This window comes from Pseudomonas sp. Emmai, from assembly GCF_055179735.1.
On the sequence record NZ_CM143685.1, the window covers coordinates 631,289 to 688,680 of the forward strand.

Here is a 57,392-nt window from a genome sequence, read left to right on the forward strand (position 1 = left end):
CAGGATCTGGCCCTGGTGCGGGTTTTCCAGCAGGTTGATGCAACGCAGGAACGTGGACTTGCCGGAACCGGAGGAACCCAGGATCGAGATCACATCGCCGTCGCGGGCGGTCAGCGAGATGCCTTTGAGCACCTCAAGCTTTCCGTAGCGTTTGTGCAAGTTGCGGATTTCAAGCGCGGGCGTGGCCTCAGCCATGTGCGTTCCTCATAGTGTTTCGCTCCTGCTGTTGGCGGCCTTCCTGGCGAGGCGGCCAAGCTAGCATAGCGTTCGAATGGCAGCCAACAGCGCTGCGGGCGGTAAACGGATGGTGTGTGGCAGGTTGTCGCATCGGTACAGCCGTGTGTCGCGCTGCTATCAACCGAACAGCCGTTTGAACCAGTCGGCCCGCGGGTGTTGCGTAAAAAAGGGCGCGATGTTGCCAGCTTTGACGGGGTGTTGGAAGCGCTAACCGGCCAAACGTTCCTGATCTGCACTTTTATTGTGCATCCCACATTTTTTCAGTGTGTTTCTGGTGCGCTGATTCGTTCCTAATGTGGGTCGCTGGGTAACGCTCTGGCGAATTGCCATTAATCTCAATGACTTGCGATGACTGACCGGTCAAGCGGAGAGCCGCGGTTCTGGGGAGCCTGTAACATTTTGGCGCAATTATTGCGTGCAGAATAAGGAACGCCCCGTTGGATTCTTTTTACGAGAAAGAAATGCCAGACGCGGTGGACTGAATCGCTTTCCTTGCAAAGGTAGTTTCAATGAGCAGCACCCAAAGCTCCAATGGCCTCGAACAGGGGCTCAAACCGCGTCATGTGACCATGTTGTCGATCGCCGGGGTTATCGGCGCCGGCCTGTTTGTTGGCTCGGGCCACGCTATCGCAGCGGCCGGCCCGGCCGTGCTGTTGGCTTACGCTGCCGCTGGTGCGCTGGTGGTCCTGGTCATGCGCATGCTCGGCGAAATGGCCGTGGCCTCGCCGGACACCGGCTCCTTCTCGACATACGCCGATCGCGCGATCGGTCACTGGGCCGGTTTCACCATCGGCTGGCTGTACTGGTGGTTCTGGGTGTTGGTGATTCCGCTGGAGGCCAACGCCGCCGCGACCATCCTGCATGCCTGGTTCCCGAATGTGGCGATCTGGGCCTTCACCCTCGTGATCACGTTATTGCTGACGGTCACCAACCTGTTCAGCGTGAAGAACTACGGTGAGTTCGAATTCTGGTTCGCCCTGGTCAAAGTCATCGCGATCATCGGCTTCATCGGCCTCGGCATTCTGGCGATCTTCGGCTTCCTGCCGAACAGCCAGGTCAGCGGCGTTTCGCACCTGTTCGACACCCAAGGCTTCCTGCCAAACGGCATGGGCGCTGTGTTGGGTGCGATCCTGACCACCATGTTCTCCTTCATGGGCACCGAGATCGTCACCATCGCGGCCGCCGAATCGAAGAACCCGGGCCAGCAAATTTCCAAGGCCACCAACTCGGTGATCTGGCGGATCGGCTTGTTCTACCTCGTTTCGATCTTCATCGTTGTGGCCCTGGTGCCGTGGAACGATCCAGTACTGGCCGCCGTCGGTTCCTACCAGACCGTGCTTGAACGCATGGGCATCCCGAACGCCAAGCTGATCGTCGACATCGTCGTATTGGTTGCCGTGACCAGCTGCCTGAACTCGGCGCTGTACACCGCCTCGCGCATGATGTTCTCCCTGGGCAAACGCGGTGATGCACCGGCCGTTTCCCAACGCACCAACAAAAGTGGCACGCCGTACTGGGCTGTGATCCTGTCCACCGGTGCTGCGTTCGTTGCGGTGTTCGCCAACTACGTGGCCCCGGCCGCTGTGTTCGAATTCCTGTTGGCCACTTCCGGTGCCATCGCGCTGCTGGTGTACCTGGTGATCGCCATTTCGCAATTGCGTATGCGCAAACAGCGCATGGCACGCGGCGAAAAAATCGCCTTCAGCATGTGGCTGTTCCCGGGCCTGACCTACGCGGTGATCGTCTTCATCGTCGCGGCCCTGACCATCATGCTGTTCCAGGAAGCCCACCGCGTGGAAATCCTCGCGACCGGGTTCCTGAGTTTGATGGTGGTCGCGGTCGGGTTGTTTGTGGCTCACCGTCGTCGCAATGAAAAGCTGATCGCAGCAGTCGCGCGCTGAGTGTTCTGACTCAAGCCAAGCGCTGTTGAAATACGGAAACGACCGCCATCAGACATGATCGCGGTCGTTTTTGTTTTCATTCAGGCGCTTGATTGGGTGGCGATCTGATGGACACAGTGGTGGCGAGATAGTAGCCTTCGCACCGAATGTGTATCTCGCTATTGCGAGATGCAATGGAGATTCAGGACACGGATTGTTCGACGCCCCTAGCCTTCCTGGCTAAAGCCCCCGAGCCTTTCATGCCTGCTCCCTCATCTGACGCGCGTCACAGATGCATTTGCGTGTGCCTGCCGATTAACCCGGCAGATCAGAATCAGAGCTGCATGGAGCTAGCCCCGCCATTCAGCCAATCATCGGGGCATCAAGGAGATAGGCATGGCGTTTACATCGGTTGTGTTCAAAAACCCTCAAACCGGTGCCATGAAAGAAGCGCCAATCGGCTTTTCGTGGACCGTGTTTTTCTTTGGCTTTTTTCCGGCATTGTTCCGTGGCGACATTAAGTGGGCCGCGATCATGTTCGTAGTGGCCTGCTTTACCTTCAGCCTGAGCAATCTGGTGTTCATGTTCATCTACAACAAGCTGTACGTGCAGGACCTGATCGGTGCCGGCTTCAAAGCCCAATCCATCGCCAAAGGTGACCTGAGCTACGCCAGCTCCAAGATCGGCATTGAAATCCCGCGTCTGGAAGGTGTCGCTGCCTAAGATTTGATCTTCGGCGGACAAACAAAACGGGCGCAATCAGCGATGATTGCGCCCGTTTTGTTTGTCCGTAGTTCAGTTGATCAGACCGACTCGTCCTTGGCCTCGGCGTCGTCCAGCGTCTGGCGATAGCTGTCCAGTGCCGTGCCGAAATCAGTGATGAACTGCGGATCGGTCAGCCAGGCCTGGGCGGTGTCGCGGTCCATGCCGTCGGCCCACATGCGGTAATCGATCAGCATGTCGGCAGCCAGGTGAGTGGCGGCCATGGCTTCGTTGTCGGCGTTTTCCATGTCCAGCAGTTCTGGATGGTCGCTGATGATCCCGGCGAGGTCCGACAGCAGGGCCAGCAGCATGTCGTTGCGGCCGATGGCTTCGGCGTCGCGCATTTTGCTGAACATTGCCAGGGTGTATTCCGGAATCGGCTCGCCGATTTCGCCCAGGTCATCATCCAGATCTTCGTCCAGCGCGGCGGGTTTACGGCCGTGGATGTTGATTTGCTTGGCTTTGATCTTGGCGCGTTTGGCGCGTTTCTGTTGCTTGTTCAGGGATGCCATTTATTTCAGTTCGCTTTCGGTTGTGTTTGGGCCGCGATGGCGTCGGACGCCGCCACGTAGTCAGCCTGGAAGGCTGGGGATTCGATCCACGCCAGGGCGGCGGCTTCGTCCACTTCGGCGGACCACTGGCGATACTCGATCAGTGCCGCGAGGATGAAGTCTGTCGCTGTTTCTTCGCCTTCCTGCTCCAGCACCAGTGCGAGCAGCGGGTGTTCAAGAAACGCCGCGCACATCGCTTGTTGGCTGATCTTTTGCGCGTCGATCATTTCTTTGAACAGTTCGGTCAGGTCCACCGATTCGAAGTCGATGCGATCATCGTTCGGGTCCAGCTCGACGGGGGCGGCGGCCCGTTGGGTGCGGTTCTGCTTGGCCTTGGCTTTGGCACGGGTGGCACGTTTTTGCTGCTTGTCGGCGGAGGCCATGGGCGTCGTTCCGTATTTCGTTGAGAGGGCAGGTCACTCAGCCGCGTGGCACTCGCCGCCCGGGGGTATCGGGGGCCAGTTCGCCGTTTTGCAGCCAGGACAATGCAATGGGCCATAGTGTGGCTTGGTATGGGCTACGAAAAAAGGCGAAATGTCCGACTTCTTCTTCGCCGATGTCTTTCGGCTCGATTCGCAGATGGGTGGTCGTGCCGTCGGTGAGGTAGTCGAGCAGGCGCTCGATCGCCGGGACGGTGCCGTAAGGATCGTCGCTGATGCTGATCGCCAGGGTTTTCGCCGTGACATTGGAGAACGGTAACCGTCCGTGCTTTGCGTGGATCACACGGCCGCTGGGGCGCGTCTCGTAGCGCGAGGTGGGCGTGCTCCAGTCGCGCACGACGCCGGCGGGCGTGTCTTCCAGCCAGCCGAGGCGTTTGCCGGGGAAGTAGCCGTAGATCATCGTCACCAACGGCATCACCAAGTGCCACTTGCCGAACATCCGCCAACGATGAGCGGGCGCATAGTCACGCCAGTAGGCGAACTGCGCGCCGACGGTCACCAAGTGCCGGATCAAGTGCCCGGAAGCCCCCAGCCCAGCCGCACAGCCGCCGAAACTGTGGCCAACCACGTCGATGGGTTGCCCGGGGAATTCACGCTGAGCACGCTTGAGCATCGCTTCAAAATCCAGCGCGCCCCAGTCGGACCACGTGGCGTCGAGGCCTTTCAACGATGCCGGCCGTGATTCACCGATGCCGCGGTAATCGTAGGTGATCACGTCGAAGCCGTTGGCGAACAGGTAATCGGCGAAGCGCGAATAGTGGCGGCATCGGACGGAGGTGGCGGCGTTGATGATCACGACCGGGCGGGTGCTGTCTGCATGGGCGTGGCGCCAGGTGAAGCCGCCGAGGAGGAAGCCGTCGGGGGCGGGTTCCTTGATGGGGGCACCGGGAGCAGATGGCGCCAACTCTGTTGGTGCCAGTGAGGACATGTCCTGCAAATTCATCGACTTCGAACCTTTGCGGGTAGCTGCCAACGATAGTCTTCACGCAGCCTGTGAACAATCCGTCAGCGCTAACATGTTTGCTGGTTGAGCAACCGCTCCTCAAGCGCCGCTCGTTCCCGATCCAGCTCCGCCCGCAGTTCATCCTCACTCGGCAGCACCCGTTTGTACTTACTGGCAAACAGTTGTTCATTGCCCTGCAACACCGAGTAGCGCACCACCGACTCGTTTTTTTGCGCGCACAGAATGATGCCGACGGTGGGTCCGTCTTCTGCGTTGCGCTTGAGGTCGTCGTACATGCGCACATACATGTCCATTTGCCCGACATCCTGATGGGTCAGTTCACCGCGCTTGAGATCGAAGATGACAAAGCATTTGAGCAGGTAGTTGTAGAACACCAGATCGATGTAGAAGTCTCGGCCTTCGGTGCTGATGCGTTGCTGGCGGGCGACAAAGGCGAAACCATTGCCCAGTTCCAGCAGGAAGCCCTGGAGTTGCTCGATGAGGGCTTGTTCGAGTTCGGTTTCCTGGACGAGCCCTGCATTGGGCAGGCCAAGAAACTCCAGCATCACGGGATCCCGGATGAATTCCCGGGGGCTCTCGGCCATCGCATGGATGTTGGTCGCGGCTTCCGTCATGACGGGCGCCTTGTCCCGACTCATCAACAGGCGCTCGTAGTACAAGGTATTGATCTGCCGTTCCAGGGCGCGACTTGACCAGTTCTGGTTGGCGGCTTCGTCCATGTACCACGTGCGTGCCTTGTCATTGTCGACGCGCAGCAGTCGGCGGTAATGGGTCCAGCTCAATTCGAGCCGCAGTGCGTCTCGAATTGGAAACGCCTGATAAAACAGTCGCATTTTTCGCAAATTGGTCTCGTCAAACCCCTTGCCGAACTCCGCTGTCAAACTCTGCGCAAGCGTCAAAAGCAACTGCTTGCCATATTCCGCCCGCCGGGCCCCCTGCTGCTCGAACTCAACAATATGTCGCCCAATCTGCCAGCAAGTTTGCACCTGAGCAGTATCGACCGCTCTCAACACTTTCTGGCGTGCCTGCCGGATCAGCTCCCCAAGGTCGCCAAGCAGTGAGGCGAGTTGTGGTTCTTGAGTGTTGTCGGGTTTGAGGTTGCTCATGAAGTTTTCCGCCGCTGGATGAACAGGCGGAAAAGGATGCCAATGACGGACGGGTCAGCGATGCCGGGCGTTGCCGGGCGTTGCCGGTAGATCGGAAGGAAATGCCGGATTCGTTTTGAAGGATCATGCCGACGACACCCAGGAATTCGGAATACACCCTGTAGTCCCATTCGCAGTGATTCCAAGTGCCAATCAATCTAAAACTCGAGCATCCCGCCAGAAATCTAAAAGAGGTAACGATTGGGTTCCGTGGAACCCGGGAGTCGCCATCATGAAATACGTTCATTCCCTCGTAGTGCTACTCGCCGCTCTAGGCGTGTTGATGTTCCCAACCCTGTCCTATGCCGCCAGCCTCGACCCGGTCGACAGTTCGGGCGTGCAAGTCCAGCCGCAATTGCAAAACGGGATCAGCTACCTGTCCGGTGGTATTGGCGAGGATGAGGCAAAGGCCATCCAGCAGGCCAAGGGTTACAACCTGCACATGACGTTTTCCGTGGGGTCGCTGAATGAATACATCCCCGACGTGGATGTGGTCATTCAAAAAGCCCAGGGGCAAACCGTGCTGACGCTTAATCAGGCTGGCCCTCTGGTTTATGTCCAGTTGCCCGCCGGCAAGTACACCGTGGTTGCGACACGCAATGGCGAGGTGCGGCGTGACGTGACGGATGTCGGGGACGGCACGGCGCGCAATCTGGTTTTCCACTGGAATGGTGACAGCTAGAGGTGCATTTTCTGCCGCACCGGCGAGTTGCCCGCCGCCAGGTGCGCGCATTCGGCAATGACGCTCAAGCTCTGCATGACTGGCGGCGACAGCGTTGTCCCCAGGCATATTCTGAGTCCGGTGGTGGGCTGCCCGTCGGCGAAAAAGATCCCGCTGCCGGCCACATGGCAACCTCGTTCGCTCGCCAGACGTTCCAGCGCCGACATGTCCGTGTGCTCCGGCAGTTCGATCCAGTGGATGAAACCTCCTTGTGGAGGAACGTAGAGCGTACCCACGGGAAAATCCGACCGAACCCGTGCTTCAAAGAAACGGGAGAGCGAGGACAGTTGCGCCCTGAGCCTGGCGCAGTGCTCTTCCATGTACCCACGGCCGATGAACTCACTGAGTACATGTTGCGCAAGGCTTGAGACAGCCAGGTTGCGGGAAAACATGTGCGCAAGAATCGCATCGCGGTACTTGCCGGCGACACACCAGCCCACGCGATAACCCGGGGCAACCGTCTTGGAGAATGAAGAGCAGTAAATCGTCTGGCCGCTCGTGTCGTAGCTCTTGATGGCGCGTGTGCGCTCACCTTCAGGCACCAGATCGAAAAAAATATCGTCTTCGATAATCGGCACATCCGCCGCGCGTGCCACCCGTGAAAGTCGTGCGCGGGTTTCATCGGGCATGATGAAGCCGCGTGGGTTTTGCAGGGTTGGATTGAGAAAGATCACCGCGACCTTTTTCTGTTTCAAGGCTTCTTCGAGATGATCGACATCGATGCCCAGTTTGCCGTGCGTCCGAATAGGCAGGGCGCGCATGCCCAGGCGTTCAATGGTCTGGAGTATTCCGTAGTAAGTGGGGGTTTCGATGGCGACGGTCGAGCCCCTGGGTGCGATGGCTTCGAGGGCCAGTTCCAAGGCGATCGTATCGCCTGACGTCACGAGGATATCGTCCGGTCCGCAGACGACACCGCGTGCCAGCATGAGTCCGGCAATTCGCCGTCTCAGCGCCGGCAGGCCAGGAGGGGCCACCAGCCCGGTCAACGCGTTGTCGGCTTTGGTCGCCACGGCACCCAGGCACTTGTTCAACAGAACGTGCGGGGTGAGATCGCTGTGCAAGACGGCGGAACTCAACGATGCCGTGGCGCGCGAGGCCGCCTGGGAGAGCATTGTGACGACGGCATGATTGACGTTGACCGTGACGCTGGAGAAATCAAAACCGCTCGCAGGTTTCGCCTGCGCTGATGCCGAGACGAAATAACCGACACGCGGAACGGTAAAGACATAGGCATTGGCTTGCAGATCAGCCAGCGCGCGCTGAACGGTGGTGATGCTGGTTTCAAACAGCCGGGCCAGGGTCCGGATCGAGGGCAGTTTTGATTCCGCCGCCCATTCACCACTTTCGATCTGGCGAATCACCCAGTCATTGACTATCCGCCAGTGTTTGTCGGCTCGATCAAACCTATCCATAAGTTCTCGTGGGCGAATTCGGGAATGACGTCAAAGAAAATAAAGTAAAACGGCCCCGGCCGCAGCAACGATGGCGATATTGAGGCAAACAAGGCCAAAGGCGAATCGGATCAGCGTGTGCTCCTCCTGCCGATTGGCGCCTGCCAGCCCGGTGATCAGAGAAAGAATGGACAACGATCCCAGCGCTCCATGCCCGGCCGCACTGTTGACCATCGCTGCAAGCCAGGGCCCGTGCCCCGTTGCCAGGGCGGCGATAGACGGCATGACGAGGGTGTTGCCGCCCACGTTGGATCCCGTGACATAGCCGGCAATACCCGCCAGCAACGCGATGGTCGGAGCCAGTGAAACGCCGGACAGCGATTGCAGTGTGTGTTGCGCCTCCAGCAGAAACCCGGCGTTGACCATGACCTGGGACAGCAGCAGAAACAGGAAAATCGTGCTGACCGGGAACCTGGCTCGGTTGAACAGGGGGCGCCAGGGGAAGCCCGTCGCCGTGCCGTCCTTTATCGACATCAGCAGGGTGACGATCAGCAGCGCCAGCCCGGGGGATGCCAGCGGTTTCCACGACACATGCTCGCCTTTGACGATCCAGAGTGCGTCCCAACCGGTGAGCACAAATAACCCGCGCGACGCGACGATGACGCCCAGCAACGCCAGGTAAGGCCATGCCGCGCTCGGCCAGCGCACCCGCTTTTTACGCTGAAAGAACGAAATCCCCAGGCCCACGCCCGCAACGGCAAGGCCCGCCAGCACGCCTGACACTTCCGGGCCTATCCACCGATTGACGCCATAGAGCACCGCCACGAACAGCGCCGTCACCATCATGAGCCCAAGCCACGGCGCGACGGTGCGTATTCCTGCTTGCCACAAGGCGATGGCGGCGAGGCAGAGGAAGACGGGCGCGCTGATCAGTGCCGAGTGACTACCGAGAGTTTCAGGCGGTAAATCAGCCAGCAACGCGCCAATCACGGTGGCAAGCCCCAAGGTCCCCCACGGCATGATGACCATGCCGGCGAGGGCGATTTTCATCCCCGACTGGCGCGTGAACAGGCCCATCAACAGCGGCACGGTGGCGATCAGGGACACGCCGAAGCCTGTCATCGATTCGAGCAGCGGGGCCAGGCCCAGCACAATGAAGAGGACTTGCGCGGGGGGTGTCCAGCCGAGCTCCTTGACCCAGTCGCCAATGGCCTGTGGCGCGCCACCGCGCTCGACGAATATGACAAAGGCCAGGCCCGGCACAATCACGCAGGCGGTACTGAGGAACAGTATCGCGGTGTCCTGAAAGATGGCCGTCGTGATCGCCGCAGACAAAGGGCCCGCAGCCCCCGAGACCCACAACACAAACACCAGCGCGACACCCGCCAGCGCAGCTTGTACTGGAGGCCTGCGCATGATGAGGATCAGGGCGATTACCAGGCCGATGGGCGACATTTGCAGCAAGAGTGGAGCCATACGCTGTTTTCCTTAACCGTGAGTCTGTCCGCAGTGGGGCGCTTGCATTGATGGGGCAATCAGTGACTCGCCGAGGCTTGGAGAGGTTGGCGATTTTTCCGGCGGGGGGAGAGACACAGGTTTTGTGTTTTTTTCAGTACAGCTGAAATCTCGCGCTGTTCGCGCAGGTATGATCGCGTCCTTTAGCGATTGATCAGGGACGACAATGATAAAGCGGCACTCATGGATAGGACCGGCGCTGGCGGCGCTATTGAGCTCAACCGGACAAGCGTGGGCGAGCGAGCCGTCCTCGGTGTACCTGCGTTGCACCATGGCCCCGGCGCAGTACGCCAAGGCAATGGCGGCTCCCCCGGGTTCGGCGCACGCGTACAGCGACTGGCAACAGTGGTTCGACGGTGTAGACATGTCCGGCTCGGGCAAGGTCGATGCCGAATCGCTGCGTGATTCTGGGGCGCAGAGCCTGGAGGAGCTGCTGCAAGCCTGGGGCGGGCTGTCTCGGTATGACCCGGCCACAGGGAGTTGGCAGTATGCCTTGCCGCAATTCAGCGAGAACTACGGCGAGATGATCCAGTTGCTGGCGCCGCTGCGCAGTGTTGCCCCTTACTGCGAAGCCAATTCCGACAGTTTCCTGTTGGTCTATTCGTATATCTGGGGCAATGGTGACAACGCCTACCTGACCCTCGACAAACAGCGCAGCCAGTTTGCGGCCGCGCCAACGCCCGCCCAGCGTAAAGAGGCCGACGCGGCGCTCGAGTCGCTGATGGATTCAGATGCGGACTAAGGCGGCCTCGGGTGCTGGTTGAATTGTCGCGACGCCATATGATTTAAAAAAGGATGCTGGATTTGAAACGGATTTTACGCGTGGGTTCTGTGGTGAGCCTTGCTCTGGTGCTCGCCGGTTGTGGAACGCTGATGGGCCGACTGAATGGCGCATCGGAAGAAAATTACTACAAAGGCGTGGATGGCGATCTCCACCTGCTGGGCGCCAGGGGCGGCGGTAGCAGCGGTATGCCGGAGGCGGTCATTTGCTACTTCATGATTGTGTGTCCGCTCATCACGGTGGTGTCCCTGCCGGTGGATGCCGCGCTGGACACCGTGTTGCTGCCAGTGGATTACGTCAACACGTTATGACGCTGTGTCACCCTCACTCGTCTTGTGACCCTTCACGCGGGCAGTCGGGGGTTTTCCTCAGGCTCACTGTACTAACGCTCCATGCGGCAACTCTCATCTGGCCTGCTCGATTAGATCTGCCCCCGAGTCTTTTTTCAGCAACTCATAGAGCACAGTTATAAAGACGTCTCTAGTCGCCTCGTCGCTAAGCAATTGCGTTGCCATGCTCTGATGGCTGCTCATGGCTCCCGCAATCGCTTGGATGGCTTTTCTCGGAAGGTCTGCCTTCATGGCTTGCTCGCGAGTGTTGTTCTGGACTTGATCCATTACCACGATGTCGGCGCGAAGTTTTTCAGATACGTGCACCGCAAAGGCAACTTTATCGGTGTCGGTAATGTTCTTTCCAAAAGCCTCGTTGAGCTTTTCAATCAGTTCAGAAAGGTATTTTTTCTCTCTGTCCCGAGCGTCCCGCAGACCATTGTCGGTCACGCTGTAAAGGCTTGGTGTCTCTCCTGTCGGAAGAACACCACCCAGTGAAGTGCCTTGGTTGATCTTAAAATGGCTGAGTGTCAGGTCGGCGAGATCGACCTGGTCGGAGCCGACGCCTTTCAAGCGTTTACGTAACAAGCGAGCGAAGCTGGCGAAGGCTTCCAAGGCTGGATCAGCAAACTCCACCAGTTGTGCCACATACTCGTAAGTACGGACAAATTTAGTCAGGCTTTCACTAAAGATCATCAGTTCGTCGCGTTTTTTTGCAAACTCAGCACGTTGTACATCCGCATTCTGCATGTCCTGCTCATCGCCCTGCTCGTTGGCGATTTCCCATGCATTTTCCCATTGATCGATGCCGTCATTGAGCAGCTTGAGTTTGCCGTTGAAACGGTCGGTTGCCGGTTGAGTCAGTGCATACAACTTCTGATGCGTAACCTTCCGGTCAACAATCGCATCACCAAACGCTGCCACTTCAGCGCTATCGTAGATGTACATCTCATCAAGACGTTGTTTGATGTCATAAACGATATTCGGATCTTGGATATCTGCTACTTGCGCGTCGCGATAGAAGGTTTTGAAGGCCTTCAGAATTTCATCAGGCTCGTTGGCAAAGTCGATAACAAAGGTCTTGTCCTTACCGGGATAGGTACGATTCAGGCGGGACAGTGTCTGCACTGCCTCAACGCCAGAGATCTTCTTGTCCAGGTACATCGCGACCAGTTTTGGCTGGTCGAAGCCAGTTTGGAATTTGTTGGCAACAATCATTACCCGGTAATCCGGTGTATCAAAAGCTGTTCGCATATCACGGCCATGGAGCCCGGGATTGAGGTTGGTTTCACTAAAGGCGTGCTCTTCTTTGAAACCCGCCGCATTGACTTCTTGATTCGGTACATCGCCAGAGAATGCAACCATTGACTTAATGTTGGTGTAGCGATTGCGTTCGCAATAATCCTGCAAAGCCAACTGATACTTGACCGCTGAGGCGCGAGAAGGCGTGACGATCATTGCCTTGGCTTGCCCATTGAGCAGATGGCTAACGTTCTTCTTGAAGTGCTCGACGATCAATTCAACTTTCTGCCCGACGTTGACCGGGTTCAGCGACAACCACTTGGCTAATGCCCGATTTGCACTCTTTTCATCGACTCGCTCATCTTGGCTGTCCATAAATGCCGAGCCGATTTTAAAGGCGACTTTGTAGCTGCTGTAGTTTTTCAGTACATCGAGAATAAAACCCTCTTCGATAGCCTGCTGCATTGTGTACAGGTGGAAGGGTACCGGTGGGTTGTCGATGCTGACCGGTTTTTCTGGATATCGTGGACGACCAAACAGGCTAATGGTTGAGTGTTTGGGAGTGGCGGTGAACGCAAAGTAGCTGGCATTGCCGGGTCTCTGTCGCGAGGACTGCCAAACAGATAAGCGTTCTTCTTTGCTGAGCTTGTCCCATTCCTCTTCACTTTGTCCCGTCAGTACATAACGCAGATCGTCAGCAGTGGTGCCGCCAGTAGAGCTGTGGGCTTCGTCGATGATGATTGCGAAACGCCGATCCCGTAGAGATTGTTCACCGAGAATTGCCGTCTGTGCGTGAGGGAAAGTTTGCAGTGTGCAAATGATGATCGGAGTACCCGCGAGCATGGCGTTTGCCAGTTGCACACTTTTTGGCTGGTTGTTGTCTTCTCGATCAATAGCCCGTACCAACCCTGTCTGGTGGTCGATTTGTTTGATGGCGTCTTGCAGTTGCTTGTCCAGCACTTGGCGATCGGTGATTACCAAGACGCTGTGAAAGTAAGGTTCGCCATCCGGGCGCCGAATACGGATCAGCGAGTGAGCGGTCCAGGCGATGGTGTTGGTTTTACCGGAGCCGGCGCTGTGTTGGATCAAATACGGTTGGCCTGCACCTTCCTGCTCCACGGTCTTTAGCATTTTGGTCACGCTCTCCCATTGGTGAAAGCGCGGAAAAATCAGTGTTTCCTTGAAGGATGCAATGCCTTTGGCATCTTGAACCTCCTTACGCTCCAGGAGCACAAAGCGGTGGAAGATTCGCAACCAGTTGTCTTTTTGCAGCACCTGCTGCCATAGATAGCTGACCGGATAGCTGCCGTCCTTGTTGGCCGGATTGCCCGCAGCGCCGTCATTGCCTCGGTTGAATGGCAGGAAGAATGTTGAGTCGCCGGACAGTCGAGTGGTCATGCGAATATCGCTGTCGCTCATCGCAAAATGCACCACCGCTCCCCGGCGAAACGCCAGCAGCGGTTCAGCCAGGCCTGTCTTCACGCTTTTAGGCGGGCGGTCCTGGCAGTACTGCTGCATTGCAGCCTCTACTGATTGAGTGAAATCGGTTTTAAGCTCGACGGTTGCTACGGGCAAGCCGTTGATAAAAAACACCAGATCAATCTCGTCTGCCTTGTCCAGGGAATAGCGCAGCTGTGGCACCACGCGCAGACGATTGGCGGCATAGTGAGCAATGACGGTGTCATTGCGGGCGTCCTCAGGTAAGGCTTGGCTCATGGCCAGAACACCGGCGCCCGCGACGGTAAAACCATGGCGCAACACATTGATCGTGCCGCCCATCTTGTTCTGAAGTTGTGCGCCCAATCGGTCAAACAGAACGGTGCGCGTGCTTTCACCGTGAATCTTTCGTAGCGCAGTCATTTGCTGTGGGTGGGTGTCATTTAGCCAATCGAGCACATCTTCCGGATACAACGCCCGTGCGACGTCATAACCACTGGACTTACCAACTCGCCAGCCGCTGTCGGCCAACTGTTCGATAATGTGGCGTTCCAGTTCACATTCGTGGTGGATGTGGGACATGTGCGATCCTTCACAGCTAATTGAACCCGACTCAGCGGGGAGAGTTTGTCTAGAGTTTGACTAAAGTTTGTCTAGATAAAGATGCTGGGTTCGGGCTTTAGCACCCATCGGCCTTTGTGTAAACCACCTGATTTTTCAATGGTTTTGTCGCGGGTAGACATAGCGTTCAACAGGTTGCGGAATTTGTTCTGCTTCTGTTTTTCGTCTAAAGCGTCTGAAAGTTTGTCTAGGATCAGTGTGACTAGCTCGTCGCGAGAGGCTGAGCCATAGTGCTTCAGGTAATCGAGGATCAAGCGTTTGTAGTAAGCATCGTCGAACGCTCGATTACGAATGTAGTCGCTCTTGGTGCCAGTGGTTTGCGCTACCTGTGCGGCAGTGTAGTAGTTCGGTTTTCGGCCTTCGATGAGCCCTTGCTTACGAAGCATTCCTGCAGCCGCGTCCGTGATGGGCTGCTTTTTCTGAACCCGGTCCAGCAACATCACCGTGTTCAGGGGCAGGTCGTCATGCTCAAGCAGCAGCAGCGTGTAATTTTCGTCAATCACATGCCCATAGATTTCCAGCACGACCTTTTTTGGTTCGGACTTACTGTAATCCGGCAGCGGAAAATAGCGGCTGCGCTGTGACAGGGTCATGGTGCGGATACCGAAACCCATAGTGTCGATCATGCTCAGACTGACCATGGCTTGAGTCAACCATGGATTACGGTATCGAGTCGGGGTTTGCTCACCGCTGAAGTAATCCTCAGGCTGCCCTTCGAAGAATCCTCCTGCGTTTTCAAAGACTAGTCGATCGACCCGCTCAGTAACGATGATGCGTGAGCGCAGTTGGTAATCCTGGTGGGCGATGCAGTTGTGCAACGCTTCGAGGATAACGCGTGTGTCGTACTTGCTGACTTCTGTGGCCAGCAGTTGGTTTTGCGGGAACAGCTTATAGCTGATGTTGCGGATGCGGTGCAGCACCTGAGTGGTCGCCAGCAGAAATGGCGGACCGAAATGCTCGTACGCCTGTTCCTCGCCCGTCAACTTCCAGGTGATTTGCGCCAGCGTAGGCAAAAAGTGGCTGGACTGTGGTTTGCCGAGTAGCAGCAGAGCGGTATGAGTGATACGACCCTGGATGGTGATCTTCGCTTTATCCAGGAAGGTTGCGGTATCCCAAGCGGGGATATCCGAAGCGAAGGAAGCGTTACGATATTTCTCGGAAAATTTTTCCCGTGCCATGATCAATGCCTGTTCATCCAGGTCGGCGAGAGTGGCGCCCTCCACCGTTTCGGCTGACCAATCACGGTTATCGACTGCTTCACTCAAGATAGCCCCGAGGCGCTCCGGCCGCATTTCAACTAGCGCGTCGTCGAGCCGCTGCCAGGCTTTGTCGTGGGCATACACTGGTAATCGAGGTTGATGCTGCGGAATGTGGAAGATCCACACGACTTTAGCGGTATCGCTGGTTCTGAAGCTTTCTACACGAAACCCTTCTGAATTCAGGTTGGTGCAGCGTCCCAACAAGCGTTGGCGGATATTTTCAGGTGTGTAATCGTGAAAGTTACTGATGCCGACAATACGTAGCGAAGCGTCCTCAACACCAATCACCAAGTGTCCGCCGGCCATGTTGGCGATTGCTGACAGATAGCTGGCAATGTCCTCGCCTTTGCGACCGGACACAGCGTGGGTGAGGTTTTTGAATTCCTTCCACTCACAGGCGGCATTTTCCTTGGGGAAATGCTCGCGCAGATAAAGTTGAAGGGCGGCTTCGTTCATTGATTTATTCCGTGGTGATCAGGGTTGAAGGATGCGCGGGGCGTAATCCAGCAATTTGTTGATCCTGCCAGGCTGCGTAGGTTTGACCAGAGCCTTGGACAGTCCATTCGGTTCGGCCATTGGCATTACGACCTAACACCACTGCGGCGGCAGCACTCGGACTGTTGAATGCGTAATCGTCAGCGAACACGCGTAAGCCAGTTTCTGTTTCTGGAAGCACGCCCTCACTGACCACTCGCGAATAAAGCGTCTGATAGCTATGCGGCGTGCTGGTCCAGCGCTCACTGGCATTGGAGTTCTTGAGTACAAAAAACTCGCCATCGATTTCTTGGGCGAAGGCTTTGATCGAGCGGGTTTTGCTGGTCAGTTCGAATACTGGAGACTGGCTGACGGTGCTGATGCCAGCCTCCGTTCTTTCGCTGATCTGTGAAGGCTTGGTCGCTTCATGCAGAAAGTCGAAGCCTAGGGCTGGTAACACGATCCGAATCTGCTCCAGAAAAAATGCCATGTCAGCGCGATCTGATTCCGGCAAGTTACTGTAGTCATGAGCCGTGCCGTTGACGACGACGCAATGCCCTGCATTTCGGGCAATGCGCATCAGCCAGCTCTCGAGGTACTTGACGTGAGCCTTGGTTAGATTCAAATCTTTACTTGTAACCAGGCAAACCTTCTCCCAGAAATCCTTTCCACCCTGATCTTCCCCTCGGTTGTGCTGCTTCAAACGCTGGGCAACGTCGTCAGATTCGCCGATATACACCTGAGTGCGCAGGCTGTCTTGCGGGTCCGGTCCGATCAGGAAATACACGCCGGTGCGGGCACATTCAGGGCGCTGAATCAGCTCGACAAGCTTGCTGCGTGGGCCGGTGAGTACATGACCGGTCCAGTTCATGATCTCGGCCGTCAGCAGGCCTGTGGGTGTGCCGTCCACTAGGAATAGGCGAATACTGCGGCCTTGGCTCATGAGGCCTCTCGAAGGTCGATCTGGCCGGTAACGGCGGCGGTGATCAGGGCTGTGCGACGTTCTTTTAGCAGGTTGAGGCTGAGTTCGGTTTTGGTGATAAGGGTTTTGAGGCGAGTAGTCATCTCAGAGAGGGTTTCCAATATTTCGTGTTGCTCAGCATCTGAGGGAACCGGAACGGGAAGTTCCATAAGATTGGTTGACGAAATCGAAGCTAAATTCGTGCTTTGTTTAGAGCGACCCATAAAGTAGAACTGGGCTGCTTTAGAGCCTGTAAAGGTGTTTAGCCATTTGGGTTGGACTTGGTTTGGCCTCACAGCAAAAACATGATTCTGGTGAATACATGGTTCAACCTCGCCGTGCCAGACGTGCCCGCGTCCTAGCTTGTCAAAGTCTCCACCCTCGTTCATTAGCACATCACCTTTCTGAAGCAGATAACGATTTAGATCTTTAGTAGGTATATGGATTGTCGATACTTCCTCAAGATCTAGATAGCCGTCCTGGACATTGGCTACACGAAGATAAGGGACTTGGACTGTCTCTTTATCGGCATTGTCCTTACCTTTTGCTATACCAGTTTGAACGCTTGCGATGAGTCTCAAGCGTTTTACTGCCCAGTGCTCGGGTACGTCACCAAGCCATTCCACGCCAGAGTCTTTCATTTTGGCAGCAGGGTCGAGACCCTTGGTAACGGCATGCGTGATCAGCGCTTGGCGTTTTTCACCTAGTAGTTCGATGAATTGGGTTTTCTTTGCAATAAGTCCGTCTATCCGAGCACCTTCGTGTGCAAGGTGTTCTGAAATACGGAGTCTTTCTGTTGTTGGCGGCAGAGAAATACAAATATTGCCAATCTGCTCAAAATTTAATCCCTCACGTCCCGCTCCATTTTGCGAGAAATCTATTTGAGACTGCACAGATTCACTTTTCAGACAAAGTGAAAGCCATTTCGCTTCTTCCCTGCTCTCGGGTCGAATAATGCAAACATGCTGGTTTACATTTGCTGGCTGAAAAGGTTCCGGGACCAGGCAACTTCGTCCAATAGACGCACCAGTAATATTCAACAGAACGTCATTTGCTCTGACTCTGGAGCCTTTCATTGTGAGATCTATTTCTTCCGAAATGTAAGTTGCGTCGTCGAGTCTTAACCCATCGTCATATACATTTTGGCTTCGGAGAAACAAAATCCCAGAGTCCTGGTAAACCTCCGAGCCTCCAGACGGTGTTTTACCGCTGCCAACATGAGGTGCGATGTACTTAATGCTTTTAACATCCCAATGCTCCGGCACCTGCCCCAACCACTCCACCCCTGAATCCTTGTAAGCCGGATACGGCTTGTAATGACTCATGCCGTCACCTCGTTCAGCAGCGCAGCGATCTCCGCTTCTACAGCCTTCAGATCAGCATCAATCTCGGTTAACGAGCGAGGCGGCTGGTACTGGTAGAAATAGCGGTTGAAGTTGATCTCGTAACCCACAATGCCAACCAGACCATCCTTCTCGTCACACTTGCTGGTGTCGATCCAGGCGTCCGGGACATGCGGCAGTACTTCACGGGCGAAATAGTCTTCGATGCGCTGGTTGAGTGGGACGTTCTCGTTTTCACGTAAATCACTGTCAGCCTGCGGCTGACCTTTCTCGTCGAGTACCGGTTGTGCTTCTGGATCACGTTCTCCGAAGCAGGTGAACAGAGCTTTCTGCGCAGCTTTGCCAAGCTTTTTCACTCCGGCAGCCTTGAGGAAGGCGGGCAGGTTATCGAAGCTTCCTTCTACCGCAGCAAACTGAGCGATGTGATCGGCACCTTTGCTATCAGCATAAGCGGCCACTTTCTCTGGCGTGATGCTGAAGCGCAGACGCAGCGGGCGTTCGACGGTAATGCGGCGATAGCCAAAGTCAGTGGTGTTGAAGATTTTGCTGTTGGGTGCATCCTCAGCCGCGTCGTGCAGGCGAGCGATGTCGGCGATCTGGCTTTCCGAAAGCAACTTGCGCTTGCTGCCCAATGATTTCCGCATAGGCGTATGCATGGCCGTGGCGTCGATCAGCTGCACCTTGTTCTTGCGTGCTGCGTCCTTGTGATTGGACAGTACCCAAATGTAAGTGCCGATACCGGTGTTGTAGAACAGGTCGTTAGGCAGGGCGATGATCGCCTCCAGCCAATCGTTTTCCAGAATCCAGCGACGGATTTCCGATTCACCCGAGCCCGCGCCACCGTTGAACAACGGCGATCCCGACAGCACGATGCCGATTCGGGTGCCGCCCAATTCGACAGGTTTGCGCTTGGACAGCAAATGCATCAGGAATAACAACGAGCCATCGCCAACCCGTGGCAGGCCAGCGCCAAAGCGCCCGGCAAAGCCTTTGTTTTTTTGCTCGTCCTGCACCTGTTTTTGGACTTTCTCCCATTTCACGCCGAATGGCGGGTTAGCCAGGCAGTAGTCGAACTGCTCGTGGGGCAGTTGGTCGTGGGAGAGGGTGTTGCCGAGTTTGATGTTCTTTGTTTCGAAGCCCTGAATCAGTTTGTCCGCTAATGAGATCGCGTAGGTTTCTGGGTTCAGTTCCTGTGCGTAGGGAATCATGTCCGCCTTTGGGTTCCATTCGGCGACCAGTTCAATCGCAGAGGACAGGAAGCCGCCGGTGCCAGCAGCGCAATCGTAAACGGTACGAATCACGCCTTTACCATTGAGCGCTTCGTGATCCGGAGCAAATACCAGTGTGGTGGCAAGTCGAACTACATCACGCGGGGTGAAAAACTCTCCGGCGGTGTCGTTGGCTGACTCAGCGAACTTGCGGATCAAGTGTTCGAACACCAATCCCATTTCATGGTTGCTGATGGTGTCGGGGTGCAGGTCGATACTGGCGAATTTCTGAGTGACCAGAAATAGAAGGTTTGCGCTTTCGAGGCGAGTCAACCAGTCGCTGAAATTGAAATGCTGGAAAACCTGATGAGCATTGGCCGAGAACTTGGCGATGTAGTCTTCTAGATTGGCGCGTGTGCTCGTAGCGCCGACACTTGAAAGGTCGTATTGCGAGATGTTGTAGAACGTCGCCTCGGCGATGCCCGGCAGAATCAGATCCCGATCGACGCTGGTGTTCTTCAGGGCGGTGAACTGCGTGCGTACTTTGTCGCGTGTAGGTTCGAGCACGCATTCCAATCGGCGCAATACGGTAAATGGCAAAATGATTCGACCGAATTCGGATTGCTTGAAATCGCCGCGCAGTACATCTGCAACGTTCCAGATGAAGTCGGCCAGGTTTTGCTGATTCACGCGTGTTCCTCTCAATGCAATGCGAGCCGGGGCCTGACAGCAAGGAGGGATGTGAGTCTGGGTTGTCCTGAATGGAGAACGATCATCCCTGCGCGCAGGCCCTGAGGCGTATCGCCTGTGGGCGATTTAATTGGGCGCAAGGATGCCATTAATTGAGGTGCGGGGCATCACCTGTTCGGTTTGTCCGTAGCGAGCGGGACTATTTGTCGTCTTCGGATGGATCTGCTGCCAACTCGGCAACCGCTTCCTCCATGGCCAGAGTGAAATCGTCAAGCACATCAGGCCTGGTAAGCCATTCCAGGGTTTCGTTCTCTGTCGCGCCGTAGGCCCATTTTCGGTAATCAATCAAAAAGGTTTGACTGAGCATCGCCATCGATTCGGAAGGGTCGCCCGTCTTGATCAGTTCCTGTTGAAGCTCGGGGGCTGCCGACATCACATCGGCCAGAGCGATGAAAAGCGAGACAAACAGCGCTTTACGGCTTTGGTTTTCCGCTTCCTGAAATTGGGTAAACAGAGCCTCGAAGAACTCAATCGGATAGGCATCTGGCCTATCAGAAAGATCGTCGAACCGGGTAGGGTGGAGAACGCTTCGGGATACGCGCTGTTGCTTGGCTTTTACCTTGGCGCGTTTGGCTCGCTTTTGTTGCTTGGTAAGGGATGCCATAGGCTTCTGCCCTTTTCAGAAAAGAAATTCCGGGTATTAAAGCGCAAACGTGCGGCTGTTTTAAGGCCTCCGCCTGTAGGAAACAGTTGTAGAAGACAAACGGAAATCGAGCGCCATCAAATCGCAGGCATAAAAAAACCCTGAATCTTGCGATTCAGGGTTTTCGGTATTTGGTGCCCAGAGACGGAATCGAACCGCCGACACGGGGATTTTCAATCCCCTGCTCTACCGACTGAGCTATCTGGGCAACGGGGCGCATTAAACTGGTTTTTCAGGGGGTCGTCAAGAAAGTTTTCAAAAAAATTTTAATTATTACCGTCGCTTACGTTCCGACCCCCGAAAAATCGGGATTATTCAGCCGGCGGAACGTAGCCTTCGGCCTGGGCGTATTCCTCGCCGGAAAAGAACTTGTCCATCTCGCCCTGCAGATATTTGCGATCTTCGGCGTTCATCATGTTCAGGCGTTTTTCGTTGATCAGCAGGGTCTGGTGTTTCTGCCAGTCGGCCCAGGCCTTGGCGGAAACGTGGTCAAGAATGTCCTGACCTTTTACGCCCGGGAACGGCGCGTGCGCCAGGGCGGGCAATTCTTCTTTGTACTTGCGGCACATGATGGTGCGGGTCATGACGACTCTCCTGCGTTCAATACGGCGGCCGCGCGTTCGAGCAAGGTTTTGACCGGGGCGGCAAGGCCCAGGCGCGGCGGGGTGGCGAGGTTATACCAGAGCCAGTCGGCCTCGGCCACGTGATGGCCTGCCTCCTGGACCTGGACAAGCCAGGGTTCGATGGACAATTGAAAGTGGCTGAAGGTGTGCACCAGGCTCGGCAACGCCTGTTGGCTGCCCAGTTCCAGCGAGTGCTGGGTGGCCAGGTGTTGCAGGTCGTCGAGGTCGTCGAGCTCCGGCAAACTCCACAAACCACCCCACAAGCCCGTGGAAGGGCGACGGTAAAGCAGAATCGCGCCTTCGCCGTTGGCGAGCATCGGCATCAGCGTGCGCTTCTGCGGTACGGCTTTGCGTGGCTTGGGGATCGGGTAGCGGGTTTCCAGGCCGAGCATGTGCGCTTCGCAGCCCTTTTCCAGCGGGCAGAGCAGGCAACTCGGTTTGCTGCGGGTGCAGAGCGTGGCGCCCAGATCCATCATCGCCTGGGTGTAGGCGTTGACCCGATCATGGGGCGTAAAGCGCTCAGCGTTCGCCCAGAGCTGTTTGGCGACCTTCGGCTCACCCGGATAACCCTCTTGCGCGGTAAAGCGCGCCAGCACGCGTTTAACGTTGCCATCGAGGATCGGCGCCCGCAGGCCCATGCTCAGGCTGGCGATGGCGCCGGCCGTGGACAAACCGATGCCCGGCAGCTCGACCAGTTTTTCCACATCCCGGGGAAACTCACCGCCATGTTCGGCAACGACGATCTTCGCGGTCTTCTGCAGATTGCGCGCACGGGTGTAGTAACCCAGGCCCGTCCACAGGTGCAGCACTTCGTCTTCCGGCGCGGCGGCCAGGGCCTCGACCGTCGGCAGCGAAGCCATGAACCGGTCGAAGTAATTCAGCACGGTGCTGACCTGGGTCTGTTGCAGCATGATTTCCGAGACCCACACCCGATACGGGGTGATGCCCTGTTGCCAGGGCAAATCGTGGCGGCCGTGGCGGTCGTACCAATCCAGCACCGCCGATGAAAACTGCTCGGCTCTCATCGCTTGAACAGCCCCTTCAACGCGTTTTTCAGTTCAGGGCTGACTTTGTCCCCGAGCTTCTCGTCGATCTTGTCGCTGAGTTTCTCGCCCGCCAGTTTGGCGGCGACCTGGCCCATGCGTTCGTTGTCCACGCGGCAAGCCTTGGCCCCGAGTTCAAGTGGACCACGGCAGCGCAGCGGCCATTCGATGCCGACAAACTTCTCGCCGACCTGACAGGCCGGATCAGGCATGGCGCTGGTGTCGCCTTCGACGAGGATGCCGACGCGATAGTCCATGCCCAGCACCCGCAGATCGACGTCGCCGTCACCATTGACGGTCATGCCGGGGATGCGCACTTTCATGTCCGGATTGCTCGCCACGCCGTTGCGGAAGGTCAGGTTGCCCTTGAGTTCCTGGAATGGCGTGTCCTTGCCCCGGGGTTCGCCGCTGAGGGTTTTGCGATTCAGGGTGGCGATGCCTTTGCACAGTTGTTGCTCAAGGTTGGCGTTGAGCAGCACGCCATTGTTGATGACGAAACTGGCGTTGCCGTTGAGCGTTTCGATCAGCGCGCTCTGGCTATTGCCGCTACCGGTCAGCGCACTGTTGAGCGTCACCAGGCCTTTGACCGGCGGGTTTTTACCCTGGCTTTCAAGGATTTTTTCCACCGGCACCTTGGTGATGCGGGTTTGCATGCTCAGTGCGGGCACCGGCTGGCGCACGTCGAGGGTGCCCTTGGCTTCGAAGTTGCCGTTGTACAAATCACCCCGCAGGTTCTCCAGGGTCAGCAGGCCGCCCTGGGCGGTGGCCTTGAGCGCAGCGTTCTGGATCGGCAGTTTGTCGAGGGTCAGTTGGCCGAACGTCAGGTCGGCATCCACATCGAGTTTGGCCAGGCGCTCCACCGGCAGCAGGCGCTCGGTGCTCCACGCGCCTTTGGTCGGTGAGGGCGGCAGCGGCGTGCTGCCCGCGCCCGCCATGGCATCGGCCTCGGTGCTGGCCACTTCAGCCTGGCGCACTTGCGTCGCGCTGTTGGCTTCAGCGGATTTTGGCGGCAGATAGCGATCGACGTTGAACGTGTCAGCCTTGAGGATCGCGCGCAGCGATTGCTTGGCGAAATCCTCGATGGCGATACGGCCGCTGAAGCTGCTGTCGTCGACTTTCAGGTTGATGTTGTCGAACGCCAGGCTGGTAGGCGTCCCGGAGAGACGGCTGACCAGCTCGACTTTACTCAGGCTGCCCTCGGCCATGGCCGGGAGTTTCTGGCCAATGCTGTCGACGAATTTGGCCAGGTCAAACTGGGCAATCGACAGGCCGCCGTTGACTTGCGGGGTCTTGTCGAGGTCGTTGACCTTCAGCTCGCCCAGCGCGCGCAACTGGTTGGCGGAGATCTTGATCCCGGTCCATTCGGCGACGTTGGCTGCTTTATCCAGCAACAACTGGCCTTGGGCGGCGAAGGTCATGGTCTTGCCTTGCAGCGGATCGCCAGTGACTTCGCCCGACAGTTTCATGTCTTCGAACTGGTAACGCTGGAGGGCGCGGGCGATGCGCAACTCGCCGTTCAACTCGGTACGCACGCGCAGCGCCGGCTGGTTGGAAGACAGGAATGCGGTGAGTTTGAGCGGAATATTGGTCGAGTCGTGGACCGCGCCGGTGCTCATCTGAATGCTTTCGGCGCTGTAGATCTTGCCGGTTTTTTCATCGTTGTATTCAACCCGCGCGTTGTTCACGGTCAGGCTGTCGATGTCCAGGCGGATCGGCTGCGGCGGTTTTTCCGCGACGACGGGGGCTTCCGGGGCCGGTTCGCCAGCGGCAACGGCAGGCGGGGTCGCGCCAGTAGTGGCCGGGGCCGGGACCTTGCCGATGTCTTCCCAGTTGCCGTGGCCATCCTTGTCACGGTTCAGGCGCAGGTTCAGGCCTTCGACGCGTACGTCGCTCATCTGCACTTCACGGCGCAGCAGTGGCAGCACGCGCACGGACAGGCCGAGCATCTGCAAGTCTGCAAACGGTTCGGTGGGTTTGACCAGGGTCGCGACACTGGCTTCGTGCAATTCCAGGCCCAGCCACGGGAACAGGCTCCAACCGATGTCGCCATTGAGCGTCAGCTCGATGTGGGCCTTGTCGCGGGCAATCTGGCGAATCTCGTCTTTATAGTCGTTGGGATCGAAGAGGTGGGTCAGGGCAAAGCCCAGCGCCACAATGATCAGCAACAGCCCGAGAAGTACCAGACCCAGGATTTTGCCGAACGCTTTCATGGGCGAGTCCTTGTAGTTAGTCGAATTCGAAATTTAGCCGGGGAGTATAGCGCTCCGAAACTGACGACCGGTCAGTTCATATGGGCAGCATGTCCAGCGGCACGTTCAGTTTGGCTGCCAGTGCCTGGGCTTCCAGATGCCCGGCGGGCGCCAGCAGGCGCAAAGTTGCGCCCGACTGCGACGCCATTTTCTGCGCTTCGTTCACCAGGCGCTCCGCCACGCCACGGCGCCGGGTGATTTTTCGTACGCAAATTTGGGAAAGGTGCCAGACGTCCGATTGACGTTGCAGGCGTGCGGCGCCCAGCAACCGATCGTTGAAGCGCCCGGCGATCAGCGAACCGTCGCCCAGGCAGCCTTCGATCAACTGCACCTCGCCGGCAAACGGCGCAAACAGCCAGTCCGGTGCGTCGCGGTAGATCTTCTGCAGGTCTTGTTGATCCTGATAAGTGGCTTCAGTCAACGGCTCGACTATTATCGGCATGGCGGCTCCTGTCAGATGGGTGCAGATTTCGACCTGTGGGAGCTGCCGAAGGCTGCGATCTTTTGATCTTTCGTCGGTTACAAAAAAATCAAAAGTTCGCAGCCTTCGGCAGCTCCTGCAAAAGAAAGAGATCAGATGACATAGAAAAGGTGATGTCAGTTTGGTTTTTCTGTCACGAGCAAATGGTAACCTCTCCACGTTCGTCCGTCCTTCTGCGACGTAACGTCGCGCCCAAATGGAGCTTCACCCAAGAAAAAGGTCATGCCTGCGTGCATATAAGGCTGAGGGTGAGGAGTGGCTGGCGAACCATACTAATAATTGGGGGATACACAATGAGCACGAGCATCACGGCGGACGGCGTCATCGCCGGCCAGCCCGCGTTCCTGTCCAAGGAGCGCATCATCGCCAAGCCCGGTTTCAACCGTTGGCTGGTTCCACCGGCCGCGTTGGCCATCCACCTGTGCATCGGCATGGCCTACGGCTTCTCGGTGTTCTGGTTGCCGCTGTCCAAGGCCCTGGGCGTCACCGCTCCGGTCGCTTGTGCGCCGGACATGAGCTTCATCTCACAAATCTTCTCGTCCCAATGTGACTGGCCGATCTCGATGCTCGGTTGGATCTACACCTTGTTCTTCATCTTCCTTGGCTGCTCGGCAGCGATCTGGGGTGGCTGGCTGGAACACGCGGGGCCGCGCAAGGCCGGTGTTGTATCGGCACTGTGCTGGTGCGGTGGCCTGCTGATTTCGGCGCTGGGGATTTATACCCACCAGATCTGGCTGATGTGGGTCGGCTCCGGGGTCATTGGCGGTATCGGCCTGGGCCTGGGCTACATCTCGCCAGTGTCGACCCTGATCAAGTGGTTCCCGGACAAGCGCGGCATGGCGACCGGCATGGCGATCATGGGCTTCGGTGGCGGCGCGATGGTGGGCGCTCCATTGGCGGCGGCACTGATGAGTCACTTCGCTTCGCCAACGGGCGTGGGCGTATGGCAGAGCTTCCTGGTGATGGCCGCGATCTACTTCGTGTTCATGATCGGCGGCGCACTGTCCTATCGCGTTCCGCCAACCGGCTGGAAGCCTGAAGGCTGGACCGCTCCGGCGAAGAAAGCGTCGAACGCGATGATCACTCATCGCCACGTTCACGTGAGCGTCGCGTGGAAAACTCCGCAATTCCGCCTGGTGTGGCTGGTGCTGTGCCTGAACGTATCCGCCGGTATCGGCATCCTCGGCATGGCTTCGCCACTGTTGCAGGAAGTGTTTGGCGGCAAATTGATTGGTGTGGACCTGCCGTTCGGCAAGCTGGATGCCGGGCAACTGGCTTCGATTGCGGCAATTGCCGCCGGTTTCACCGGTTTGCTGAGTCTGTTCAACATCGGCGGCCGGTTCTTCTGGGCTTCGTTCTCCGACTATCTGGGTCGTAAAAACACCTATTTCGTGTTCTTCGCGTTGGGCTTTGCCCTGTACGCGCTGATCCCGAACCTGGGTCACCTGGGCAACGTCGCGCTGTTCGTGGCGGCGTTCTGCATCATCCTGTCGATGTACGGCGGTGGTTTTGCGACCGTTCCGGCTTACCTGGCGGACCTGTTCGGCACGCAAATGGTCGGCGCGATCCACGGTCGTCTGCTGACGGCGTGGGCGGCGGCGGGCGTGTTGGGTCCGGTGTTGGTGAACTACCTGCGTGAATATCAACTGAGCATCGGCGTTGAACGTGCCGCAGCTTACGACATCACGTTGTACATCCTCGCGGGCCTGCTGGTGCTGGGTTTCCTGTGCAACCTGCTGGTGCGTCCGGTGGCCGACAAGTACTTCATGACCGACGCTGAACTGGCTGCCGAACAAGCGCTGGGCCACGACAAAGGTGCCGACAGCAGCACCGTGCTGGAGTGGAAAGCGGCGCCGGGCAGCAAGCCTTTGGCGGTTGCGGCGTGGCTGGTGGTGGGGATTCCGTTGGCGTGGGGTGTGTGGGTGACCCTGCAGAAGACGGCGGTTCTGTTCCACTAAGTTCTCTGCACCTGATCGTTCCCACGCTCCGCGTGGGAATGCCTCCCGTGACGCTCTGCGTCACTTTCGAAGTGGACGCGGAGCGTCCGGGGCTGCACTCCCACGCAGAGCGTGGGAGCGATCAGCGATAAGGTATGTCTGGCATACCGTCTTCGCGGGCAAGCCTCGCTCCTACATGTCATTACAGGTATATCCCCGGCACCGTTGGGGTCTGTCCGTCAGCCATATCACCTCTCGTGTTTCTGTTTCGGCCCCGCGCCCCTATAATGGCTGCCTTTTTCGCCCAATGATTTTGCGGAGCTGGTGATGGCCGAACGTAAGGCGTCAGTCGAGCGCGACACTCTGGAAACCCAGATCAAAGCCTCGATCAACCTGGATGGCACCGGAAAGGCCCGATTTGATATCGGTGTTCCTTTTCTTGAGCACATGCTGGACCAGATCGCCCGTCACGGGCTGATCGACCTGGATATTGTCAGCAAGGGCGACCTGCATATCGACGACCACCACACCGTGGAAGACGTCGGTATCACCCTGGGTCAGGCCTTTGCCAAAGCCATCGGCGACAAGAAAGGCATCCGTCGCTACGGCCACGCCTACGTGCCGCTCGATGAAGCGCTGTCGCGCGTGGTGATCGACTTCTCCGGCCGTCCTGGCCTGCAGATGCACGTTCCCTATACCCGCGCCACCGTTGGCGGCTTTGACGTTGACCTGTTTCAGGAATTCTTCCAGGGCTTCGTCAACCACGCCCTCGTCAGCCTGCACATCGACAACCTGCGTGGCACCAACACCCACCACCAGATCGAAACCGTGTTCAAGGCTTTCGGCCGCGCATTGCGCATGGCGGTCGAGCTGGATGACCGCATGGCCGGGCAAATGCCATCGACCAAGGGCGTTCTGTAATGCAGACGGTCGCGGTTATCGATTACGGCATGGGCAACCTGCACTCGGTGGCCAAGGCCCTCGAGCACGTCGGTGCCGGCAAGGTGTTGATCACCAGCGATGCCGCTGTGATTCGCGAAGCTGACCGGGTGGTATTCCCCGGCGTCGGCGCGATTCGCGATTGCATGGCGGAGATCCGTCGCCTGGGCTTCGATTCCCTGGTGCGTGAAGTCAGCCAGGACCGTCCGTTCCTCGGCATTTGCGTGGGCATGCAAGCCTTGCTCGACAGCAGTGAAGAGAACGACGGCGTGGACTGCATCGGCCTGTTCCCGGGCGCGGTGAAGTTCTTCGGCAAAGACCTGCATGAAGACGGCGAACACCTGAAAGTCCCGCACATGGGCTGGAACGAAGTGAAGCAGACGGTGAGTCACCCGCTGTGGCACAACATTCCGGACCTGGCGCGTTTCTACTTCGTGCACAGCTACTACATCGCTGCCGGCAATGCGCGGCAAGTGGTGGGTGGCGGTCACTACGGTGTCGATTTCGCCGCAGCGCTGGCCGATGGCTCGCGTTTCGCCGTGCAGTTCCACCCGGAGAAGAGCCATACCCATGGCCTGCAATTGCTGCAGAACTTCGCCGCGTGGGATGGTCGCTGGTAAATGGCCGTCAAGAAGAAGCCGCCGATCCTGACCCTCACTCCCGAACAGGAGAACGAGGCCAATCACAAGATCAAGCGCTTTATGGAGGATCGCTTCGAACTGGACCTGGGTTCGTTCGAAGCGGCTGAAATCCTTGAGCTGTTTACCCGCGAAATTGCGCCGCACTATTACAACAGAGCGATTTTCGATGTGCAGACGCACCTTAAAGAAAGGTTCGAAAGCATCGAAAGCGACCTGTGGGCGCTTGAGAAGAATTAGGGCAGCGGCAAGCTTCAAGCTGCAAGCTGCAAGAAGTAGACACGCGTGCGCGCTTGCAGCTTATGGCTTGCAGCTTGCAGCTCTTTGACGAAGGAAAAGCATGCTAATTATTCCCGCTATCGATCTTAAAGACGGTGCCTGTGTTCGTCTGCGCCAGGGCCGCATGGAAGATTCCACGGTGTTCTCCGATGACCCGGTGAGCATGGCCGCCAAGTGGGTGGAGGGCGGTTGCCGTCGTCTGCATCTGGTCGACCTGAACGGCGCCTTCGAAGGCCAGCCGGTCAACGGCGAAGTGGTCACAGCCATCGCCAAGCGCTACCCGAACCTGCCGATCCAGATCGGCGGCGGCATCCGCTCCCTGGAAACCATCGAGCACTACGTGAAAGCGGGCGTGAGCTACGTGATCATCGGCACCAAAGCCGTGAAAGATCCGGCATTCGTCGCTGAAGCGTGCCGCGCATTCCCGGGTAAGGTGATCGTTGGCCTCGACGCTAAAGACGGTTTCGTCGCCACCGACGGCTGGGCTGAAATCAGCACCATTCAGGTGATCGACCTGGCCAAGCAGTTTGAAGCCGATGGCGTGTCCGCGATCGTTTATACCGACATCGCCAAAGACGGCATGATGCAGGGCTGCAACGTACCGTTCACCGCCGCGCTGGCCGCTGCCACGCGCATTCCGGTGATCGCGTCCGGTGGCATTCACAACCTCGGTGACATCAAGTCGCTGCTCGACGCCAAGGCGCCGGGCATCATCGGCGCGATCACCGGCCGCGCGATTTATGAGGGCACGCTTGATGTTGCAGAAGCCCAAGCCTTTTGTGATGGCTACGCGGCCAGATAAAGCAGCTTCAAGTTGCAAGCTGCGAGCTGCAAGTTAGAGCGCGGCAGTGATCTGCTCTGTCTTGCAGCTTGAAGCTCCAAGCTTGCAACTCTTAATCGGAGATTAAGCCCATGGCGTTAGCCAAACGCATTATCCCTTGCCTGGACGTGGACAACGGCCGGGTCGTCAAAGGTGTGAAGTTCGAGAACATCCGCGACGCCGGTGACCCGGTGGAAATCGCCCGTCGCTATGACGAGCAGGGTGCCGATGAGATTACCTTTCTCGACATCACCGCCAGCGTCGATGGCCGCGACACCACGCTGCATACCGTCGAGCGCATGGCCAGTCAGGTGTTTATCCCGCTGACCGTGGGCGGTGGCGTGCGCACCGTGCAGGACATTCGCAACTTGCTGAATGCCGGCGCCGACAAGGTCTCGATCAACACTGCCGCCGTGTTCAACCCGGAATTCGTTGGCGAAGCGGCGCAGCATTTCGGCTCGCAATGCATCGTCGTCGCCATTGACGCGAAGAAGGTGTCACTGCCGGGCGAAACCCCGCGCTGGGAAATCTTCACCCACGGTGGCCGCAAGCCGACCGGCCTCGACGCCGTCGAGTGGGCGAAGAAGATGGAAGGCCTGGGCGCTGGTGAAATCCTCCTGACCAGCATGGACCAGGATGGCATGAAGAACGGCTTCGACCTGGGTGTTACCCGTGCGATCAGCGATGCGCTGGGCATTCCGGTGATCGCTTCCGGCGGTGTCGGTAACCTGCAACATCTGGCTGACGGCATTATCGAAGGCCACGCCAGTGCGGTGCTGGCGGCGAGTATTTTCCACTTCGGCGAATACACCGTGCAGGAAGCCAAGGCCTACATGGCCCATCGCGGCATCGTGATGCGCTAAAACCCATACAGGCCAGTGGACAGCATGGCGGGCTCAGGGCACTCTTGGGCACGCCATGGATTTCGGTAGCCCGACATGCTCAAACGTTTTCTTCTTGTCCTCGCCAGCGCTTCTCTGTTGCTCATCAACGCAGCCCGCGCCGAAGAAAGTCCCGCCACCGACCTGGTGCTGCTGACGGAAAACTTCCCGCCCTACAACATGGCGAAGAACGGCAAGAACTTCGCTCAGGACGAGAACATCAATGGCATCGCCGTGGACATCGTCCGCGAGATGTTCAAGCGCGCCAATGTCACCTACAGCCTGACCCTGCGTTTCCCCTGGGAGCGCATCTATAAGATCGCCCTGGAAAAACCCGGTTACGGCGTGTTTGTCATGGCACGACTGCCGGATCGCGAAAAGCTCTTCAAGTGGGTCGGCCCCATCGGCCCGGATGACTGGATCATGTTGGCCAAGGCTGACAGCAAGATCACCCTCGATACCCTGGAGCAGGCGCGCAAGTACAAGATCGGCGCCTACAAGGGCGACGCGATTGCCGAGACCCTGGCCAAGCAAGGGTTGAAGCCGATTGTGGTGCTACGGGATCAGGACAATGCGAAGAAGCTGGTGAGCGGGCAGATCGATCTGTGGGCCACCGGCGACCCGGCCGGGCGTTATCTGGCCCGCCAGGACGGCGTGACCGGGCTCAAGACCGTACTGCGCTTCAACAGCGCCGAGTTGTATCTGGCGCTGAATAAAGACGTGCCGGACGAGACCGTGGCCAAGCTGCAAGCGGCGCTGGACCAGTTGCGCAAGGAAGGCGTGGTTGACGAGATCATGGCGAAGTATCTCTGACTATTTGCTGCCCGTTCCCACGCTCCCGCGTGGTAACGCCGCCCGTGACGCTCTGCGTCACAGTGGACGCGGAGTATCCATGGCTGCATTCCCACGCAGAGCGTGGGAACGATCGTGTTTCAGCGGTACACGCCATCTTTTCCATGCGCAGCCGTCGCCCGATTGCTGCGCACACTGATCATCATTTTGATGTTGATCCAGTCAATCCCCTGAGCCTTCAGCTTCGGCAACTCACGTTCCAGCACCGCCAGTGTCTGCGGATATGGATGCCCGATCATCACCGCCGAACCCTGTTTGTGCGCGAGGCTGATCGCCGTCTGTAGCTGAGTGAAGATCGCTGCTTCCGTGCGTTCGTCATCGAGAAACACATCCCGCGAAACGCTCGCTAATCCGATCCTCTGTGCTTCAGCCGCGCCCACGGTTTGCGCGCTGGTGCGGCTGTCGACGAAGAATTTGTGCCGGCGCTGCAAGTCCGCCATCAGCCAGGCCATGGCCGGTTGTTGCGCGGTCATGCGGCTGCCCATGTGGTTGTTGATGCCGGCGGTGTACGGCACAGTCTTGAACGCCGCGTTGAGGCGTTTCTCCAGTTCTTCGATAGGCAGGTCAGGATGCCAGGCGAACGGGCCGGTGGCCGGGTCCATGGGCATGTGAAGAATGACGATCTTGCCGGCGCGATGGGCTTCGCGGGCGAATTCGGCGGCGTGGGGTGTGTCGGGCATGATCGCCGTCGTCACCGGGCCGGGCAGGGCGAGCACGCGACGATCCCGGGGCAGGTTCTGCCCCAGGTCATCGATGATCAGTGTCAGGTAGGCCTTGTGTGGCGTTGGCTTGGCGGGTTCCGCGTGAGCAGCACCCGCCAGGCAGCACACCAGAGCGAGGATCAACCGCAGGCGCATCTCAGCGGCCGGAGGTGATGCTCAGCCCTTTGAGCAGGCTCAGGGCCTGGGCCAGTTGGTAATCGTCATCCTGCGGCATCGCCTTGGCTTTGCTGCTGGACGTCGGCTTGTCGGCGCCGCCGTTGCCATTGCCCAAGTGACCTTGCAGATCGGCTTCCTTGAAGTACTCGCCGTCCTGCTCGTTGGTGATCTTGGCCTTGCGCACTTCGATGTCCGGGACGATGCCCTGGGCCTGGATCGAGCGACCGTTCGGCGTGTAATACAGCGCGGTGGTGATCTTCAGGGCGCGGTCGTTATTCAGCGGCAGCACGGTTTGTACCGAGCCTTTGCCGAAACTCGTGGTGCCCATGATTACTGCGCGTTTCTGATCCTGCAAGGCGCCGGCGACGATTTCCGAAGCCGAGGCGCTGCCGCCGTTGATCAGTGCGACCATCGGCACGGCTTCGCTTTCGTCCTTGCCGGTGGCGGAGAAGCGCAGCTCGGAGTTGGCGATGCGGCCTTTGGTGTAGACGATCAGGCCCTTGGTGATGAAGTGATCGACCACTTCCACTGCTGCTTGCAGCACGCCGCCCGGGTTGTTGCGCAAGTCGAGGATGATGCCGTTGAGCTTCTTGCCATTGTCCTTGCGCAACTTGGCCAGGGCCTTGGAGACCTCTTCGCCGGTCTTGACCTGGAACTGGGTGATGCGGATGTAGCCGTAGCCCGATTCCAGCAGCTGCGCCTTGACGCTCTTGACCTGGATGGTGGCGCGGGTCAGCACGACGTCGAAAGGTGTGCCGCCATCGCGCACCAGGGTCAGGGTGATTTTCTGGCCGATCTTGCCGCGCATCTTGTCCACGGCTTCGGTCATGCTCTGGCCGCGGGTCGGGGCGCCGTTGATCTTGACGATGAAGTCGCCGGCCTGGATGCCGGCCTTGGAGGCCGGGGTGTCATCGATCGGCGACACCACTTTGATGAAACCGTCCTCGGCACCGACTTCGATGCCCAGCCCACCGAATTCGCCGCTGGTGCTTTCCTGCAGCTCGGCGAAATCTTCCGGGCCCAGGTAGGCGGAGTGCGGGTCGAGGTTGCTGAGCATGCCCTTGATGGCATTTTCCAGCAGGGTCTTGTCATCGACCGGTTCGACATAGGCAGCCTTGATCCGGTCCATGACCTCGGCAAAGGTGCGCAACTCGTCCAGAGGCAGTGGCGCCTTGGTGGTCGCAGCCGTGCCCGCAGGTGCAGGCGCTGGCGCCGTTGCCGGGGCAGGCTGAGCGGCAAACGCCAGAGGCGCGCCGATCACCAGGGCGATCGTCAGGGCCAGCGAGGTAAGGCGGGACAAATGCAGCATGTCGAACGAACTCCTAATGTAGGTGACTCAACGCCTATCCTTGCGCGCGGCACCATTGCGCCGGATCACTCGGGTGACCCTGCTGACGAATTGCGAAATACAGCGCCGGTGTGTCCTGCCCGCCGCTGTTACCGACAGTGGAGATGGACTCACCGGCTTTAACCACATCACCCGCAGACTTGAGCAGCGTCTGGTTGTGACCATAAAGACTCAAGAAACCGTTGCCGTGGTCCAGAATCACCAGCAGCCCCGCGCCGCGCAACCAATCGGCGAACACCACGCGACCACCGTGCACGGCATGCACCTGGCTGCCAGCGGAGGCGCTGATCATCACCCCATCCCACTTGGTCCGGGCATCATCGCCGCGGCTTTCGCCGAAGCGCGCCAACAGTCGACCATCAACCGGCCATGGAAGTTTGCCGCGGGCTGAAGCAAATGCGCCGCCGAAGGTTTCGCCTGAACTTGAAACCAGCGCGCCGGGTGTCGATTTAGGCGGTTTGCGTGGGGCATCAGTGTTGGCATCGGCCTGTTCCTGAGCCTCACGTAAACGCTTTTTTTCGGCTTCCTGCTGGGCGATCAGCGCTTTTTGCCGCGCTTCTTCTGCCTCACGGGCCTGACGGGCCAGGGTTTCTTCAATGGTTTTAAGGACTTTAGACAGGTCTGCCTGATCCTGCTCGCGGGTGGCGAGCTTCTGATCGCGCGCCTTGACGTCGTCGTTGAGCTTGGCCAGGACTTTCTGCCGCTCCTGGCGAACTTTGTCGAGTTCGTCGCGCTGGCTGTCGAGGCTGCTTTTCTGCACCAGCAACTGCGCCTGTTGCATGGAGATGTCTTTTTCGACATTGGCCAGTTGGCGCAGGGTTTCGTTGAAATTCTTCAGCTGCTCCAGGCGGGCCTGGCTCAGGTAGTCGTAATAGGTGAGGGTGCGGGCGAATTTTTCCGGGTTCTGCTGATTGAGCAGCAGTTTCAGGTACTCCTGACGGCCATTCTGATAGGCCGCGCGGGCCTGGATGGCGATCAGTCGCTGCTGTTCAATGCGCGCGCTCTGGAGTTTTTTTTTCTCACCATCGAGTCGCTGCAGCTCGGATTCGCTTTTCTTCAGCTCTTTTTGCAGAGCGTCGACCTGCTTCTCCAGCTTGCCCATCTCGGTCTCGGTGCCCTTGAGATCCTTTTGCACACCGGATTTTTCTTCCTGGAGCTTGCCCAGCAGTTTTTTCAGCTCGGCAATGTCCTGACGCGTGGCGTCCAACTGTTGTTGGGTTTGCGCGCGCTCGTCAGCAAAGGCCGGTTGGAGCAGGCAAGTCAGAGCAAGGGCTATCAGGACGCGAAGCATAGAGGCGGGCGACACCAGGGAAAGGGACGGCCTAGTATGCCCGCCAAGCGCCGCAAAAAAAACGCCTCAAAGGCAACTGCTTTGAGGCGTTCGTCATAAAAAGCCGTTTCGGGCTGTTTATAAGGGGCTTTTACGCTCAGACCAGGATCGAAGTGCCCGTCATTTCGGCCGGCTTCGCAAGGCCCATCAACATCAGCATGGTCGGCGCCACGTCCGCCAGCACGCCGCCATCGCGCACCTTGAAGTCACGCTTGCCGACATAAATGAACGGCACCGGCTCGGTGGTGTGGGCGGTGTGGGCCTGGTGGGTTTCTTCGTCGGACATTTTCTCGCAGTTGCCGTGGTCGGCGGTGATCAGCGCTTCGCCGCCGACTTTATCCAGGGCATCGACGATGCGCCCGACGCACAGATCCAGGCATTCCACGGCTTTGATCGCGGCTTCAAGGTTACCGCTATGGCCGACCATGTCGCCGTTGGCGTAGTTGACCACGATCACGTCATAACGCTGGTTGTCGATGGCGTCGACGATGCGGTCGGTGACTTCCGGGGCGCTCATCTCTGGTTGCAAGTCATAGGTAGCGACTTTTGGCGACGGGATCAGGATGCGCTCTTCGCCCGGGAACGGTTCTTCACGGCCGCCGGAGAAGAAGAAAGTTACGTGGGCATATTTTTCGGTTTCGGCGATGCGCAGTTGGGTCTTGCCGTTCTTCGCCAGGTAGTCGCCGAGCACGTTTTCCAGGCTGCCGGCGGCGAAGGCCGAAGGCGCAGGAATGCTGGCGGCGTATTGGGTCAGCATCACGAAGCCTGCCAGTTTCGGCTGGCGCGCACGTTCGAATTCCTTGAAGCCGTCCTCGACGAACACGCGGGTCAGTTCGCGGGCGCGGTCGGCGCGGAAGTTCATGAACACCACGGCGTCACCGTCTTCGACTTTCACTGGCTCGCCGATAGAAGTGGCTTTGACGAATTCGTCACTCTCGCCACGTTCGTAAGCGGCTTGCAGGCCTTCCTGAGCGGTGGCGGCGTTGAATTCGCCCTTGCCGTCGACAATCAGGTTGTAGGCCTGGGCTACACGGTCCCAGCGATTGTCGCGGTCCATGGCGAAATAACGGCCGACAATGCTGGCGATCCGGCCTTTGCCGAGGGCCTGGAAGGTCGCGTCGAGCAGTTCGATGGACGACTGCGCGCTTTTCGGCGGCGTGTCGCGACCATCAAGGAAGGCGTGCAGGTAGATTTTTTCGGCGCCGCGCTTGAAGGCCAGTTCGGCCATGGCGACCAGGTGATCCTGATGGCTGTGCACGCCGCCGTCGGACAGCAGGCCCATGAAGTGCACGGCTTTGCCGGCGGCCACGGCTTTATCCACGGCGGCGCAGATGGTCGGGTTCTCGAAGAACTCGCCGTCGCGGATCGATTTGGTCACGCGGGTGAAGTCCTGATACACCACGCGACCGGCCCCGAGGTTCATGTGGCCGACTTCGGAGTTGCCCATCTGGCCATCGGGCAAGCCGACGTCCATGCCGCTGCCCGAGATCAGGCCGTTCGGCACGGTGGCCGACAGACGGTCCAGAACGGGCTTCCTGGCCGAGTACACGGCGTTGGCTTCGTGGCTCTCACTGTGACCGAAGCCATCGAGAATAATCAGGACCAAAGGTTTAGGCGTGGTAGTCATGGATTCCACTCGTGGCTGAATTAAAAGAGGGCGATGGAAAAGGGAGTGGCAGTTTAAAGCGAAGTTCCTGCGCCGTCACCGCCGGACGGGGTTTGGCCCGCCATAGGGGCTGTGTATACTGGCCCACTTTTCACGCCCTGGAACCACCTTAAATGCTTGATCACCTGATTGCATTTGCCACCACCCACTATTTGCTGGCCGGTATTTTCGTTGTTCTGCTGGCTCTGCTGATCGCCCATGAGATGAAAGGCGGCGGTCGTAGCCTGAGCACCGGTGAACTGACCGGGCTGGTCAACAAGGACGCAGGCGTGGTGATCGACATCCGTTCGGCCAAGGATTTCGCCGCCGGCCATATCGTTGGCGCGCTGAACATTCCTCACGACAAACTGACTGCTCGTGTCGGCGAACTGAGCAAGCACAAGGACAAGACCATCATCCTGGTCGACGCCCAAGGCCAGACCGCTGGCACCCACGCCCGCGAACTCTTGAAAGCCGGTTTCAACGCCGCCAAGCTGTCCGGCGGGATTTCCAGCTGGAAAGGCGACAACCTGCCGTTGGTGAAGTGAGATGAACAACGTCGTCGTCTATTCCAGCGATTACTGCCCTTACTGCTCGCGAGCCAAGTACCTGCTCGAGAACAAAGGCGTGGCCTTCGAAGAGATCAAGGTCGATGGCAAGCCGCAGGTGCGCGCCGCGATGGCTCAGAAGGCCGGACGCACGTCCGTGCCGCAGATCTGGATCGGCGAGCGCCACATCGGCGGTTGTGATGATTTGTTTGCCCTTGAGCGCGCGGGTAAGCTCGACGCCATGCTCAAGGCCTAGTGCCTCCCTATAAGACCCAAGATCAGAAAGGATCTGAGATGACTGACCAACAGAACACTGCAGCTAGCGAAGAAGAAAACGCACCGCAATTCTCCTTGCAGCGCATCTACGTACGTGACTTGTCCTTCGAAGCCCCGAAAAGCCCGGCGATCTTCCGCCAGCAGTGGGAGCCGAGCGTCGGTCTGGATCTGAATACCCGTCAAAAGGCCCTGGAAGGCGACTTCCACGAAGTCGTGCTGACCTTGTCCGTGACCGTGAAAAACGGTGAGAACGGCGAAGTGGCGTTCATCGCTGAAGTGCAACAGGCCGGGATCTTCCTGATCAAGAACCTGGACGACGCCTCGATGAGCCACACCCTCGGCGCGTTCTGCCCGAACATCCTGTTCCCGTACGCTCGCGAAACCCTGGACAGCCTGGTGACCCGTGGTTCGTTCCCGGCCCTGATGCTGGCTCCGGTGAACTTCGACGCGCTGTACGCACAAGAACTGCAACGCATGCAGGCCTCGGGCGAAACCCCGACTGTGCAATAAGCGTTCGATGCCGTAACGAAAAAAGCGCCGTAACAGGCGCTTTTTTCATGGGCGGGATGAAACGGCGGCGGATTTGATCGTTCCCACGCAGAGCGATGATCGTTCCCACGCTCCGCGTGGGAATGCTTCTAGGGACGCTCCGCGTCCAGTGACGCGGAGCGTCACGGGCTGCATTCCCACGCAGAGCGTGGGAACGATCAGGTCGCAGGGTTACTTGAAACCCAATTGACGCCAGCCTTCATACACCGCGACGGCCACGGTGTTCGACAGGTTCAGGCTGCGGCAGCCTTCGCGCATTGGCAGGCGCAGGCGTTGTTCGCCGGGCAGGGCGTCGAGCACGTCGGCGGGCAGGCCACGGCTTTCCGGGCCGAACAGGAAGGCGTCGCCCTCGGCGAAGCTGGCATCATGGAACGGTCGCGAGCCCTTGGTGGTGAACGCGAACAGCCGTGGATGGCCCAGGCTTACCAGGCAGCTGGCGAGGTCGGCGTGGCGTTGCAGGGTGGCGTACTCGTGGTAATCGAGGCCGGCCCGGCGCAGGCGCTTGTCGTCCATCTCGAAGCCCAACGGCTCGATCAAATGCAGGTGGCAGCCACTGTTGGCGCACAGCCTGATAACGTTGCCGGTATTCGGCGGAATTTCTGGTTGGAAAAGGATGACGTGAAACATGCACGGCTCCGAAGGTAAAGATGAGCGGCATTCTACGCCGCCCGTGGACAACCGTTCGAAACTATTCCCGCGGGTGATCGGTTCGCTGGCGATTGTCGGGATGATGGTCGGGCTGATGATCGGTCGCCTGACCACTCCCGACCCCAGCGAATTGCAGCAGGTCGAGGTCACCGGCGATGGGTTGGTGGTGTGGTTCAACAACGAACCCAAGACCCACGGCGAGGTTGTGGACGGCAGCGTTGCGTTGCTGTTTGAGGCTGAAGGCAAGGCGCAGAAAGGCCAACTCAAGGTCAACGGCAAAGACGTGAACTGGCGCGTGCGGTTGAGTGATGGGGGGTTGTTGCTGACGGTGGTGGCGGCCCGGCCACTGCTGGGCGAGTGGGCCGGTCGCGAGGTCGACGACCGCTGGCGGCTGGAGATCCATCTCCGGGAGCAATAAAAGAGGGAATCCCCGGCCTGCCTGTACCAAGGTTCCCAAAACGGCAGGGACTCGCGCATTGCGTGCAAGTCCCGGTGTAAAGAAGGAACCCCTGACCTGCCTGTATCAAGGGCCCCAAAACGGGTTGGGCTCGTCGCCAGTGCGGTGTGAGCCCGATGTAAAGAGGGGAATCCCCGGCCTGCCTGTACCAAGGTCCCCGAAACCGGGTAGTGAACTGAATCACTGAATGGACTATTGCAGGGGGCGTGCCAGGTTTTAATAAAATGAAACACAAAGTCGTGTTAAAGCGCTGAAAGCCCCGTGATTCGGGGCTTAGCCATTTTTGTGATGTGGGTTTCATTGCGAGGGAAGGCGGGATTTGAGATCGGTCGCCGTGCGCGATTGCGGTTCACGGTGCATTGCGGCGGTGCACGATGGGCCCGCGAACACAATGATTGATCGTTCCCACGCTCTGCGTGGGAATGCCTCAATGGACGCTCTGCGTCCGCTTTGGGACGCGGAGCGTCCCGGGCTGCATTCCCACGCGGAGCGTGGGAACGATCAAGATTTAAAGGCTGTTTAACCCTCTTCCGCCTCATCGTCATCCCCACCATCAACCTTCATCCCCAATTCCTTGATCTTGCGCGTCAGGGTATTGCGCCCCCAACCCAGCAAAACCGCGGCATCGCGGCGGCGGCCGGCGGTGTGTTTGAGGGCGGTTTCGATCATGATCCGCTCGAACGCCGGCACGGCGCTGTCGAGCAGGCTCGACTGGCCGCGAGCCAGTGCCTGATCAGCCCACTGGCGCAGCGCTTGCTCCCAGTTGGTCACCGGCGCCGAGTCCTGCGGCAGGTTCAGCAACTCCGGTGGCAGGTCGCTGATGTGCACTTCACGACCCGAAGCCATCACCGTGATCCAGCGGCAGGTGTTCTCCAGCTGACGCACGTTGCCGCCCCACGGCAGGTTCTTCAGGTATTCCTCGGTCTCGCTTTTGAGCAGCTTCGGCTCCACCGCCAGTTCTTGCGCGGCGCGGCTGAGGAAGTGCTTGGCCAGGGTCGGGATGTCTTCGCGACGGTCCGACAGGCGCGGGATGTGAATGCGGATCACGTTGAGGCGGTGGAACAAGTCTTCACGGAATTTCCCGGCGTGGACCAGGGTTTCCAGGTTCTGGTGGGTCGCAGCGATGATGCGCACATCGACCTTCACCGGCGTATGACCGCCGACGCGATAGAACTCGCCGTCAGCCAGCACCCGGAGCAAACGGGTCTGGGTGTCCGCCGGCATGTCGCCGATTTCATCGAGGAACAGCGTGCCGCCGTCCGCCTGCTCAAAACGCCCGCGACGCAGGTTGGCCGCGCCAGTGAACGCGCCTTTCTCATGGCCGAACAGCTCGGATTCCATCAGATCCTTGGGGATCGCTGCCATGTTCAACGCAATGAACGGCGACGCCGCCCGAGGGCTGTGGCGGTGCAGGGCGTGGGCCACCAATTCTTTACCGGTGCCGGATTCGCCGTTGATCAGCACGGTGATGTTGGAGTGGCTCAAGCGCCCGATGGCACGAAACACTTCCTGCATCGCCGGCGCTTCACCGATGATTTCCGGGGTGCGGGTCAACGCGACCGGGACTTCCAGGCCTTGCTGTTCCTGAGCGTGCTGGTTGGCGCGCTTGACCAGGGACACCGCTTCATCGACATCAAAGGGTTTTGGCAGGTATTCGAACGCGCCGCCCTGATACGAGGCCACCGCGCTGTCGAGGTCGGAGTGGGCGGTCATGATGATGACCGGCAGCCGTGGGTGTTGTTCGCGAATCCGCGCCAGAAGGTCCAGGCCACTGGCACCCGGCATGCGGATGTCGGAGATGATCACGTCCGGCTGCTGGCGCGCCAGGCGGCTCATCACGCCATCGGCGCTGTCGAAGCTTTGCGTGGTCATGCCTTCTTGCTGCAAGGCCTTTTCCAGGACCCAACGGATAGAACGGTCGTCATCGACGATCCACACGGTTTCACTACGGCTCATGTCGATGTGGCTCCTTGTTCCAGTGGCAGAAAGATCGAGAACGTGGTGTGGCCTGGGTGGCTGTCACACTCGATCAGGCCCTGGTGCTGGCTGATGATGTTCTGGGTAATGGCCAGGCCCAGCCCGGTACCGTCCGGGCGGCCGCTGACCATGGGAAAGAAGATGGTTTCCTGCAACTCCGCAGGGATGCCAGGGCCGTTGTCGATGATCTCGATCTTGGTCACCAGGCGATGGCGCACGTGGCCGATGGTGAACTGGCGCATGGCGCGGGTGCGCAGGCTGATGCGGCCCAGGCGCAGTTCGTTCTGGCTGCTGATGGCCTGCATCGCATTGCGCACGATATTGAGGACGGCCTGAATCATCTGTTCGCGGTCGATCAGGACATCGGGGATGCTCGGGTCGTAGTCGCGCACCAAGGTGATGCAGCCCTGGCTTTCGGCCTCGACCAACTGACTGACCCGCTCCAGCACCTCGTGAATGTTGCACATGGCCAGGGACGGCAGCTTGTTCGAGCCAAGCATGCGGTCCACCAGGTTTCGCAGGCGGTCGGCTTCTTCGATGATCACGTTGGTGTAGTCGCGCAGGCTTTCTTCCGGCAGCTCACGGGCCAGCAGTTGTGCGGCGCCGCGAATCCCGCCCAGCGGGTTCTTGATTTCGTGAGCGAGGCCGCGCACCAGCATCTTGCTGGTTTCCTGCTTCGACAGCTGCGCCTCTTCCTTGGTGATGCGCAGCAAGCGGTCACGGGGATGCACTTCCAGCAACAGCATCGTGTCGCCATTGCTCAGGATCGGCGTGACCGCGTAATCGACGGTCAGGGTCTGGCCGGTCAGGGCGGTGAGCATCGCTTCGCGCTTGGTGAACGGGTGCGCCTGCTCGACCGCCTGGCGCAGGGAATTCAGCGCTTCGGTGGATTCGGTGAACAACTCACTGATGAACTGCCCATGGCTGCGCTGGCCGCTGATGGCCAGGAGCATCTCCGCCGCCGGGTTCATGTACTCGAGGCGCAGTTCGGCGTCGAGCAGGATGGTGGCGGTGGTCAGGTTGTCGAGTAATAGCCGATGCAGTGCGTCGCTAATGGTCATCCGGACCTCTTTTGGAGCAGGGGCGCGCCCATGAACTGAGCGCTGATGCGAGGAAAATGCAAAAACCAAACCAAAGCTCCGAAAAGAAGCGTTTAAGGCCTGAAACGGGCGTTTAGCGCTCGATCGCGTGGCGTTCTGCCAGCTTTCGCGGGTACTTTCGAACCAAAATGGGTTTCGATGTGGGTACGGTGCAACCGATTGCACCAATATAGTGCGCAAAGCTGAACGAGGTTAGAAGAACTTCAGGAAGGGGTTTTTTTCTTCGGGAGGTTTGTCTTTGAGCGGACATTCCGGCCGTTGGCCGTAGTCGGTGAGGGTGCAGGGCTTGACCTGGCGCTTCTGCGCCAGCGAGATGCGCAGCATGTGGAAGGGTTGATTGGCCGTGCGCTCGACGGTGCGGCCCTGTTCGTCGAGGATTTCTACCGACAGGTTGTGACTGCCACGGTCGAGATTGCTCAGGGCGAACACCGGACTGAGGCCCGGTTCGGCGGTGGGCTGGCCGTCGAGTAGCAAACGGTAGCGATGCCCCGGTTGCAGGCCGGGTTCGCTGGTAACGCTGACAATCACCTCGCCGGCGCTGCTGCGGATTGTCGCGTCGGGTTCTGGCACCAGTACGCGCAGCATGTCGTAGTGGAACGGCGGTTTTACTTCGGACTTTTGTGCGGCGATCACCGGCGCTGCCTTGGTCGGGTTGGCCGACATGCGATTGCTGGTGGCCAGCGGCACACGCTTGGCGTTGCCGGGGCGCGGTTGATCGGTGAAGACCCGATTGCCCTGGGCGTCGACGTAGGTATAGACGTCAGCCATCGCTGTCAGGCTGCTGAGCAAAAGCAGTGCGCCGATCAGCCAGCGGCTCAAGGCGTATGCACCCGCTGCACGGTGAAGGTCACGCTGGGGCTTTGCTGGATGACGTCCTCTCCGCTGATCACCTGGACCGCGAGGCTGTGTTCGCCGCGATCCACATTCACCAGTTGCAGGATCGGCACGTTGCTCGGCTGGCCATAAGGCTGCTCGTCCAGCAACAACCGGAACTGATGCGGGCCTTGCAGGCGCGGCTTGATCAGCACATTGACGGTGAAGGTGCCGTTGTTGGCGCGCAGGGCTTCGGTGGTGGGCAGGCCCGTCAACTCCAGCACCTCGTAGGCGTGGCGGGGTTGTTCACGGCTGTTGGGCTCGACGGGAGCGGCGGGCGGCGCCGAGGGCGCGACGCTGTTGAGCGGCGGCAACTCCACCGGCTGCGCTTTGACGCCATCGGGCGGTTGATTGCTGTAGGCGGTGTTGCCGTTGGCGTCGGTGTACTTATAGATCTGCGCTGCGGCGGGCAGGGCGATCAACAGCAGCATCAGGAGAAAACCACGACCCATAAAAATCGACCGGAAGCGAAGGCGTTGGGTTGCAGCATAGGTCAGGGCTGGCGATAGACCCAAGTTGTAAACATTTTGGAATGGAAAAGCAGGATTGATCGTTCCCATGCTCTGCGTGGGAATGCCTCAAGGGACGCTCCGCGTCCAGTGACGCGGAGCGTCACGGGCTGCATTCCCACGCGGAGCGTGGGGACGATCACCAACAGGGCGATCAGGTAAACGAGCGCCCACAAAAAAGGCCTCCCGAAGGAGGCCTCTTTTTGTCACGCCGCGTAGCGCAGCGCTACCGGATCAGCAGCTGTAGTACAGCTCATATTCCAGTGGGTGTACGAAGGTGCGGACCTTGATTTCTTCTTCGCTTTTCAGAGCGATGTAAGCGTCGATGAAGTCGTCGGAGAATACGCCGCCTTTGGTCAGGAACGCGCGACCCTTGTCCAGCTCTTCCAGGGCTTCTTTCAGGCTGCCGCAAACTTGTGGGATCTCTTTCGCCTCTTCAGGCGGCAGGTCGTACAGGTTTTTGTCAGCTGCGTCGCCAGGGTGGATCTTGTTCTGGATGCCGTCCAGGCCAGCCATCAACAGTGCAGCGAAGCCCAGGTATGGGTTGGCTGCCGGATCCGGGAAGCGGGCTTCGATACGGCGAGCGCGAGGGCTGGACACGTAAGGAATACGGATCGAAGCGGAACGGTTGCGCGCCGAGTAGGCCAGCATTACCGGAGCTTCGAAACCTGGGACCAGACGCTTGTAGGAGTTGGTCGACGGGTTAGTGAAGCCGTTCAGGGCCTTACCGTGCTTGATGATGCCGCCGATGAAGTACAGGGCGGTGTCGGACAGGCCGGCATAGCCTTCGCCAGCGAAGGTGTTCTTGCCATCTTTGGCGATGGACAGGTGAACGTGCATACCCGAACCGTTATCGCCGTACAGAGGCTTAGGCATGAAGGTCGCGGTGCGGCCGTAAGCCACAGCTACGTTGTGCACGCAGTACTTGAGGGTCTGAACTTCGTCAGCCTTGGCGACCAGGGTGTTGAACTTCACACCGATTTCGTTCTGGCCGGCAGTCGCCACTTCGTGGTGGTGAACTTCGATGACCAGGCCCATTTCTTCCATGGCGTTGCACATGGAGGTACGGATTTCGTGGTCGTGGTCGAACGGAGGCACCGGGAAGTAGCCGCCTTTGATACCTGGACGGTGGCCGTGGTTACCGCCTTCGATGTCCTGGTCGGACATCCACGAACCCTGTTCGGAGAAGATTTTGAACATCGAGCCGGAGATGTCGGACTTGAACTTCACCTGGTCGAAGATGAAGAACTCAGGCTCTGGACCTACGAATACGGTGTCGCCGATACCGGTCGACTTCAGGTATTCCTCGGCACGCTTGGCGATCGCACGTGGGTCGCGATCGTAGCCTTGCATGGTCGAAGGCTCGATGACGTCGCAAACGATGATCAGCGTTGGGTCTTCGGTGAACGGGTCGAGAACGGCAGTGCTGTCGTCCGGCAGCAGGATCATGTCGGAGGCTTCGATGCCTTTCCAGCCAGCGATGGAGGAACCGTCGAACATTTTGCCTTCTTCGAAGAAAGCTTCATCCAGCGCATCGCGAGCCGGCATGGTCACGTGGTGCTGAGTGCCTTTGGTGTCCGTGAAGCGCAGATCAATCCACTTGACGTCATGATCTTTGATGAGTTGAACCGACTTCGACATAGTGTCCTCCGGGTGGCTTCGGGCTTAGTAGTGGATGCCCTTAGAATGTGGGTGATGCCGGCGCGAATACTCTGCCAAGGCAACCTGCCTCACAAGGGAGCAAATTGCATGCCAGTGCCCCACCATGGGTTTTTTGCCCCAATTTCACGCTTATAGAGGTGCAAAGCGTCGCAAAGCTGAAATAAGCGCCCTGTAATGTAGCGTCTATTTCCACAAATGACCCGTTTTGGTGCGCGCGAAACCTTCTGCATATTAACTGGTTAAACCTTGAGCAATTTCCGCTATAATCCGCGCCCCCCTTTTTCGGCTGGCCCAGCGCGCGCTGTTTTCATGAAACTAATCGTAAAAGTCTTTCCCGAGATCACCATCAAGAGCCGCCCGGTACGGATGCGTTTCATCCGCCAGTTGGCCAAGAACATCCGTGCCGTGCTCCGCGATCTGGACCCGGCTGTGGTGGTGAACGGTGTGTGGGACAACCTCGAGCTGGAAACCCGCGTCACTGAGCCCCGGGCCCTGAAGGAGATGACCGAGCGCCTGAGCTGCATGCCGGGCATCGCGCATTTCCTGCAGGTCGACGAATACCCGCTGGGTGACTTCGACGACATCGTCGCCAAGTGCAAAGCGCACTACGGCGATGCCCTGGCCGGGAAGATCTTTTCGGTGCGCTGCAAGCGCGGCGGGCACCACACCTTCACGTCCATGGACGTGGAGAAATACGTCGGCAGCCAGCTGCGTCGTCAGTGCGGCGCCGCCGGGATTTCCCTGAAAGAGCCGGAAATCGAAGTTCGCATCGAAATTCGCGACCAACGGTTGTATGTGATCCACAGCCAGCACAACAGCATCGGCGGTTATCCGCTGGGAGCGCTGGAACAGACGCTTGTACTGATGTCCGGCGGCTTTGACTCGACAGTCGCCGCCTACCAGATCATGCGCCGTGGCCTGATGAGCCATTTCTGCTTCTTTAACCTGGGCGGCAGGGCCCATGAACTGGGCGTCATGGAAGTCGCGCACTTCATCTGGAAGAAGTACGGCAGCTCCCAACGCGTGTTATTTGTCAGTGTGCCGTTCGAGGAAGTACTGGGAGAAATTCTCGGGAAAGTCGATAACAGTCATATGGGCGTAGTTTTGAAGCGTATGATGTTGCGCGCTGCATCGAAGATTGCCGATCGGCTCGATATCGATGCGCTGGTCACCGGTGAGGCGATCTCCCAGGTTTCGAGCCAGACGTTGCCGAACCTGTCCCTGATCGACTGTGTGACCGAGAAGCTGGTCTTGCGACCGCTGATCGCCAGTCACAAGCAGGACATCATCGACCTGGCCAACGAAATCGGCACCGCCGACTTCGCCAAGCACATGCCCGAATACTGCGGGGTCATCTCGGTGAACCCCAAGACCCACGCCAAGCGCAACCGCGTGGAGTACGAAGAACAACAGTTCGACATGGCGGTCCTCGAGCGTGCGCTCGAAAACGCCAAACTGGTGCCGATCGATCGCGTGATCGACGAATTGGGCCAGGACTTGCAGATCGAAGAAGTCAGCGAAGCTCTGGCGGGCCAGATCATCATCGACATCCGTCACCCGGATGCCGCTGAAGACGAGCCGCTGGAACTGGCTGGCATTGAGGTACAGACGATGCCGTTTTATGCATTGAACGCTCGTTTCAAGGAACTGGACCCTACTCGCCAGTACCTGCTGTATTGCGACAAAGGCGTGATGAGTCGCCTGCATGCCCACCATTTGCTCAGTGAGGGGCATGCCAATGTGCGCGTTTATCGACCGAGCTAAGTGCCCGGGGCTGTTTGCCTGTGGCCTGCGTCACCGGCCCCCCGACGCCGCCGTCAAGCTGTAACGGCTTTGCCGGACTCTACTGTTAATCGCTGCCAAGACTTGTCAGCACACCGAATCCTCTGATCGAGATACACAAGTGATCGAAAATCTACGCAACATCGCCATCATTGCTCACGTTGACCATGGTAAAACCACCCTGGTAGACAAACTCTTGCGTCAATCCGGCACCCTGGAGCGCAACGAGCTCAACGACGAGCGCGTGATGGACTCCAACGACCAGGAGAAAGAGCGCGGTATTACCATTCTGGCGAAAAACACCGCCATCAACTGGAACGGCTACCACATCAACATCGTGGACACCCCGGGCCACGCCGACTTCGGCGGCGAAGTTGAACGCGTAATGTCGATGGTTGACTCCGTTCTGCTGCTGGTTGACGCTCAAGACGGCCCTATGCCGCAAACCCGTTTCGTGACCAAGAAGGCTTTCGAAGCCGGCCTGCGTCCAATCGTGGTGATCAACAAGGTCGACCGTCCAGGCGCGCGTCCGGACTGGGTTCTGGACCAGATCTTCGACCTGTTCGACAACCTCGGTGCTACCGAAGAACAGCTGGACTTCAAAGTCGTCTACGCCTCGGCCCTGAACGGCATTGCCGGTCTGGAACACACCGACATGGCTGAAGACATGACTCCGCTGTACCAGTCGATCGTCGACAACGTACCAGCACCGAAAGTTGACCGTGACGGTCCGTTCCAGATGCAAATCTCGGCACTGGACTACAACAGCTTCCTGGGCATCATCGGCGTTGGCCGTATCGCTCGTGGTCGCGTCAAGCCGAACACCCAGGTTGTGGCGATCGATGCCGACGGCAAGCGCCGTAACGGCCGTATCCTGAAGCTGATGGGTCACCACGGTCTGCACCGTGTCGACGTTGACGAAGCAGCTGCCGGCGACATCGTCTGCATCAGCGGCTTCGATTCGCTGTTCATCTCCGACACTTTGTGCGACCCACTGAACGTTGAAGCGATGAAGCCGCTGACCGTTGACGAACCAACCGTTTCGATGACCTTCCAGGTTAACGACTCGCCGTTCTGCGGCCGTGAAGGCAAGTTCGTCACCAGCCGTAACATCAAAGAGCGTCTGGACAAAGAACTGCTCTACAACGTTGCCCTGCGCGTTGAAGAAGGCGACACCGCCGACAAGTTCAAAGTCTCCGGCCGTGGTGAGCTGCACCTCTCGGTACTGATCGAAACCATGCGTCGCGAAGGCTTCGAAATGGGTGTTGGTCGTCCGGAAGTGATCATCCGTATGGTTGACGGCGTTAAGCACGAACCGTACGAAAACGTGACCATCGACCTGCCAGAAGAATCGCAAGGTTCGATCATGGAACAGATCGGTATCCGTAAAGGCGACCTGACCAACATGGTTCCGGATGGCAAGGGCCGTGTGCGCCTTGAGTACAACATCCCGGCTCGTGGCTTGATCGGTTTCCGTAACGAGTTCCTGACCCTGACCTCCGGTGCAGGCATCCTGACCTCGATCTTCGACCGTTACGACGTGATGAAGTCCGGCGACATGTCCGGCCGTCAGAACGGCGTGCTGGTTTCGGTGGCTACCGGTAAGGCGCTGACTTACTCGCTGGAAACCCTGCAAGCTCGCGGCAAACTGTTCCTGGGTCACGGCGAAGACGTGTACGAAGGTCAAATCGTCGGCATCAACAGCCGCGACAACGACCTGGGCGTCAACCCAACCAAAGGCAAGAAGCTCGACAACATGCGTGCCTCGGGTAAAGACGAAACCATCGCTCTGGTTCCGCCTATCCGTTTCACCCTGGAACAAGCGCTGGAATTCGTTCAAGAAGACGAATTGTGCGAAGTCACTCCTAAGTCCATCCGTCTTCGCAAGAAGATCCTGGGCGAAAGCGAGCGTACCCGCGCTGCCAAGAAGTCCGGTAACTGAGTTATTTAGTTAGCTGACAAAAAAACGCCCCCGACCGCAAGGTCGGGGGCGTTTTTGTTTGTCTGGCGTTTGATGATCGTTCCCACGCTCTGCGTGGGAATGCCTCAATGGACGCTCCGCGCCCGCTTTGGGACGCAGAGCGTCCCGGGCTGCATGCCCACGCGGAGCGTGGGAACGATCATCGGGCAGTGAGATTGCGGATCAGAATTTCTCGAGGGTACGCCGGCTCTCGCTGCTCTCACGCGCCACTTCTTTGGGCTTGTAAGCGCAATACCCCGGCCGCGGCCCGATTTTCGGGTGGTTGCGGCAAGTATCCGGGCGCTTTTCATAAATAGTGCACAGACGGCTCTTACGATCCAGGTACAGGCAATCGTTGTTGCTCATGCGCTGGAGAGTGAAGATCTCGGACTTCTGGTTGTAACGCTCGACGATCCCTTCCTTCTGCAAGCGCTTGGCGATGTTCTTCGCCGGCTCGCCACGTTCGAACTCGTCGACGATGCCGATGCGGATCAGATCCTTGATCTTGACCTCGACCGGCAAGGTGCAGCAGCTCGACACGCAGGAACCGCACATCGGGGCAGAATATTTGGCCCAGGTATCGAGGCGGTCGATCTCCGCGGCGGCGATCAGGTTGGACTTCATCATCGGTTGTTACCAGCGTGTGCATCAGGGCGCGCGATCATACCGGGACTGGTGGATTTTTGAACAACCTTTCGCCAGTTTTTTTCTGAAAGGCCCCATAAACACCGTTAATCCGGCACGGCCCCTGCATTGATTCAGGCACGTGCCAATGTAATGCCGACCTATCTCGCACTATCAGGAAAAACTGCCGAACCAGAGCCCATACCGCCTGTCAGACCGTCTAGGCTCAGACAACTCAAAGCTCGCTCGAGGTCTTATCGATGACTCAAGAACCACTTGTTCGCGAAGCAGAGGTGGCCGCATTCCGCGACGCCGTCTTGACCAAACTCACCTACGCGGTGGGCAAAGACCCGGACCACGCCTTCGACCACGACTGGTTCGAAGCCATTGCCCTGGCAGCGCGCGACCACATGGTCGAGCACTGGATGGACCACACCCGGCAGATCTACCGCAAAGGGCAGAAACGGGTGTACTACCTGTCCCTGGAATTTCTCATCGGCCGCTTGCTCTACGACAGCCTGAGCAACCTCGGCCTGCTCGACGTCGCCCGCGAAGCGCTGACCGAGCTCGGCGTCGACCTCGAACGCATCCGCCTGCTGGAGCCCGATGCGGCGCTGGGCAACGGCGGCCTCGGCCGTCTGGCCGCCTGTTTCATGGAAAGCATGTCGACCCTCGGCATCGCCGGCCACGGCTACGGCATTCGTTATGAGCACGGTTTGTTCCGCCAGGCCATCGTCGACGGCTGGCAGCAGGAGCAGACCGAACACTGGCTGGATTTCGGTAACCCGTGGGAGTTCGAACGGCCAGAGGTCGTGTACCCGATCGGCTTTGGCGGCAGCGTCGAAACTGTCACCGACGATACGGGCAAGTCCCGGCAAGTCTGGACTCCGGTGGAAACCGTGCGGGCGATTGCCTACGACACCCCGGTGGTCGGCTGGCGCGGTGCCAGCGTCAATACCCTGCGCTTGTGGCGCGCCCGCGCCGTGGAAGATCTGCACCTGGAACGCTTCAACGCCGGTGACCACTTGGGCGCCGTGGCCGAAGTCGCCCGGGCCGAAAGTATTTCCCGCGTGCTCTACCCGGCGGACAGCACCGAAGCCGGCCAGGAACTGCGCCTGCGCCAGGAATACTTCTTCGTCGCCGCGTCCCTGCAGGATTTGCTGCGCCGCCATCGCAACATGCACACCTCGGTGCTGACCCTGGGCGACCACGCGGCGATCCAGCTCAACGACACTCACCCATCAATCGCCGTGGCCGAGCTGATGCGTCAGTTGGTCGATGTCTACGATGTCGCATGGGATGCCGCGTGGCAGGTCACGGTCGATACGCTGTCGTACACCAACCACACGCTGCTGCCGGAAGCGCTGGAAACCTGGCCGGTCGGCTTGATGGAACGCATGCTGCCACGACACATGCAGATCATTTACCTGATCAACGCCCAGCACATCGATTCGCTGCGGGCCAAAGGCATCCACGACTTCGACGTGCTGCGCGCGGTGTCGCTGATCGAGGAAGACAACGGCCGCCGCGTGCGCATGGGCAACCTCGCATTCCTCGGTTCCCACAGCGTCAACGGTGTATCCGCATTGCACACGCAACTGATGCGTAAAACCGTGTTCTCCGAACTGCACAAGCTCTACCCGGAACGGATCAACAACAAAACCAACGGCATCACGTTCCGCCGCTGGCTGTATCAGGCCAACTCCGAACTCACCTCGATGCTGGTCGATGCGCTGGGTCCTGACTTGCTGGATAACCCGGAAGAGCGCTTGCTCGATCTGCAGCCGTTCGCCGAGAAACCCGCGTTCCGCAAGGCCTTCGCCGAACAGCGCCTGCACAGCAAGAAAGCCCTGGCGTACCTGATTCACGAACGGCTGGGCATCGCGGTCAACCCGGCGGCCATGTTTGACGTGCAGGTGAAACGGATCCACGAATACAAGCGCCAGTTGCTCAACCTGCTGCACACCGTCGCGCTGTATCAGGCGATTCGTGCCGAGCCGGAAATCGACTGGGTGCCGCGCGTGAAGATCTTCGCCGGCAAGGCTGCCGCCAGTTATCACCAGGCCAAGCTGATCATCAAATTGACCAACGACATCGCCCGGGTGGTCAACAACGACCCGACCGTGCGCGGCTTGCTCAAGGTGGTGTTCCTGCCCAACTACAACGTCAGCCTGGCGGAGAGCATCATTCCGGCGGCGGACTTGTCGGAGCAGATTTCCACCGCCGGTTTCGAGGCGTCGGGCACCAGCAACATGAAGTTCGGCCTCAACGGCGCGCTGACCATCGGCACCCTCGATGGCGCCAACGTCGAAATGAGCGAGCGCATTGGCGTGGAGCACATGTTCATCTTCGGCCTCAGCGCGCAACAGGTCGAAGCGCGCAAGCAGAACCATGAGTTCAACGCCGCGCCGGACATTGCCGCGTCCCATCGCCTCAACGACGTGTTGCAAGCGATTCGCGGCGGGGTGTTCTCGCCGGATGATCCGTCGCGCTACACCGGGCTGATCGATTCGCTGATCGACTACGACCGCTTCCTGGTCTGCGCCGATTTCGACTCCTATTGGGACGCACAGATGCGCGTTGAAGCGCACTGGCATGACTCCCAGGCATGGTGGCGGTCGGCGGTGCTGAACACGTCGCGGATGGGCTGGTTCTCGTCGGATCGGACGATTCGTGAGTACGCGACCGATATCTGGAAGGCTTTGGAGTAACTTTTAGCAATAATTGCGAGCAAGGCCCAACGTACGTTGGGCCGGATCGATATACTAAGCGTCAGTTTTGCCGGATGTTTCAGTGGCGTCTGCGCGAACGCTTTCGCGGGCAAGCCTCGCTCCTACAGGTTTTGCGTGTGCCATGGATTGGGCCACGACACATAACCTGTAGGCGCGAGGCTTGCCCGCGAAGACGTCAGCACAGACGACGCCAGGCTTCTGGACTTGCCCGCCAATGGGCCGCTTAGGGATATCGACCATGCAATGGATTTTCATGCTGATTGGCTTGGTGCTCGGCTGGGTACTCGATGAGTCGTTCAGCGATGCGCTGTTGGGCGGGTTGCTCGGGTTGGGCATTGGCCAGGCCATTCACATTGCCCGTTTGCACGCGCAAGCGGCCCGGCACCATCAACTGCTTGAGCAGACGCAGGTTGCGCTCAATACGTTGCTGCAACGGGTCAGGACGCTAGAGGCGTCCGGCGTCATGCCGCCGCACGCCACGCCAGCCGAAGCCGCTCAGGCTGACGTCAGCGAACCCGTCGCCACCCCCGAATTCATCCTCGACGAAGTGCACGTCGTCATCCCCGTCAAAGCCCCCGCCCAATCCCCGGAACTGGTGTGGACACTTCCGCCCGAACTCCAATCGATCACCGCCACCCCCACCGAGGCCAGCCGTCCGCTGCCCGCCGATGTCTGGACCCCGGAGCCGGTCGCCCGCGAACCGCGTCAACCGGCGGCCCCACGCGAACCGAATGTGTTCGACCGCGCGATCATGGGCGCGCGCAACTGGCTGTTCGGTGGCAACACCGTGCTGCGGGTCGGCGTGGTGCTGTTGTTCCTCGGTCTGGCCTTCCTGCTGCGCTACGCCACTGAAGGCATGGTGGTGCCGATCGAGATGCGTTACGCCGGGGTTGCCGCCAGTGCCCTGGGCTTGCTCGGTCTGGGCTGGTGGCTGCGCCATCGCAACAGCCAATACGCGCTGATGTTGCAAGGCACCGGGATTGCCGTGTTGTACCTGACGGTGTTCGCCGCCATGCGCCTGCACCCGCTGCTCGACCCAACGGCAGCCTTGGGCTTGCTGGTGGCGGTGACGGTGTTCTCGGCGATCCTGGCGATCACCCAGGACTCTCTGGCACTGGCCTGCGTCGCTGCGTTGGGCGGATTCGCCGCGCCGATCCTGACGTCCACCGGCTCCGGTAACCACGTCGCGTTGTTCAGCTACTTCGCGCTGCTCAACACCGGCATCCTCGCCATCGCCTGGTTCAAGGCCTGGCGTCCGCTCAACCTGATCGGTTTTGTCGGCACCTTCGGCATCGGTTTCGCCTGGGGCGCGCGCTCCTACACGCCGGAACTGCTGTGGAGCACCGAACCGTTCCTGATTCTGTTCTTCCTGATGTACCTGGGCATTGGCCTGCTGTTTACCCGGCGCAAGCTGTTGGAGATGACCGACGCGCCGGAAGACGACAGCCGTCAGGCGTTGCTGCATTGCTCGGCGCGCAAGGGCGATTACGTTGACGGCACGATGCTGTTCGGGCCGCCGCTGGTGGGTTTCGGCTTGCAGTTGGCGTTGGTTCAGCATCTGGAATTCGCCGCCGCGTTCAGTGCGTTGGCGCTGGGCATGCTCTACATGGGCCTGGCCCGCTTGCTGATGGGCGGTCGCGCGTTGCTGCTGGCGGAAACTTGTCTGGCGCTGGGCGTGATCTTCACCAGCCTCGCGATCCCGTTGGGCCTCGACGCACGCTGGACCGCTGCCGCCTGGGCCGTGGAAGGCGCGGGGATTTTCTGGCTCGGCCTGCGTCAGCAACGGCCGCTGGCCCGGGCTTTCGCCTTGCTGCTGCAACTGGGCTCGGCGCTGGCCTTTCTCAGCGAATTGCAGCCCGGCGAAGGCAGCCTGTTGGACGGTTCCTGGCTCGGCGCGCTGATGCTCGGCGTGGCGTTGCTGTTCAGTTTCTACCAATTGCGCCAGGCCCCGCCGGAGCAGACTTGCGCCTGGGAACGCCAGGGCCTGCCGGTGTTGGCATGCCTGGGCCTGACCTTCCTGTACCTGCTGGCGCCATTGTTTTTCCTGACCCACGGCACCGCGATCAGTTGGGCGCTGGCCGGGCTGGCGACGCTGTTCGTCGGCCTGCGCCTGCAATCGCGCACGTTCCTGTTCACCGCGTTTGCCGTGCAATTGCTCGGCGGCGCGTTGTTCCTGCTACGGCTGAAAGGGGCGAGCGGCGATTCGGCGGCGGTGCTCAGCGCTGGCTGGAGCGGATTGCTCAGCGCCTCGCTGATCGGTCTGGCGTTGATCGGCGGCATGTTACTGGCGGCTCGCGACGAGATGGTGCGCAACGATCCTCGATTGCTGCGCGGCTTGTCAGTGATCCTGCTGGCGGGTCTGGTGCTGATCAACCTCGCGGTGCTGTTCGTGCTGCCGTGGCAAACCGCGAGTGCGGTGTGGGCTGCCAGCGGGTTGTTCATCATCTGGCTGAGTCTGTACCTCAAGCAGCGGGTGAGTTTTGTCTTTGGCCTGCTGTTGCAGGTGATCGGTGGCGCGGCGTTCCTGTTCGCCGGGCCGGACCTTCTGGGGCCGCTGGCCAGTGAAGGCTTGAAGCCGCTGGCGCATAGCGGTTTCTGGACACCGCTGGTGCTTGGGTTGGCCGCGTTGGTTGGCGCGTGGCGCTTGCAGCTTGGCAATCACGCTTCGGCGTTCGATGCGCTGAGCCTGAATCGCTTGTCCGAATTGCTCCTGATGTGGGGCGCGGGTTGGTGGACGTTGGCGTGGCTCAGCGAAGTGCTGCGCTTTGCCCCGCTGAATCTGCAAGCGACCTTGCTGCTCGCCGTCGCGGCGCTGAGTGTGGCGCTGTGGACGGTGTTGGCGCTGCGCCTGAAATGGTCGGCGCTGGGCTTGCTCTGCACCTTGCTGATTCCGGCGGCGGGCCTGGTGCTGGTCGCCGCGTGGCATTCGCGTTATCACCCGGCAGCCAACTTCGGCTGGCTGGTGTGGGCAGCGGTGTTCGTCGTGCACTTCATCTCCCTGCGGCGCTTGGCGCCGATGCTGCCGGCACGCGCCGTCAGCACCGCCCATGTGCTCGGCTGCTGGCTGTTGCTCGGTGTGCTGGCCCTGGAGCTGCGTTACGGCCTGCTGTTGTTGTCCGAGCAGTACAACGCCTGGCGCTGGTTGGGCTGGGCGATTCTGCCGAGCCTGTATCTGGTGCTCGCTGCCGCGCCGCGTGCGTGGCCATGGCCGGTGTCGGCGTATGCACGCGAATACCGCGTGTACGCCGCTGCTCCGCTGGCGCTGCTGATGCTGGGCTGGTTCTGGCTGGCGAACGGCGTCAGCGACGGCACCGCCGAGCCGCTGCCGTACGTGCCGCTGATCAACCCGCTGGAATTGGGCCTGCTGTTTGCGCTGTTCGGGGTTTACGTGTGGTCGCGCAGCGCCGTGACGCAATTTGCCCTGCCGAAGGTGTACGCCGAGAACGCCACGCAACTGATCGCCGGGGCTTCGTTGTTCGTGTTTTTCTCCGCCGTGGTCACGCGCACCGCGCACCATTGGGGCGGCGTGCCGTTCGAACTGGATCAACTGCTGGTGTCGATGCAGGTGCAGGCCGGTTTGTCGATCGTCTGGACCTTGATGGCGCTGGGCTTGATGATCGGCGGCCATTTGCGCCATCGCCGTGAGGTCTGGCTGATCGGTGCCGCGCTGATCGGGCTGGTGGTGGCCAAACTGTTCTTTGTCGAATTGAGTAACCGTGGCGGACTCGCCCGGATCGTCTCGTTTATCGGCGTGGGCGTGTTGCTGTTGGTGGTGGGCTATTTCGCCCCGTTGCCACCCAAGCGCGCCGAAGCCGAGCCGGAGCCTGAAAAACCGGCCCCTGAAACCGAAGGAGTGTCGTCTTGAGTCAGAAGCTGAACCTGGGGTGGTTGGGCGCTGTTGCGCTGGGCGTGGCGATGTCGGCCAGCGCCCTGGAAAAACCGTCGGACTTCAGCACGCAGGTGCCGTTGTCCGTGAGCGGCGAGGGGCCGTGGTATCGCCTCGAACTGCCGCTGAGCGTGCAACTGAACGCACGACAGACCGATCTCAGCGACGTGCGCGTGTTCAACGCGGCCGGTGAGCCCCAGGCCTATGCCTTGGCCCGGGAAACCGCGCAGTCCGCCGAAAGCCGTACCACCACCGACGTGAAATGGTTCCCGCTGTACAGCTCGGCAGATTCCACCGAACGTGCGCCGAGTGTGCGGGTGCAGTCGAGCGCCAACGGCACGCTGGTGGAAGTGCAGCCGTCGACTCAACTGGAGGCGGGCGAAGAAGTGTTGCGCGGCTGGTTGCTCGATGCCAGCGGGATCAAGGCGCCGTTGCAGCAGTTGATCCTCGACTGGACCAGCGAGCGCGAAGGTTTCCAGCGTTTCAGCATCGAAGCCAGCGACGACTTGCAGCACTGGCAGTCGTGGGGCGAAGGCCAGGTGGCGCGGTTGTCGTTTGCCGACGAGCGGGTCGAGCAACATGAAGTCGGCCTGCCGGGGCAGTCGGCGCGTTATCTGCGTTTGCTGTGGAACGCCCCGCAATCGGCGCCGACCCTGACCTCCGCACAACTGGAAAGCGCCAGCACCCGCAGCCTGCCGCTGCCGTTGGTCTGGTCACAGCCTTTGGCCGGCAGCAGCGTGAAGGCCGGTGAATACACCTGGCAATTGCCGATGGGCCTGAATCTCGAGCGAGTGCAGATCGAGTTGAATCAGCCTAACAGCCTGGCGCCAGTGACCTTGTCCGGGCGCCGCGAGAGCAGTCTGCCGTGGCAGCCGCTCAGTGGCGGTTTGCTGTATCGCCTGACCCAGAATGGTCAGGACGTGGTGCAGAACGAATTGCAGCTGTCGGGGCAAACCGTGCAGCAGTTGAAACTCACGGTTGATGAGCGCGGTGGTGGCCTGGGTGCCGAAGCGCCGAGCGTGAAATTCGCGGTGCGCTCGACGCAAGTGGTGTTCCTGGCCCGTGGCGCCGGGCCGTATACCCTGGCGCTGGGCAATGCCACGGTGAAGACGGCGAACCTGCCGTTGTCGACGTTGATTCCGGATTACAGTGCGGCGAAGTTTGCGTCGTTGGGCAAGGCCTCGGTCGAGGGCGGGGCGGTGGTCACGGTCG

General features: G+C 59.2%; 49 protein-coding genes and 1 tRNA gene (2 of these 50 running past the window's edge). 21 read left to right on the top strand and 29 right to left on the bottom strand.

The genetic code is table 11. The annotated features are described in order from the left end of the window. Nucleotides 1-195: the beginning of an ABC transporter ATP-binding protein gene (locus ACY4LX_RS02820; RefSeq protein WP_133837806.1), read on the bottom strand. 579 nt of this gene lie to the left of the window's left edge; the window shows 195 of its 774 coding nt (coding positions 1-195); its start codon is at nt 193-195; the stop codon falls past the left edge of the window. Nucleotides 196-746: 551 nt separating this feature from the next. Here ACY4LX_RS02820 and gabP point away from each other — a divergent pair. Both gabP and ACY4LX_RS02830 read left to right on the top strand, forming a co-directional pair. Further along, a complete protein-coding gene (gene gabP / locus ACY4LX_RS02825; RefSeq protein WP_149659088.1) occupies nt 747-2,138 on the top strand; it encodes a GABA permease in 1,392 nt (463 codons plus the stop codon). A 375-nt stretch (nt 2,139-2,513) separates the two neighbouring features. Next, nucleotides 2,514-2,840, top strand: a complete 327-nt coding sequence (locus ACY4LX_RS02830; RefSeq protein WP_149659089.1) for a hypothetical protein — start codon at nt 2,514-2,516, stop codon at nt 2,838-2,840. A gap of 80 nt (nt 2,841-2,920) precedes the next feature. Here ACY4LX_RS02830 and ACY4LX_RS02835 read toward each other — a convergent pair whose 3' ends face one another. The 4 genes from ACY4LX_RS02835 to ACY4LX_RS02850 all read right to left on the bottom strand — a co-directional run bounded on the left by ACY4LX_RS02835 (nt 2,921) and on the right by ACY4LX_RS02850 (nt 5,940). Next, nucleotides 2,921-3,391 (bottom strand): hypothetical protein, encoded by a 471-nt coding sequence (locus ACY4LX_RS02835; protein ID WP_463259118.1) that lies wholly within the window; start codon nt 3,389-3,391, stop codon nt 2,921-2,923. Between the two features lie 5 nt (nt 3,392-3,396). After that, a complete protein-coding gene (locus ACY4LX_RS02840; RefSeq protein WP_133837810.1) occupies nt 3,397-3,813 on the bottom strand; it encodes a hypothetical protein in 417 nt (138 codons plus the stop codon). A gap of 37 nt (nt 3,814-3,850) precedes the next feature. Next, nucleotides 3,851-4,813 (bottom strand): alpha/beta hydrolase family protein, encoded by a 963-nt coding sequence (locus ACY4LX_RS02845; RefSeq protein ID WP_463260558.1) that lies wholly within the window; start codon nt 4,811-4,813, stop codon nt 3,851-3,853. 68 nt (nt 4,814-4,881) lie between these two features. Next, entirely contained in the window at nt 4,882-5,940 is a 1,059-nt protein-coding gene (locus tag ACY4LX_RS02850; RefSeq protein ID WP_463259119.1) for a PDDEXK nuclease domain-containing protein, read from the bottom strand. A 271-nt stretch (nt 5,941-6,211) separates the two neighbouring features. On the opposite strand from ACY4LX_RS02850, the gene ACY4LX_RS02855 reads away from it, so the two are divergent. Continuing rightward, nucleotides 6,212-6,661, top strand: a complete 450-nt coding sequence (locus tag ACY4LX_RS02855; protein ID WP_149659093.1) for a carboxypeptidase regulatory-like domain-containing protein — start codon at nt 6,212-6,214, stop codon at nt 6,659-6,661. On the opposite strand, the gene ACY4LX_RS02860 is transcribed toward ACY4LX_RS02855, so the two are convergent. Both ACY4LX_RS02860 and ACY4LX_RS02865 read right to left on the bottom strand, forming a co-directional pair. Beyond that, nucleotides 6,658-8,112 (bottom strand): aminotransferase-like domain-containing protein, encoded by a 1,455-nt coding sequence (locus tag ACY4LX_RS02860; RefSeq protein ID WP_463259120.1) that lies wholly within the window; start codon nt 8,110-8,112, stop codon nt 6,658-6,660. The two genes, ACY4LX_RS02855 and ACY4LX_RS02860, sit on opposite strands and share 4 nt — an antisense overlap. Before the next feature lie 30 nt (nt 8,113-8,142). Beyond that, on the bottom strand, nt 8,143-9,567 hold the full coding sequence (locus ACY4LX_RS02865) for an L-lactate permease (protein WP_463259121.1): 1,425 nt from the start codon (nt 9,565-9,567) through the stop codon (nt 8,143-8,145). Between the two features lie 250 nt (nt 9,568-9,817). On the opposite strand from ACY4LX_RS02865, the gene ACY4LX_RS02870 reads away from it, so the two are divergent. Then, nucleotides 9,818-10,348 carry a hypothetical protein gene (locus ACY4LX_RS02870; protein WP_463259122.1) on the top strand — a complete coding sequence of 177 codons (531 nt, stop codon included), beginning with the start codon at nt 9,818-9,820 and terminating at the stop codon, nt 10,346-10,348. Nucleotides 10,349-10,410: 62 nt separating this feature from the next. Beyond that, a complete protein-coding gene (locus ACY4LX_RS02875) occupies nt 10,411-10,698 on the top strand; it encodes a YceK/YidQ family lipoprotein (RefSeq protein ID WP_149659096.1) in 288 nt (95 codons plus the stop codon). Between the two features lie 93 nt (nt 10,699-10,791). On the opposite strand, the gene ACY4LX_RS02880 is transcribed toward ACY4LX_RS02875, so the two are convergent. The 11 genes from ACY4LX_RS02880 to ACY4LX_RS02930 form a co-directional block, all read right to left on the bottom strand. Further along, complete coding sequence (locus ACY4LX_RS02880; protein WP_463259123.1) at nt 10,792-13,977, bottom strand: type I restriction endonuclease subunit R; 3,186 nt, start codon at nt 13,975-13,977, stop codon at nt 10,792-10,794. Nucleotides 13,978-14,048: 71 nt separating this feature from the next. Continuing rightward, nucleotides 14,049-15,731: an RNA-binding domain-containing protein gene (locus ACY4LX_RS02885; RefSeq protein WP_463259124.1), complete on the bottom strand. Its 1,683-nt coding sequence runs from the start codon at nt 15,729-15,731 to the stop codon at nt 14,049-14,051. A 4-nt stretch (nt 15,732-15,735) separates the two neighbouring features. Next, a complete protein-coding gene (locus ACY4LX_RS02890; RefSeq protein ID WP_463259125.1) occupies nt 15,736-16,692 on the bottom strand; it encodes a GIY-YIG nuclease family protein in 957 nt (318 codons plus the stop codon). Next, entirely contained in the window at nt 16,689-18,035 is a 1,347-nt protein-coding gene (locus ACY4LX_RS02895; RefSeq protein WP_463259126.1) for a restriction endonuclease subunit S, read from the bottom strand. The genes ACY4LX_RS02890 and ACY4LX_RS02895 overlap by 4 nt, the downstream gene beginning before the upstream one ends. Further along, a complete protein-coding gene (locus ACY4LX_RS02900; protein WP_463259127.1) occupies nt 18,032-19,951 on the bottom strand; it encodes a type I restriction-modification system subunit M in 1,920 nt (639 codons plus the stop codon). The genes ACY4LX_RS02895 and ACY4LX_RS02900 overlap by 4 nt, the downstream gene beginning before the upstream one ends. 199 nt (nt 19,952-20,150) lie before the next feature. Continuing rightward, on the bottom strand, nt 20,151-20,615 hold the full coding sequence (locus tag ACY4LX_RS02905; protein WP_463259128.1) for a hypothetical protein: 465 nt from the start codon (nt 20,613-20,615) through the stop codon (nt 20,151-20,153). Between the two features lie 171 nt (nt 20,616-20,786). After that, nucleotides 20,787-20,862 (bottom strand) — tRNA-Phe (locus ACY4LX_RS02910). 103 nt (nt 20,863-20,965) lie between these two features. Further along, complete coding sequence (locus ACY4LX_RS02915; RefSeq protein ID WP_149659097.1) at nt 20,966-21,238, bottom strand: oxidative damage protection protein; 273 nt, start codon at nt 21,236-21,238, stop codon at nt 20,966-20,968. Next, nucleotides 21,235-22,302, bottom strand: a complete 1,068-nt coding sequence (gene mutY / locus ACY4LX_RS02920; RefSeq protein ID WP_123511222.1) for an A/G-specific adenine glycosylase — start codon at nt 22,300-22,302, stop codon at nt 21,235-21,237. Before mutY ends, ACY4LX_RS02915 begins: the two co-directional genes overlap by 4 nt. Next, nucleotides 22,299-24,530: an AsmA family protein gene (locus ACY4LX_RS02925; RefSeq protein WP_463259129.1), complete on the bottom strand. Its 2,232-nt coding sequence runs from the start codon at nt 24,528-24,530 to the stop codon at nt 22,299-22,301. The genes mutY and ACY4LX_RS02925 overlap by 4 nt, the downstream gene beginning before the upstream one ends. Nucleotides 24,531-24,606: 76 nt before the next feature. Then, nucleotides 24,607-25,011: an acetyl-CoA sensor PanZ family protein gene (locus ACY4LX_RS02930; protein WP_463259130.1), complete on the bottom strand. Its 405-nt coding sequence runs from the start codon at nt 25,009-25,011 to the stop codon at nt 24,607-24,609. A gap of 332 nt (nt 25,012-25,343) precedes the next feature. Here ACY4LX_RS02930 and ACY4LX_RS02935 point away from each other — a divergent pair, with 332 nt between their 5' ends. The 7 genes from ACY4LX_RS02935 to ACY4LX_RS02965 all read left to right on the top strand — a co-directional run bounded on the left by ACY4LX_RS02935 (nt 25,344) and on the right by ACY4LX_RS02965 (nt 31,357). Next, the gene (locus ACY4LX_RS02935; protein WP_463259131.1) at nt 25,344-27,008 is read left to right on the top strand and encodes an OFA family MFS transporter; all 1,665 of its coding nucleotides are present in this window, start codon (nt 25,344-25,346) and stop codon (nt 27,006-27,008) included. 306 nt (nt 27,009-27,314) lie between these two features. Further along, a complete protein-coding gene (hisB, locus tag ACY4LX_RS02940; protein ID WP_003218037.1) occupies nt 27,315-27,908 on the top strand; it encodes an imidazoleglycerol-phosphate dehydratase HisB in 594 nt (197 codons plus the stop codon). Further along, nucleotides 27,908-28,546: an imidazole glycerol phosphate synthase subunit HisH gene (hisH, locus tag ACY4LX_RS02945; RefSeq protein WP_149659101.1), complete on the top strand. Its 639-nt coding sequence runs from the start codon at nt 27,908-27,910 to the stop codon at nt 28,544-28,546. Before hisB ends, hisH begins: the two co-directional genes overlap by 1 nt. Beyond that, nucleotides 28,547-28,804, top strand: coding sequence for a DUF2164 domain-containing protein (locus tag ACY4LX_RS02950; protein WP_008024930.1), 258 nt, complete (start codon nt 28,547-28,549; stop codon nt 28,802-28,804). A 100-nt stretch (nt 28,805-28,904) separates the two neighbouring features. Beyond that, nucleotides 28,905-29,645, top strand: coding sequence for a 1-(5-phosphoribosyl)-5-[(5-phosphoribosylamino)methylideneamino]imidazole-4-carboxamide isomerase (gene hisA, locus ACY4LX_RS02955; protein ID WP_123596631.1), 741 nt, complete (start codon nt 28,905-28,907; stop codon nt 29,643-29,645). A 110-nt stretch (nt 29,646-29,755) separates the two neighbouring features. Further along, a complete protein-coding gene (gene hisF / locus ACY4LX_RS02960; protein ID WP_121731627.1) occupies nt 29,756-30,526 on the top strand; it encodes an imidazole glycerol phosphate synthase subunit HisF in 771 nt (256 codons plus the stop codon). A gap of 75 nt (nt 30,527-30,601) precedes the next feature. Further along, nucleotides 30,602-31,357, top strand: a complete 756-nt coding sequence (locus ACY4LX_RS02965; RefSeq protein ID WP_463259132.1) for a substrate-binding periplasmic protein — start codon at nt 30,602-30,604, stop codon at nt 31,355-31,357. A 119-nt stretch (nt 31,358-31,476) separates the two neighbouring features. Here ACY4LX_RS02965 and ACY4LX_RS02970 read toward each other — a convergent pair whose 3' ends face one another. From ACY4LX_RS02970 to gpmI, 4 genes are all read right to left on the bottom strand, one after another. After that, nucleotides 31,477-32,253, bottom strand: a complete 777-nt coding sequence (locus ACY4LX_RS02970) for a divergent polysaccharide deacetylase family protein (RefSeq protein ID WP_463259133.1) — start codon at nt 32,251-32,253, stop codon at nt 31,477-31,479. A gap of 1 nt (nt 32,254) precedes the next feature. Beyond that, nucleotides 32,255-33,583: a S41 family peptidase gene (locus tag ACY4LX_RS02975; RefSeq protein ID WP_463259134.1), complete on the bottom strand. Its 1,329-nt coding sequence runs from the start codon at nt 33,581-33,583 to the stop codon at nt 32,255-32,257. 34 nt (nt 33,584-33,617) lie between these two features. Beyond that, nucleotides 33,618-34,913, bottom strand: a complete 1,296-nt coding sequence (locus ACY4LX_RS02980) for a murein hydrolase activator EnvC family protein (RefSeq protein ID WP_123402605.1) — start codon at nt 34,911-34,913, stop codon at nt 33,618-33,620. Nucleotides 34,914-35,049: 136 nt separating this feature from the next. After that, complete coding sequence (gene gpmI / locus ACY4LX_RS02985; RefSeq protein WP_149659105.1) at nt 35,050-36,579, bottom strand: 2,3-bisphosphoglycerate-independent phosphoglycerate mutase; 1,530 nt, start codon at nt 36,577-36,579, stop codon at nt 35,050-35,052. 152 nt (nt 36,580-36,731) lie between these two features. On the opposite strand from gpmI, the gene ACY4LX_RS02990 reads away from it, so the two are divergent. From ACY4LX_RS02990 to secB, 3 genes are read left to right on the top strand one after another with little or no spacing between them, the layout of a single operon-like run. Then, nucleotides 36,732-37,145 (top strand): rhodanese-like domain-containing protein, encoded by a 414-nt coding sequence (locus ACY4LX_RS02990; RefSeq protein ID WP_463259135.1) that lies wholly within the window; start codon nt 36,732-36,734, stop codon nt 37,143-37,145. Nucleotide 37,146: 1 nt separating this feature from the next. Next, on the top strand, nt 37,147-37,401 hold the full coding sequence (gene grxC, locus ACY4LX_RS02995) for a glutaredoxin 3 (protein WP_149659107.1): 255 nt from the start codon (nt 37,147-37,149) through the stop codon (nt 37,399-37,401). A gap of 38 nt (nt 37,402-37,439) precedes the next feature. Beyond that, nucleotides 37,440-37,931: a protein-export chaperone SecB gene (gene secB / locus ACY4LX_RS03000; RefSeq protein WP_149659108.1), complete on the top strand. Its 492-nt coding sequence runs from the start codon at nt 37,440-37,442 to the stop codon at nt 37,929-37,931. A gap of 210 nt (nt 37,932-38,141) precedes the next feature. Here secB and ACY4LX_RS03005 read toward each other — a convergent pair whose 3' ends face one another. Continuing rightward, nucleotides 38,142-38,597, bottom strand: a complete 456-nt coding sequence (locus ACY4LX_RS03005) for a tRNA (cytidine(34)-2'-O)-methyltransferase (protein ID WP_463259136.1) — start codon at nt 38,595-38,597, stop codon at nt 38,142-38,144. Between ACY4LX_RS03005 and ACY4LX_RS03010 the strand changes: the two genes are divergently transcribed. After that, nucleotides 38,596-39,036, top strand: a complete 441-nt coding sequence (locus ACY4LX_RS03010; RefSeq protein ID WP_463259137.1) for a hypothetical protein — start codon at nt 38,596-38,598, stop codon at nt 39,034-39,036. The two genes, ACY4LX_RS03005 and ACY4LX_RS03010, sit on opposite strands and share 2 nt — an antisense overlap. Nucleotides 39,037-39,594: 558 nt before the next feature. On the opposite strand, the gene ntrC is transcribed toward ACY4LX_RS03010, so the two are convergent. The 5 genes from ntrC to glnA form a co-directional block, all read right to left on the bottom strand. Further along, a complete protein-coding gene (ntrC, locus tag ACY4LX_RS03015) occupies nt 39,595-41,031 on the bottom strand; it encodes a nitrogen regulation protein NR(I) (RefSeq protein ID WP_133837829.1) in 1,437 nt (478 codons plus the stop codon). After that, a complete protein-coding gene (gene glnL / locus ACY4LX_RS03020) occupies nt 41,028-42,113 on the bottom strand; it encodes a nitrogen regulation protein NR(II) (protein WP_149659111.1) in 1,086 nt (361 codons plus the stop codon). The genes ntrC and glnL overlap by 4 nt, the downstream gene beginning before the upstream one ends. A 231-nt stretch (nt 42,114-42,344) precedes the next feature. Beyond that, complete coding sequence (locus ACY4LX_RS03025; protein WP_149659112.1) at nt 42,345-42,971, bottom strand: DUF4124 domain-containing protein; 627 nt, start codon at nt 42,969-42,971, stop codon at nt 42,345-42,347. After that, complete coding sequence (locus ACY4LX_RS03030; RefSeq protein WP_463259138.1) at nt 42,968-43,477, bottom strand: DUF4124 domain-containing protein; 510 nt, start codon at nt 43,475-43,477, stop codon at nt 42,968-42,970. Before ACY4LX_RS03030 ends, ACY4LX_RS03025 begins: the two co-directional genes overlap by 4 nt. 291 nt (nt 43,478-43,768) lie before the next feature. Next, complete coding sequence (gene glnA / locus ACY4LX_RS03035; RefSeq protein ID WP_149659114.1) at nt 43,769-45,175, bottom strand: glutamate--ammonia ligase; 1,407 nt, start codon at nt 45,173-45,175, stop codon at nt 43,769-43,771. Between the two features lie 330 nt (nt 45,176-45,505). On the opposite strand from glnA, the gene thiI reads away from it, so the two are divergent. Together thiI and typA are read left to right on the top strand one after the other, a co-directional pair. Further along, nucleotides 45,506-46,960, top strand: coding sequence for a tRNA uracil 4-sulfurtransferase ThiI (gene thiI, locus ACY4LX_RS03040; protein ID WP_149659115.1), 1,455 nt, complete (start codon nt 45,506-45,508; stop codon nt 46,958-46,960). A 139-nt stretch (nt 46,961-47,099) separates the two neighbouring features. Beyond that, nucleotides 47,100-48,920: a translational GTPase TypA gene (gene typA, locus ACY4LX_RS03045; RefSeq protein WP_064675456.1), complete on the top strand. Its 1,821-nt coding sequence runs from the start codon at nt 47,100-47,102 to the stop codon at nt 48,918-48,920. A gap of 201 nt (nt 48,921-49,121) precedes the next feature. Here typA and ACY4LX_RS03050 read toward each other — a convergent pair whose 3' ends face one another. Then, nucleotides 49,122-49,562: a YkgJ family cysteine cluster protein gene (locus ACY4LX_RS03050; RefSeq protein ID WP_090188351.1), complete on the bottom strand. Its 441-nt coding sequence runs from the start codon at nt 49,560-49,562 to the stop codon at nt 49,122-49,124. Between the two features lie 260 nt (nt 49,563-49,822). Between ACY4LX_RS03050 and ACY4LX_RS03055 the strand changes: the two genes are divergently transcribed. From ACY4LX_RS03055 to ACY4LX_RS03065, 3 genes are all read left to right on the top strand, one after another. Then, the gene (locus ACY4LX_RS03055) at nt 49,823-52,273 is read left to right on the top strand and encodes a glycogen/starch/alpha-glucan phosphorylase (RefSeq protein ID WP_149659116.1); all 2,451 of its coding nucleotides are present in this window, start codon (nt 49,823-49,825) and stop codon (nt 52,271-52,273) included. 259 nt (nt 52,274-52,532) lie between these two features. Further along, a complete protein-coding gene (locus ACY4LX_RS03060) occupies nt 52,533-56,159 on the top strand; it encodes a DUF2339 domain-containing protein (protein WP_463259139.1) in 3,627 nt (1,208 codons plus the stop codon). Next, nucleotides 56,156-57,392, top strand: the 5' portion of a protein-coding gene (locus tag ACY4LX_RS03065; protein WP_463259140.1) for a DUF3999 domain-containing protein. It continues 137 nt past the right edge of the window; only the first 1,237 of its 1,374 coding nucleotides appear in the window; it begins with the start codon at nt 56,156-56,158; its stop codon lies beyond the right edge, outside the window. Before ACY4LX_RS03060 ends, ACY4LX_RS03065 begins: the two co-directional genes overlap by 4 nt.

What these genes read in the sequence shown, in the direction of transcription:
- ACY4LX_RS02905 (WP_463259128.1), bottom strand. Translation starts at nt 20,615, where the DNA reads ATGGCATCCCTTACCAAGCAACAAAAGCGAGCCAAACGCGCCAAGGTA.
- glnA (WP_149659114.1), bottom strand. Translation starts at nt 45,175, where the DNA reads ATGTCGAAGTCGGTTCAACTCATCAAAGATCATGACGTCAAGTGGATT.
- gpmI (WP_149659105.1), bottom strand. Translation starts at nt 36,579, where the DNA reads ATGACTACCACGCCTAAACCTTTGGTCCTGATTATTCTCGATGGCTTC.
- ACY4LX_RS03010 (WP_463259137.1), top strand. Translation starts at nt 38,596, where the DNA reads ATGCACGGCTCCGAAGGTAAAGATGAGCGGCATTCTACGCCGCCCGTG.
- ACY4LX_RS02935 (WP_463259131.1), top strand. Translation starts at nt 25,344, where the DNA reads ATGAGCACGAGCATCACGGCGGACGGCGTCATCGCCGGCCAGCCCGCG.
- ACY4LX_RS02845 (WP_463260558.1), bottom strand. Translation starts at nt 4,813, where the DNA reads ATGAATTTGCAGGACATGTCCTCACTGGCACCAACAGAGTTGGCGCCA.
- thiI (WP_149659115.1), top strand. Translation starts at nt 45,506, where the DNA reads ATGAAACTAATCGTAAAAGTCTTTCCCGAGATCACCATCAAGAGCCGC.
- secB (WP_149659108.1), top strand. Translation starts at nt 37,440, where the DNA reads ATGACTGACCAACAGAACACTGCAGCTAGCGAAGAAGAAAACGCACCG.
- ACY4LX_RS02930 (WP_463259130.1), bottom strand. Translation starts at nt 25,011, where the DNA reads ATGCCGATAATAGTCGAGCCGTTGACTGAAGCCACTTATCAGGATCAA.
- ACY4LX_RS02970 (WP_463259133.1), bottom strand. Translation starts at nt 32,253, where the DNA reads ATGCGCCTGCGGTTGATCCTCGCTCTGGTGTGCTGCCTGGCGGGTGCT.
- mutY (WP_123511222.1), bottom strand. Translation starts at nt 22,302, where the DNA reads ATGAGAGCCGAGCAGTTTTCATCGGCGGTGCTGGATTGGTACGACCGC.
- ACY4LX_RS02835 (WP_463259118.1), bottom strand. Translation starts at nt 3,391, where the DNA reads ATGGCATCCCTGAACAAGCAACAGAAACGCGCCAAACGCGCCAAGATC.
- ACY4LX_RS02925 (WP_463259129.1), bottom strand. Translation starts at nt 24,530, where the DNA reads ATGAAAGCGTTCGGCAAAATCCTGGGTCTGGTACTTCTCGGGCTGTTG.
- ACY4LX_RS02865 (WP_463259121.1), bottom strand. Translation starts at nt 9,567, where the DNA reads ATGGCTCCACTCTTGCTGCAAATGTCGCCCATCGGCCTGGTAATCGCC.
- hisA (WP_123596631.1), top strand. Translation starts at nt 28,905, where the DNA reads ATGCTAATTATTCCCGCTATCGATCTTAAAGACGGTGCCTGTGTTCGT.
- ntrC (WP_133837829.1), bottom strand. Translation starts at nt 41,031, where the DNA reads ATGAGCCGTAGTGAAACCGTGTGGATCGTCGATGACGACCGTTCTATC.
- ACY4LX_RS02830 (WP_149659089.1), top strand. Translation starts at nt 2,514, where the DNA reads ATGGCGTTTACATCGGTTGTGTTCAAAAACCCTCAAACCGGTGCCATG.
- ACY4LX_RS02885 (WP_463259124.1), bottom strand. Translation starts at nt 15,731, where the DNA reads ATGAACGAAGCCGCCCTTCAACTTTATCTGCGCGAGCATTTCCCCAAG.
- ACY4LX_RS02980 (WP_123402605.1), bottom strand. Translation starts at nt 34,913, where the DNA reads ATGCTTCGCGTCCTGATAGCCCTTGCTCTGACTTGCCTGCTCCAACCG.
- ACY4LX_RS02890 (WP_463259125.1), bottom strand. Translation starts at nt 16,692, where the DNA reads ATGAGCCAAGGCCGCAGTATTCGCCTATTCCTAGTGGACGGCACACCC.
- ACY4LX_RS02880 (WP_463259123.1), bottom strand. Translation starts at nt 13,977, where the DNA reads ATGTCCCACATCCACCACGAATGTGAACTGGAACGCCACATTATCGAA.
- ACY4LX_RS02850 (WP_463259119.1), bottom strand. Translation starts at nt 5,940, where the DNA reads ATGAGCAACCTCAAACCCGACAACACTCAAGAACCACAACTCGCCTCA.
- ACY4LX_RS02895 (WP_463259126.1), bottom strand. Translation starts at nt 18,035, where the DNA reads ATGAGTCATTACAAGCCGTATCCGGCTTACAAGGATTCAGGGGTGGAG.
- ACY4LX_RS02855 (WP_149659093.1), top strand. Translation starts at nt 6,212, where the DNA reads ATGAAATACGTTCATTCCCTCGTAGTGCTACTCGCCGCTCTAGGCGTG.
- ACY4LX_RS02975 (WP_463259134.1), bottom strand. Translation starts at nt 33,583, where the DNA reads ATGCTGCATTTGTCCCGCCTTACCTCGCTGGCCCTGACGATCGCCCTG.
- glnL (WP_149659111.1), bottom strand. Translation starts at nt 42,113, where the DNA reads ATGACCATTAGCGACGCACTGCATCGGCTATTACTCGACAACCTGACC.
- ACY4LX_RS02965 (WP_463259132.1), top strand. Translation starts at nt 30,602, where the DNA reads ATGCTCAAACGTTTTCTTCTTGTCCTCGCCAGCGCTTCTCTGTTGCTC.
- ACY4LX_RS02840 (WP_133837810.1), bottom strand. Translation starts at nt 3,813, where the DNA reads ATGGCCTCCGCCGACAAGCAGCAAAAACGTGCCACCCGTGCCAAAGCC.
- grxC (WP_149659107.1), top strand. Translation starts at nt 37,147, where the DNA reads ATGAACAACGTCGTCGTCTATTCCAGCGATTACTGCCCTTACTGCTCG.
- ACY4LX_RS02860 (WP_463259120.1), bottom strand. Translation starts at nt 8,112, where the DNA reads ATGGATAGGTTTGATCGAGCCGACAAACACTGGCGGATAGTCAATGAC.
- ACY4LX_RS03030 (WP_463259138.1), bottom strand. Translation starts at nt 43,477, where the DNA reads ATGGGTCGTGGTTTTCTCCTGATGCTGCTGTTGATCGCCCTGCCCGCC.
- hisB (WP_003218037.1), top strand. Translation starts at nt 27,315, where the DNA reads ATGGCCGAACGTAAGGCGTCAGTCGAGCGCGACACTCTGGAAACCCAG.
- hisF (WP_121731627.1), top strand. Translation starts at nt 29,756, where the DNA reads ATGGCGTTAGCCAAACGCATTATCCCTTGCCTGGACGTGGACAACGGC.
- ACY4LX_RS02950 (WP_008024930.1), top strand. Translation starts at nt 28,547, where the DNA reads ATGGCCGTCAAGAAGAAGCCGCCGATCCTGACCCTCACTCCCGAACAG.
- ACY4LX_RS02915 (WP_149659097.1), bottom strand. Translation starts at nt 21,238, where the DNA reads ATGACCCGCACCATCATGTGCCGCAAGTACAAAGAAGAATTGCCCGCC.
- hisH (WP_149659101.1), top strand. Translation starts at nt 27,908, where the DNA reads ATGCAGACGGTCGCGGTTATCGATTACGGCATGGGCAACCTGCACTCG.
- ACY4LX_RS02990 (WP_463259135.1), top strand. Translation starts at nt 36,732, where the DNA reads ATGCTTGATCACCTGATTGCATTTGCCACCACCCACTATTTGCTGGCC.
- ACY4LX_RS03005 (WP_463259136.1), bottom strand. Translation starts at nt 38,597, where the DNA reads ATGTTTCACGTCATCCTTTTCCAACCAGAAATTCCGCCGAATACCGGC.
- ACY4LX_RS03055 (WP_149659116.1), top strand. Translation starts at nt 49,823, where the DNA reads ATGACTCAAGAACCACTTGTTCGCGAAGCAGAGGTGGCCGCATTCCGC.
- gabP (WP_149659088.1), top strand. Translation starts at nt 747, where the DNA reads ATGAGCAGCACCCAAAGCTCCAATGGCCTCGAACAGGGGCTCAAACCG.
- ACY4LX_RS03050 (WP_090188351.1), bottom strand. Translation starts at nt 49,562, where the DNA reads ATGAAGTCCAACCTGATCGCCGCCGCGGAGATCGACCGCCTCGATACC.
- ACY4LX_RS03060 (WP_463259139.1), top strand. Translation starts at nt 52,533, where the DNA reads ATGCAATGGATTTTCATGCTGATTGGCTTGGTGCTCGGCTGGGTACTC.